Origin of the sequence: Frisingicoccus sp., assembly GCF_048388605.1 — a bacterium.
Lineage (GTDB): Bacteria > Bacillota > Clostridia > Lachnospirales > Lachnospiraceae > Frisingicoccus.
Genome location: NZ_DBGCTU010000012.1, coordinates 1 through 57671 on the forward strand (window position 1 = coordinate 1; position 57671 = coordinate 57671).

At 43.3% G+C, this 57671-nt stretch carries 44 protein-coding genes, 1 pseudogene and 1 riboswitch (1 of these 46 running past the window's edge); of the genes and pseudogenes, 32 read left to right on the top strand and 13 right to left on the bottom strand.

Annotation, left to right across the window (positions count from 1 at the left end):
• Positions 1-313, top strand: a pseudogene (locus ACMN7X_RS02700) (hypothetical protein); the annotation flags it as partial.
• A 55-nt stretch (positions 314-368) separates the two neighbouring features.
• Complete coding sequence (locus ACMN7X_RS02705; RefSeq protein ID WP_418745967.1) at positions 369-602, top strand: hypothetical protein; 234 nt, start codon at positions 369-371, stop codon at positions 600-602.
• Positions 603-722: 120 nt separating this feature from the next.
• Here ACMN7X_RS02705 and ACMN7X_RS02710 read toward each other — a convergent pair whose 3' ends face one another.
• The 7 genes from ACMN7X_RS02710 to ACMN7X_RS02740 form a co-directional block, all read right to left on the bottom strand.
• Positions 723-3026 (bottom strand): protein kinase domain-containing protein, encoded by a 2304-nt coding sequence (locus tag ACMN7X_RS02710; protein ID WP_418745968.1) that lies wholly within the window; start codon positions 3024-3026, stop codon positions 723-725.
• Positions 3027-3056: 30 nt separating this feature from the next.
• The gene (locus ACMN7X_RS02715; protein ID WP_418745969.1) at positions 3057-5417 is read right to left on the bottom strand and encodes a protein kinase domain-containing protein; all 2361 of its coding nucleotides are present in this window, start codon (positions 5415-5417) and stop codon (positions 3057-3059) included.
• 13 nt (positions 5418-5430) lie between these two features.
• A complete protein-coding gene (locus ACMN7X_RS02720; protein WP_418745970.1) occupies positions 5431-7272 on the bottom strand; it encodes a serine/threonine-protein kinase in 1842 nt (613 codons plus the stop codon).
• 27 nt (positions 7273-7299) lie between these two features.
• Complete coding sequence (locus ACMN7X_RS02725; RefSeq protein WP_418745971.1) at positions 7300-9435, bottom strand: protein kinase domain-containing protein; 2136 nt, start codon at positions 9433-9435, stop codon at positions 7300-7302.
• Between the two features lie 15 nt (positions 9436-9450).
• On the bottom strand, positions 9451-11346 hold the full coding sequence (locus ACMN7X_RS02730) for a serine/threonine-protein kinase (RefSeq protein WP_418745972.1): 1896 nt from the start codon (positions 11344-11346) through the stop codon (positions 9451-9453).
• Positions 11347-11360: 14 nt separating this feature from the next.
• Positions 11361-13400, bottom strand: a complete 2040-nt coding sequence (locus ACMN7X_RS02735) for a serine/threonine protein kinase (RefSeq protein WP_418745973.1) — start codon at positions 13398-13400, stop codon at positions 11361-11363.
• A gap of 193 nt (positions 13401-13593) precedes the next feature.
• Positions 13594-13917 carry a helix-turn-helix domain-containing protein gene (locus tag ACMN7X_RS02740; protein ID WP_418745974.1) on the bottom strand — a complete coding sequence of 108 codons (324 nt, stop codon included), beginning with the start codon at positions 13915-13917 and terminating at the stop codon, positions 13594-13596.
• A gap of 132 nt (positions 13918-14049) precedes the next feature.
• On the opposite strand from ACMN7X_RS02740, the gene ACMN7X_RS02745 reads away from it, so the two are divergent.
• From ACMN7X_RS02745 to ACMN7X_RS02780, 8 genes are all read left to right on the top strand, one after another.
• On the top strand, positions 14050-14838 hold the full coding sequence (locus tag ACMN7X_RS02745; protein ID WP_418745975.1) for a PP2C family protein-serine/threonine phosphatase: 789 nt from the start codon (positions 14050-14052) through the stop codon (positions 14836-14838).
• A 21-nt stretch (positions 14839-14859) separates the two neighbouring features.
• Positions 14860-19602, top strand: coding sequence for a type VII secretion protein EssC (gene essC / locus ACMN7X_RS02750; RefSeq protein WP_418745976.1), 4743 nt, complete (start codon positions 14860-14862; stop codon positions 19600-19602).
• Positions 19603-19617: 15 nt separating this feature from the next.
• Entirely contained in the window at positions 19618-19869 is a 252-nt protein-coding gene (locus ACMN7X_RS02755; protein ID WP_418745977.1) for a hypothetical protein, read from the top strand.
• Positions 19870-19892: 23 nt separating this feature from the next.
• Complete coding sequence (locus ACMN7X_RS02760; protein WP_418745978.1) at positions 19893-20078, top strand: hypothetical protein; 186 nt, start codon at positions 19893-19895, stop codon at positions 20076-20078.
• 11 nt (positions 20079-20089) lie between these two features.
• A complete protein-coding gene (locus ACMN7X_RS02765) occupies positions 20090-20404 on the top strand; it encodes a hypothetical protein (protein WP_418745979.1) in 315 nt (104 codons plus the stop codon).
• A gap of 12 nt (positions 20405-20416) precedes the next feature.
• Positions 20417-20749, top strand: a complete 333-nt coding sequence (locus ACMN7X_RS02770) for a hypothetical protein (RefSeq protein ID WP_418745980.1) — start codon at positions 20417-20419, stop codon at positions 20747-20749.
• A 181-nt stretch (positions 20750-20930) separates the two neighbouring features.
• Positions 20931-21191 carry a hypothetical protein gene (locus tag ACMN7X_RS02775; RefSeq protein ID WP_418745981.1) on the top strand — a complete coding sequence of 87 codons (261 nt, stop codon included), beginning with the start codon at positions 20931-20933 and terminating at the stop codon, positions 21189-21191.
• Positions 21192-21220: 29 nt separating this feature from the next.
• Entirely contained in the window at positions 21221-21409 is a 189-nt protein-coding gene (locus ACMN7X_RS02780) for a hypothetical protein (RefSeq protein ID WP_418745982.1), read from the top strand.
• A 105-nt stretch (positions 21410-21514) separates the two neighbouring features.
• On the opposite strand, the gene ACMN7X_RS02785 is transcribed toward ACMN7X_RS02780, so the two are convergent.
• A complete protein-coding gene (locus ACMN7X_RS02785) occupies positions 21515-22873 on the bottom strand; it encodes an MATE family efflux transporter (protein ID WP_418745983.1) in 1359 nt (452 codons plus the stop codon).
• A 112-nt stretch (positions 22874-22985) separates the two neighbouring features.
• Here ACMN7X_RS02785 and ACMN7X_RS02790 point away from each other — a divergent pair, with 112 nt between their 5' ends.
• A complete protein-coding gene (locus tag ACMN7X_RS02790; RefSeq protein WP_418745984.1) occupies positions 22986-23858 on the top strand; it encodes a LysR family transcriptional regulator in 873 nt (290 codons plus the stop codon).
• Positions 23859-24010: 152 nt separating this feature from the next.
• On the opposite strand, the gene ACMN7X_RS02795 is transcribed toward ACMN7X_RS02790, so the two are convergent.
• On the bottom strand, positions 24011-24646 hold the full coding sequence (locus ACMN7X_RS02795) for a lactate utilization protein (protein WP_418745985.1): 636 nt from the start codon (positions 24644-24646) through the stop codon (positions 24011-24013).
• A gap of 185 nt (positions 24647-24831) precedes the next feature.
• On the opposite strand from ACMN7X_RS02795, the gene ACMN7X_RS02800 reads away from it, so the two are divergent.
• The 18 genes from ACMN7X_RS02800 (at position 24832) to ACMN7X_RS02885 (ending at position 48059) form a co-directional block, all read left to right on the top strand.
• Positions 24832-26856 (top strand): DNA topoisomerase, encoded by a 2025-nt coding sequence (locus ACMN7X_RS02800; protein ID WP_418745986.1) that lies wholly within the window; start codon positions 24832-24834, stop codon positions 26854-26856.
• A 68-nt stretch (positions 26857-26924) separates the two neighbouring features.
• A complete protein-coding gene (gene glmS, locus ACMN7X_RS02805; RefSeq protein ID WP_418745987.1) occupies positions 26925-28751 on the top strand; it encodes a glutamine--fructose-6-phosphate transaminase (isomerizing) in 1827 nt (608 codons plus the stop codon).
• Positions 28752-28760: 9 nt separating this feature from the next.
• Positions 28761-29432 (top strand): UDP-N-acetylglucosamine pyrophosphorylase, encoded by a 672-nt coding sequence (locus tag ACMN7X_RS02810; protein ID WP_418745988.1) that lies wholly within the window; start codon positions 28761-28763, stop codon positions 29430-29432.
• Between the two features lie 110 nt (positions 29433-29542).
• Positions 29543-30235: an iron-sulfur cluster assembly scaffold protein gene (locus ACMN7X_RS02815; protein ID WP_418745989.1), complete on the top strand. Its 693-nt coding sequence runs from the start codon at positions 29543-29545 to the stop codon at positions 30233-30235.
• Between the two features lie 17 nt (positions 30236-30252).
• Entirely contained in the window at positions 30253-31263 is a 1011-nt protein-coding gene (locus ACMN7X_RS02820) for a GGGtGRT protein (protein ID WP_178041712.1), read from the top strand.
• A 120-nt stretch (positions 31264-31383) separates the two neighbouring features.
• A complete protein-coding gene (locus ACMN7X_RS02825; RefSeq protein ID WP_418745990.1) occupies positions 31384-31596 on the top strand; it encodes a hypothetical protein in 213 nt (70 codons plus the stop codon).
• An 85-nt stretch (positions 31597-31681) separates the two neighbouring features.
• The gene (locus ACMN7X_RS02830; protein ID WP_418745991.1) at positions 31682-32245 is read left to right on the top strand and encodes a hypothetical protein; all 564 of its coding nucleotides are present in this window, start codon (positions 31682-31684) and stop codon (positions 32243-32245) included.
• Positions 32246-32339: 94 nt separating this feature from the next.
• Positions 32340-32768, top strand: a complete 429-nt coding sequence (locus ACMN7X_RS02835) for an RrF2 family transcriptional regulator (protein ID WP_418745992.1) — start codon at positions 32340-32342, stop codon at positions 32766-32768.
• A gap of 91 nt (positions 32769-32859) precedes the next feature.
• Positions 32860-33555, top strand: coding sequence for an HAD family hydrolase (locus tag ACMN7X_RS02840; RefSeq protein WP_418745993.1), 696 nt, complete (start codon positions 32860-32862; stop codon positions 33553-33555).
• A gap of 31 nt (positions 33556-33586) precedes the next feature.
• Positions 33587-36199 carry an InlB B-repeat-containing protein gene (locus tag ACMN7X_RS02845; RefSeq protein ID WP_418745994.1) on the top strand — a complete coding sequence of 871 codons (2613 nt, stop codon included), beginning with the start codon at positions 33587-33589 and terminating at the stop codon, positions 36197-36199.
• 13 nt (positions 36200-36212) lie between these two features.
• Positions 36213-36650, top strand: coding sequence for a cupin domain-containing protein (locus ACMN7X_RS02850; RefSeq protein ID WP_418745995.1), 438 nt, complete (start codon positions 36213-36215; stop codon positions 36648-36650).
• A gap of 70 nt (positions 36651-36720) precedes the next feature.
• The gene (gene eno / locus ACMN7X_RS02855) at positions 36721-38004 is read left to right on the top strand and encodes a phosphopyruvate hydratase (protein ID WP_418746048.1); all 1284 of its coding nucleotides are present in this window, start codon (positions 36721-36723) and stop codon (positions 38002-38004) included.
• A 78-nt stretch (positions 38005-38082) separates the two neighbouring features.
• Complete coding sequence (gene ilvN, locus ACMN7X_RS02860) at positions 38083-38583, top strand: acetolactate synthase small subunit (RefSeq protein ID WP_418745996.1); 501 nt, start codon at positions 38083-38085, stop codon at positions 38581-38583.
• Positions 38584-38679: 96 nt separating this feature from the next.
• Positions 38680-39696, top strand: a complete 1017-nt coding sequence (gene ilvC, locus ACMN7X_RS02865) for a ketol-acid reductoisomerase (RefSeq protein ID WP_418745997.1) — start codon at positions 38680-38682, stop codon at positions 39694-39696.
• 42 nt (positions 39697-39738) lie between these two features.
• A riboswitch (ZMP/ZTP riboswitch) is annotated at positions 39739-39821 on the top strand.
• A 40-nt stretch (positions 39822-39861) separates the two neighbouring features.
• Complete coding sequence (gene pflA / locus ACMN7X_RS02870; protein ID WP_418745998.1) at positions 39862-40587, top strand: pyruvate formate-lyase-activating protein; 726 nt, start codon at positions 39862-39864, stop codon at positions 40585-40587.
• 17 nt (positions 40588-40604) lie between these two features.
• Positions 40605-42848 (top strand): formate C-acetyltransferase, encoded by a 2244-nt coding sequence (pflB, locus tag ACMN7X_RS02875; RefSeq protein ID WP_418745999.1) that lies wholly within the window; start codon positions 40605-40607, stop codon positions 42846-42848.
• A 127-nt stretch (positions 42849-42975) separates the two neighbouring features.
• Positions 42976-43674, top strand: coding sequence for a transglycosylase domain-containing protein (locus ACMN7X_RS02880; RefSeq protein WP_418746000.1), 699 nt, complete (start codon positions 42976-42978; stop codon positions 43672-43674).
• Positions 43675-43949: 275 nt separating this feature from the next.
• The gene (locus tag ACMN7X_RS02885; RefSeq protein WP_418746001.1) at positions 43950-48059 is read left to right on the top strand and encodes a SpaA isopeptide-forming pilin-related protein; all 4110 of its coding nucleotides are present in this window, start codon (positions 43950-43952) and stop codon (positions 48057-48059) included.
• Positions 48060-48144: 85 nt separating this feature from the next.
• Here the strand turns inward: ACMN7X_RS02885 and ACMN7X_RS02890 are convergent, their stop codons facing one another.
• The 4 genes from ACMN7X_RS02890 to ACMN7X_RS02905 form a co-directional block, all read right to left on the bottom strand.
• Positions 48145-50379, bottom strand: a complete 2235-nt coding sequence (locus ACMN7X_RS02890; protein WP_418746002.1) for a DNA gyrase/topoisomerase IV subunit A — start codon at positions 50377-50379, stop codon at positions 48145-48147.
• An 11-nt stretch (positions 50380-50390) separates the two neighbouring features.
• Positions 50391-52313, bottom strand: coding sequence for a DNA gyrase/topoisomerase IV subunit B (locus ACMN7X_RS02895; protein ID WP_418746003.1), 1923 nt, complete (start codon positions 52311-52313; stop codon positions 50391-50393).
• 94 nt (positions 52314-52407) lie between these two features.
• On the bottom strand, positions 52408-53358 hold the full coding sequence (locus ACMN7X_RS02900; protein ID WP_418746004.1) for an AEC family transporter: 951 nt from the start codon (positions 53356-53358) through the stop codon (positions 52408-52410).
• Positions 53359-53363: 5 nt separating this feature from the next.
• Positions 53364-54272, bottom strand: coding sequence for a LysR family transcriptional regulator (locus ACMN7X_RS02905; RefSeq protein ID WP_418746005.1), 909 nt, complete (start codon positions 54270-54272; stop codon positions 53364-53366).
• A 646-nt stretch (positions 54273-54918) separates the two neighbouring features.
• Here ACMN7X_RS02905 and leuC point away from each other — a divergent pair.
• The 3 genes in view from leuC to leuB are tightly spaced (at most 40 nt apart) and all read left to right on the top strand, a layout consistent with a single transcriptional unit that may run on beyond the window.
• The gene (gene leuC / locus ACMN7X_RS02910; protein WP_418746006.1) at positions 54919-56181 is read left to right on the top strand and encodes a 3-isopropylmalate dehydratase large subunit; all 1263 of its coding nucleotides are present in this window, start codon (positions 54919-54921) and stop codon (positions 56179-56181) included.
• Between the two features lie 16 nt (positions 56182-56197).
• On the top strand, positions 56198-56695 hold the full coding sequence (gene leuD / locus ACMN7X_RS02915) for a 3-isopropylmalate dehydratase small subunit (protein ID WP_418746007.1): 498 nt from the start codon (positions 56198-56200) through the stop codon (positions 56693-56695).
• A gap of 40 nt (positions 56696-56735) precedes the next feature.
• Positions 56736-57671: the 5' portion of a 3-isopropylmalate dehydrogenase gene (gene leuB, locus ACMN7X_RS02920; protein WP_418746008.1), read on the top strand. It continues 147 nt past the right edge of the window; 936 of the gene's 1083 nt are visible here — the first part of the coding sequence; the start codon lies at positions 56736-56738; its stop codon lies off the right edge, out of view.

A 57671-nucleotide genomic window follows, 5' to 3' on the forward strand; every position in this document is an offset into this window, starting at 1 on the left:
TCAGGATGAGCGTGTACGGAAGCTTGCAGGCCAGATTGAAATGCTGAAAAACAGCCAGGAAGTGGGTGTAAAGTATATGCGGTTGTGGGAAGAATTGGAAGAGGCGCGTCGGGAGGGCCTGGAAGAGGGCCATGATTTGGGCCTGGAAGAGGGCCATGATCTGGGCTTGACGGAAGGAAAGGAAATAGAACGGTTGGAATCCATAAAAAAATTGATGGAAACTATGGGATGGACGGCAGAACAGGCCATGGATGCTTTGCAGATACCGGCAGAGGAACGGGAAAAATATAAAGGTATGATAGACGGTAAGTAACTAATGGAATGGCAGCAGAGTGGAAAATTTCCGCTGTTTTTTTAGGCCGGATTGAATGTTGAAAAACAGCCAGGAAGTGGGTGTAAAGTATATGCGGTTATGGGAAGAATTGGAAGAGGCGCGCCGGGAGGGCCTGGAAGAGGGCCATGATTCGGGCTTGACGGAAGGAAAGGAAATAGAACGGTTGGAATCCATAAAAAAATTGATGGAAAGCATGGGATGGACGGCAGAACAGGCCATGGATGCTTTGCAGATACCGGCAGAAGAACGGGAAAAATATAGGAATTGAATAGGATGCGAGATTAAGAATAGAAGATTGAACATTATAGAAAAACAGGGGTTATCAGAAAACAAAGGATTGATTTTTGATAACCCCTTAGTATTTTTGCAATGTTCTGGCTGGTAACAGTTATTTTAATATATTTCCATATTGGTCAATTCCCTGGAATTGTGCTGAATCGGCAGAAGGATAACTCCATTCGCCGTCTGTATATAAATAATCGCCATTTTCATAATAATCGAAGGAATGACCTTTGCCAATCCCCTCTGTCCTGGAGAAATTATTTGATTCATCAAAGGTTCCAAGGTAGCTGCGAATCCACGATGCCTTTTCGCCAGAAAGTGGGGATGGCATGTCTATGTGGGAAACCTGTATACTAAGTGCATTTATAGGGTATGGGATTGAATTCAAATTATTTGTATGAATATATTTTCCGGTTTCATATAAGTAGAAAAAATGGCCTGATGTCAGATTTTCTTTAATTGTATTAAAATTATCATTGCAGTAATGTGCCAAGCCTACAGCGTCTCCATTAAGAGAAAGAGTATACATTTTTTGACAATGGCAGGAGAGTATTAATTCTTCTTTCAGCACATTGTTTAGTGAGACTCCGTCATTTTTTTCCAGAAATTCAAGTGCTTCATCAGCCTTGTCCTGAATAAGATAACACTGGATGAGGCTTCGATATAGGTCGGAAAGATTTGCATTGAGTGATGTCATGCTCAGTGCTTCCTCACATTTTTGGGATGCCTGCTCGTAATTTCCGGAATCTATAAGGGCTGTTATCTCAACTGAAATCATTTCAACTTTTACCTGTTCAGCTTTATCTTTTATATTTGCAGAGTCCGGGCAGGCAGTGATACCTTGTTGAAGAATGGCATAAGCATTTTCATAATCTTTATTTTCTATATATGCTTCGCTTAATCCGATATAACTGCGTTCATCTGCCGGATAAGATTCAAGAGCGGTTTTATATTGTTCAATGGCATTTTCAGCGTCCATATTCTCTACAGCTTCAAAGAAGGATTCTTTGGCTTCGATGGATTCCTGAACCTGCTGTTCATGGCGGACAGCTTTCATATGCTCGTTGAGTTTCATTCCGCCGATACATCCTCCAATGATAAGGACGGCGGCTGCTCCAATCAGCCATTTTTTCTTTGATGTGGATTTTTCCGGCTGTGGTAAATCGGCAGATAGTTCTGAATTAGCCGGTGATTCTAAATCAGCTGACGGTTCTGAATCGACCGGAGGTTCTAAATCAGTAGGTGGTTCTAAGTTAGAAAGTGATTCTTCGGGTAACGTGTCGTTTTTATGAAACTCTATATCTATATTTTCTTCTATAGGTACAGGTTTATCACAGGCAGAGTTTAGCCCTTGGTCTTCTGTTTCATTTTGAGGGACGGCGATATTCCATAACCCGATGGTTTCTTCGCTTGAAGCAGCGTCAAATACTCCTTTGGTTTCTTCAGAAGATGAAGGAGCTTCGGGTGTATCTGGTATGACAGCAGCGGTTTTGGAGCAATGCGGTTTGAAATTGCGGATATCCTCCAGCATATCGGCGGCTGTATGGTAACGTTCTTCCGGCTTGTAGGCGCAGGCTTTGAGAATAATATCCGCAAATTCTTTACTGGCGTTGACCGGGGCCGGGAGGGCTTCACCTTTCATCCGGCGGCTTAATGCATTTTCCCTGTCTGCAAATGTAATCGGCTGAGGCAGAGGCGGTAAAAAGGGCAGGCGATTATCGTTCATAAATTTATAGATAACTAATCCAAGGGAGTAGATATCTACGCTGGAACCGTAAGGCTTATTTAAATACACTTCCGGAGCCATATAGCTTTCCGTGCCTTTTTTTGATAGTCCGCCGGTGGTTTTTTCTATGGTTCGAGCTACACCGAAATCACCAAGTTTAAATTGACCATTTTCCGTAACAAAGATATTTTCCGGCTTGATATCCCGGTGGATCAATCCTTTTTTCTGACAAAAGGCCAGTGCACTGCAAAGATTTTCCGTCAAGGTTAAAATATCGTATTCATCCATATTGTGTGTGAATATGTAATCCTGAAGAGGAATCAGGAGTTCCATGCGAATCAGAATATCCCAGCCGATTTCGCCGCTATGGTTTAAAACACGGTGGTCTTCATAGCTCACGATGTTTGGATGGCTTTTCAGCGAAGCCATAACCGAAATCTCCTGAACAATTTCTTCAACAAATCCCTGAAAATAAGTGGTTACGGATTGTTCATCCATTCCTTCATTTAAGGCCGCTTTGATATCCGCATTTGAGCGGGGGATACGTATCACTTTTAAAGCAGAATACGTGGTAATACCGTAATCGGTTTTTTGAATTTTATAGACGGTTCCATAGGAGCCTTCGCCGATTTTCTCAGTGATTTTCCAATCACCGAAAACAGTTGAGTTGATTGTATATTCCATAGTGTTTCTCACTGTTGATTATTATTCATATTAGTAGATTTTAAATGAGACACCTTCTAAGCCGTTCATTCTTTGGATGGAGTTGCTATATTGGCTGCCATCCAAGCTCGTCTGGCTAATATTGATGTCACCATAGAACATATCATTTTTGATTCCACCTGAATATATGATAAAAAAATCAGAACCATCTGAGGAAGTTATGTATTTTTGGGAAAAGGCATTTCCTGAAGAAAGAGTAAATCCCTGCCATTCACCCTCAGCATAGTAATAACTTCCGTTTTCAAATAAAAAGTGGAACTCTTTTCCATTTCCCTGATATTGTCCGTAGGAGTTGAGTGTACCATAATATACAGATGTGTATGTATTGCTTGCGTATATTTTGAGTACAGGCTGTGATAGGTCAAAATTTTTATATTGAGTGTTATATTTTCCGTTTTGGTAAAATCCATGAAAAAAGTCTTCTTTATTGTTTTTTAAATCTTCGCGAATAGCCATATAGTCCTCTTGGGATAACAAATTATATATGTGTTGCATGTGGCAGGCAGAACGAAGTCTTTTCATTGATTTTTCAGGCAGGTTTTTTGCAGAATCATTTTGCAGAAAATCCTGTGCTTCTTTGATTTTATTTTGAATTAAGTAGCACTGCACGATGCCTGCGTAAGCATCTTCCTGGGTCGAATCGATTTGTAAAGCCTCTTGGTATTTTTTTATAGCTTCCTCATAATTTGCAGCCGCATTTAGGTTATCCCCTTCTTTTACTTTTTGAGCATAATTAACCAGGGCTTTAGCCTGTTCGGAAAGTTGCTTGATTTCATCAGAATCCGGACAAAATTCCATTCCTTTTTGAAGAATATCATAGGCTCCCTGAAATTCTTCTTTTTCAATTTTCAGTTTTGCCAATTGGACATATCCGCGTTCATCATAAGGATAGGTTTCGATAGCCGATTTATACTGTTTAATAGCTACATAATCGTTGGATGCGGCTTCGGCAGCCTCAAACAGTGATTCCCGGGCTTCGATGGATTCCTGAACCTGTTCATGGCGGACAGCTTTTTTGTGTTCGTAGAGTTTCAAACCTCCAATTCCACCGCCAATGATAAGGATAGCAGCAGCGCCAATCAGCCACTTTTTCTTTGCTGTGTTTTTTTTAGGTTGCGGTAAATCGACAGGTGATTTTTCATTGACCGATACTTTTGAGTCACCAGGTGATTCTGAATCATTAGACGGTTCTGAATCGGCAGGCAGCTCTTCGGATAACGTGTCGTTTTCATAGGACTCAATGACTGCATTTTCTTCTGACGGTGCAGATTCCTTACAGGCAGAGTCCGGTGGCTCGTTGCTTGCTTCTTTTTGAGGGGTTGAAATATTCCATAACCCGATGGTTTCTTCGCTCGATGCAGCGTCAAATATGCCTTTTGTTTCTTCTGAGGATGAAGATACTTCCGCTATATTCGGCATGAGAGCAGCAGTTTGGGAGTTGCCCGGTTTGAGATTATGTATATCCTCCAGCATATCAGCGGCAGTGCGGTAACGTTCTTCCGGCTTGTAAGCGCAGGCTTTTAGAATAATGTCTGCAAATTCTTTACTGGCGTTGACCGGGGCTGGCAGCGCTTCGCCCTTCATCCGGCGGCTTAATGCATTTTCCCTGTCCGCAAAGGTGATCGGCTGAGGCAACGGCGGCAAAAATGGCAGACGATTATTGTTCATAAAACGGTAGAGAACCAGTCCCAAAGAGTAAATGTCTACGCCGGAGCCATAGGGCTGATTCAGATAGACTTCCGGGGCCATATAGCTTTCGGTGCCTTTTTTGGATAAACCGCCGGTGGTTTTTTCAACTGTTCGGGCCACGCCGAAATCGCCGAGCTTAAACTGGCCGGTTTCGCTGATAAAGATATTTTCCGGTTTGATATCCCGGTGAATCATACCTTTTTTCTGACAAAAGGACAGAGCATCGCAGAGGTTTTTGCCCATATGAATAATGTCGTTTTCAGAAAGTTTATGATTTCCAAGATATTCCTCAAGGGGCGTCAGAAGTTCCATTCGGATAAGAATATCCCAACCGATTTCACCATTGTGATTTAAAACGCAGTGATCCTCATAACTAACGATATTTGGGTGGCTTTTCAGAGAGGACATAATGGCGATTTCCTGAACAATCTCATCGACAAATCCCTGAAAGTAGGTAGTTACGGATTGTTCGTCCATGCCCTCATTTAAAGCGGTTCGTATATCGGAAATTGAGTGCGGGATGCGAATCACTTTCAGGGCCGAACGCGTCGTAATACCATAATCTGTTTTACATATTTCAAAAACTTTTCCGTAAGAGCCTTCGCCGATTTCCCTGACAATTTTCCAATCGGTGAAGACAATGCTGTTTTTTTCGTATTTCATAGTTTATGTCCTTTTAATCTTCAAAAAAGTAGTTTATTTGTTTATATGTTTTATGGGCGATTGCGGATATATGTCCTGAAGGCGTTTTGGATTCAAAGCGTGTTTTATCGGAGAATTTGTTATTTATTATTTCGCCTGTAAGAGAATTTGTATATCCATTATCTGTTATTTCACATTTAGTGGCATTACCCGATGCCAGAATATCATCAACCCATTCACCCTCAGAGTAATAATAACTACCTGAGTCATAATAAATGCATAGTTCTTTTCCATTACCATTACGTTTTCCTTCGGAGTTATAGATACCTTCATAAATATAAAAAGAGTTTTCATCTGGATTGTTTTCAAAATATATTACAGGGGCAGTTTCGTTATATTTTTTTGAAGAATATAATTTACCGTCTTGAATCCACCCTTTAAAATATATTTTTAACTCTTTTCTGTTTGCTTTGCAGTAATCTAATGCATTGTCAAATTCGTCATTAGATATGAGGGCAGATATTTGTTGGATGTAAGGCATAAATTGAGTTTTTTTCTGTTCTTCTTTTTTAAAAGATAGAAAACCTATTAGTGTAAAAGCAGTGATAAACAGGATAATAAGGGGTATAAATTTAGTAATTATATGTTTGCTGTTTTCCTTTGTACGTGTTTCCTGAGGCATTTTCTCTAAAGGTTTATCGGCCTCAGCCTTATGTACCGGAGGTTGAGCTTCTTCATCTATAGGAGGTATATCGTTCAAATCAGAAATGTTATCGATGATATCATTACCTGTTTCAACTTCCATATTCCATAATCCAATGGTTTCCTCATTTGAAATTTCTTCAAAGATGCCCTGCGTTTGTGCAGCATCATTTTCCTGAGAGGATGGAGTATTAGATGCCATTGGAGGAATAAGGTCAGCCTGTTTATTTAACAAGGTTTCGGTCTCCGCGGCTGTGGCAAGATGGATGCGAAGCCTGCGAATATCTTCCAGCATGTCGGCGGCTGTGCGGTAGCGTTCTTCCGGTTTATAGGCGCAGGCTTTTAGAATAATGTCGGCAAATTCTTTACAGGCGTTGACCGGGGCTGAAGGGTTATCCCCTTTCATTCGGCGGCTCAGCGCATTTTCTCTGTCCGCAAATGTAATCGGCTGAGGATATAACGGGAAAAACGGTAATCGGTTATTATTCATAAATTTGTAAAGAACCAGCCCGAGGGAATAAATGTCCACGCTGGAGCCATAAGGTTTATTCAAATAGATTTCCGGGGCCATATAGCTTTCGGTTCCTTTTTTGGATAAGCCGCCGGTCGTTTTTTCAATGGTTCGGGCTACGCCGAAATCGCCAAGTTTAAACTGGCCGGTTTCACTGATAAAGATATTTTCCGGTTTGATATCTCGGTGGATTAATCCCTTCTTTTGGCAGAAAGCCAGTGCGTCACACAGATTCTCAGCCATACGGATAACGTCATTTTCAGAGAGCCGGTGGCTGCTGAGATAATCCTGAAGCGGAGTCAAAAGTTCCATTCGGATAAGGATATCCCAACCGATTTCACCGTTGTGATTTAAAACCGTGTGGTCTTCATAATTGACAATATTCGGATGGCTTTTCAGAGAGGACATGACAGCAACTTCCTGCACGATTTCATCGACAAATCCCTGAAAGTAAGTGGTGACAGACTGTTCATCCATGCCATCATTTAAAGCTGCGCGAATATCCGAGACAGAACGCGGAATCTGGATGATCTTCAATGCGGAATAGGTCGTAATACCGTAATCCGTTTTTTGTATTTTATAAACAGTTCCATAGGAACCTTCCCCGATTTTTTCAGTGATTATCCAATTGCCGAAAACGGTTGAATTTATTGTATATTCCATAGAGTTTCTCCTGTTGATGAATTAATGTTAGCGGATTTCATAAGTGTACCCACTTGACTCATCCATTGTTTGGATGAAATTTTTATATGGGCTGCCATCCAGGTTTGTTTGAGTAATGTTAATGTCACCATAGAACATATTGTTTTTGATGCTGCCAGAATATGTAAAAATCCAATCATTTCCGTCGGAGGTTGTTATCAGTTCTTGTTTAAAAGCGTTTCCTGAGGAAAGCGTTGTTTTGTTCCATTCACCAGTAGCATAGTAGTAATTTTCTGCAGTAGACCGTGAGAACCATACCGTTTTTCCATTTCCGTATCGATCTCCGGCGGATGCAACGGTTCCATAGTATATATACATTGCCTTGGAATTGGAAAGCGAAGTTAATTTTAGTATAGGTAGTGTCAAATCTAAATCGTTGTAATCAGTGCTGAATTTTCCGTTTTGATAATACCAAAACAAGAAGTCAATTTGATTATTTATTATATATTCTCGAATAGCCATATAATTTTCTTGAGATAATAAATTATATATGTGTTGCATGTGGCAGGCACAATTCAGTTTGCTCATTGATTTTTCAGGCAGATTTTTTACAGAATCACTTTTCAGAAAATCTTGTGCTTCTTTAATTTGGTTTTGGATAAGATAGCACTGCACAATATCTGAATAGACTTGCTCTTGGGTGGCATCAATTTGTAAAGCCTCCTGATATTTTTCTATGGCCTCTTCATAATTTTCAGCCAGCTTTAAGTCATCCCCTTCTTTTATTTTTTTGGCATAGTTAATCTGCGCTTCAGCAGCCTCGAATAAAGATTCCTGAACCTGCTGCTCATGGCGAACGGCTTTCATGTGTTCATTGAGTTTCAGTCCTCCGATACATCCTCCAATGATAAGGATAACAGCAACGCCAATCAGCCATTTTTTCTTTGCCGTAGATTTTTCCGGTTGCGGTAAATCGGCCGGTGGTTCTGAATCAACTGATGTTTCTAAATCGACGGATGTTTCTAAATCAGAAGATGATTCTTCAGGTAACGTGTCGTCTCTTTGGAACTCTATGTCTGTATTTTCATTTTGCGGTGCAGATTCATCACAGGCAGGGCCCGGCTGTTCGATGTTGGTTTCATCTTCAGGGGTTGAAATGCTCCACAATCCAATGGTTTCTTCGCTTGACGCCGCGTCAAATATGCCCTTGGTTTCTTCGGAAAACGAATATATTTCGGGTGTATTCGGTATGACAGCAGCAGCTTGATGGTTATGCGGTTTGACTTCCCGAATATCTTCCATCATGTCGGCGGCTGTGCGGTAACGGTCTTCCGGATTGTAGGCACAGGCCTTCAGAATAATATCTGAGAATTCTTTACAGGCGTTGACCGGGGGCGGAAGTGTTTCGCCTTTCATTCGGCGGCTTAACGCATTTTCTCTGTCCGCAAATGTAATCGGCTGCGGCAGAGGCGGCAAAAATGGAAGACGGTTATTATTCATAAGTTTGTAGAGTACCAGTCCCAGAGAATAGATATCCACACTGGAGCCGTAGGGCTTATTTAGATATACTTCCGGGGCCATGTAGCTTTCGGTTCCTTTTTTGGATAAGCCGCCGGTGGTCTTTTCAATGGTTCGGGCTACGCCAAAATCACCAAGTTTAAATTGGCCGGTTTCGCTGACAAAAATATTTTCCGGTTTGATGTCTCGATGGATCAACCCTTTTTTCTGACATAAAATGAGAGCGCTGCATAAGCCTTTAGCCATATGTACAACATCCGCTTCATTTAGAGGATTAGATACAATATAATCGAGAAGCGGCGTTAAAAGTTCCATGCGTATAAGGATGTCCCACCCGATTTCACCGTTATGATTTAAAACACAATGGTCTTTATAGCTAACGATGTTTGGATGGCTTTCTAAAGAGGACATGACTGCAATTTCCTGCACAATTTCCTCAACAAAGCCCTGAAAATAAGATGTTACGGATTCTTCGTTCATTCCTTCGCTCAGAGCAGCACGAATATCTGATGTTGAGCGGGGAATTCGGATAACTTTCAGAGCTGAACGTGTCGTAATCCCATAATCGGTTTTACATATTTCAAAAACTTTTCCGTAAGAGCCTTCGCCAATTTCTTTGATAATTTTCCAATCGGTGAAGACAATGCTATCTTTTTCATATTTCATAGTTTGGTATCCTTTTTATTTTTCAATACGATATCTTTTGATGATTAAACATTCACTTTTTTCTCTGGATCCGTCCGGATAGATGATTTCTTTGGATGTGGAACCAGCAAAAGTATTATTAGTGATTTTTCCTGATAATATGGAAATACAATTATCAGAGGTTGTTGTTCGAGAGACAGCGGTTCCTGAGGCCAGATTATTATTCTCCCAATTTCCTTCGGAATAATAATAATTTCCTGTTGTGTAATAAATACATAATTCCTTTCCGTTACCTCGGCGATTTCCATCGGAATCAAGTAGTCCTTTATAAATATAAAAAGAGTTTTTATCACGATTGCTTTCAAAGTACATTGCAGGGAGAGCTGAATTATAGTTTTTTGAAAAATATAATATGTCATTCTGGAACCAGCCTTTATCATTTTTGGTTAGTAACTCTTGATTTTTAATGCAAACATTTATTATTTCGTTAAAGTTATTATCAGTCAGGAGAGTATTTATATCAGCCAGAAGAGTATTCATATGTAAACTACTTTCTTTCTCATTTTTTGTAGGCATCATGTTCACAACTACAAAAGCTGAACATAAACAAATCAGTAAAACGGCGGCTGCAATGATTAGCTTGGATTTATGTTTATTTTTCTTATCTGGTTCCTTTCCAGTCTTTGAGATTTCCGGCGTGTGCTGTGATTCAACGATGGACGGGGATGGCTCTTCAATATGGAAAGAGGAACTGCCATCGGAAGAGTACGGCTCTTCAATGAAAGAAGATGCTTCTTTGTCCGCCGTATCCGAAGCAAGATCTTCTTCTGTTTTATCAATCTCATTTGTCTGAGTTTCCATATTCCATAATCCAATTGTTTCTTCAGCAGAAATTTCTTCAAAAACCCCCTGAGTTTGGGTGGTATCCTTTTCTTGAGCAGCCAGAGTATTTGATGCCATTGGAGGAATAATGTCAGAGTTATTTTCTGTCAGAGTGTTGACATTCTTATTCATCGCAAGATGCAGACGAAGTTCGCGTACATCCTCCAGCATATCAGCGGCTGTGCGGTAACGTTCTTCCGGCTTATAGGCACAGGCTTTCAGAATGATGTCCGAAAATTCTTTACAGGCGTTGACCGGGGGCGGAAGTGTTTCGCCTTTTATCCGTCGGCTCAGTGCATTTTCTCTGTCTGCAAAGGTAATCGGCTGCGGCAGAGGCGGCAAAAATGGCAGACGGTTATTATTCATAAGTTTGTAGAGTACCAGTCCAAGAGAATAGATATCCACGCTGGAGCCATAGGGCTTATTCAGATATACTTCCGGGGCCATATAGCTTTCCGTCCCTTTTTTGGATAATCCTCCGGTGGTTTTTTCAATTGTTCGAGCCACGCCAAAATCACCGATTTTGAATAAGCCGGTTTCGCTGACAAAGATATTTTCCGGTTTGATATCCCGATGAATCATGGCTTTCTTTTGGCAGAAAGCCAGAGCATCACAGAGATTTTCAGCCATGCGGATGATATCATTTTCAGAAAAATGATGTTTTCCAAGGTATTCCTGAAGCGGTGTTAAAAGCTCCATGCGGATAAGAATATCCCAGCCAATCTCACCGCTGTGGCTTGAAACGAAGTGGTCTTCATAGCTGACGATATTCGGATGATTCTTCAGAGAAGACATGACTGCAATTTCCTGGACAATCTCGTCAACAAATCCCTGAAAATAGGTGGTTACAGACTGTTCATCCATGCCTTCGTTTAGCGCAGCGCGAATATCTGCTGTTGAGCGGGGAATACGGATAACTTTTAAAGCCGAATGGGCGGTTATCCCATAGTTGGTTTTATATATTTCAAAAACTTTTCCGTAAGAGCCCTCGCCGATTTCTCTGACAATTCTCCAATCGGTGAAGACAATGCTGTTTTTTTCATATTTCATAATTCTGTGTCCTTTTAATCATCAAAAAAGTAGCTGCTTTGTTTTTGAGGTATGTAAGAGCTTGTGTAAACATGTCCAGAAGGGGCTTCGGATTTAAAGCGTATTAATTTTGAAAAATTATTGTCTATTACTTTTCCTATGGTAGAATTGGCATATCCGCTTTTAGATATTTCACATTTAGTGGCATTGCCAGATGTCAGAATATTATCAACCCATTCTCCCTCGGAGTAATAATAGTTGCCTGAACTGTAATAAACACATAATTCTTTTCCGTTACCGCTTCGTTTTCCTTCAGTATCATAGCTGCCCTGATAAATATAAAATGAATTTTTCTCTTTGTTGTTTTCAAAATATATTACCGGGATAGTTGTATCGAACGCCTTTTTTGAATATAATTTGCCCTCCTGGAACCATCCTTTATAATACATTTTTAGTTCTTTTTCATTTCCTTTGCAGTAATCTAAGGCGTTGTCAAATTCATTGCCTGATATGAAGTGCGCTATTTGTCGAATATACGGAAGCTCGCCTGCTTTGAGGAGATCTTGGTTTTCTACACAAAAGGTTAATGTCGCAGTAAAGCTTTTATCCAATAAAAGAGCATCTATATCAGACAGAAGAGTATATATATACGGAGTACGATTTTTTTCTTTCCGAATGTGTATCATATTCACAACTATAAAAAACGAGCATAAAGAAATCAGTAAAACAACAGCTGCAATGCCCAGTTTGGATTTAGGTTTATTGTTTTTGTTATTTTTAATATCCTTAGTTGATTTCTTTCTAGCCTTTGAGGCTTCCGGTGCGGGTTTCGATTCCCCCATGGAAGGAGACGATTCTTCAATAGCGCGGAACGACTCTTCAATGGAAGTCGCCGGTTCTTCGACAGCGTGAGACGGCTCTTCAACGGGAGATGGTTCTTGACCTACCGTATCTGCATCAGTATCTTCCTGTATGTTATCTATATCATTTGTCTGAGATTTTATATCCCATAATCCAATGGTTTCCTCCGGTGAAACCACATCAAAAATCCCCTGTGTCTGTGCAGCACCCTCCGTCTGGCCGGGTAGGATATCGGCTTCTGTTGGCGGAATAAGGTCAGCCCGTTTATTTGAAAGAGCTTCAGCCTCAGCAGCCGTGGAAAGGTGGATGCGCAGTCGGCGAATATCCTCCAGCATGTCAGCGGCCGTGCGGTAACGTTCTTCCGGTTTATAGGCGCAGGCTTTCAGTATAATATCTGAAAATTCCTTGCATGCATTTGCCGGAGCAGAAGGGGTATCGCCTTTCATTCGGCGGCCCAGTGCATTTTCCCTGTCCGCGAATGTAATCGGCTGCGGATAGGATGGGAAAAACGGCAAGCGGTTATTATTCATAAACTTGTAAAGAACCAGTCCGAGGGAGTAAATGTCCACGCTGGAGCCATAAGGCTTATTCAGATAAATTTCCGGCGCCATATAGCTTTCGGTTCCTTTTTTGGACAATCCTCCGGTGGTTTTTTCGATGGTCCGAGCCACGCCGAAGTCCCCGAGTTTAAACTGGCCGGTTTCGCTGACAAAGATATTTTCCGGTTTGATATCTCTGTGGATTAATCCCTTTTTTTGACATAAGACAAGGGCACTGCACAGTCCTTCGGCCATTTGAATGACATCTGTTTCATTTAATGGATGAGAGACAATATATTCGATCAGCGGTGTTAAAAGTTCCATCCGAATCAGAATATCCCATCCGATTTCTCCGTTGTGACTTAATACACAATGGTCCTTATAGCCAACCACGTTGGGATGACTTTCCAGGGAGGACATCACTGCGATTTCCTGGACAATTTCTTCAACAAAGCCCTGAAAATACGATGTCACCGACGCTTCATTCATGCCGTCGCTCAAAGCAGAGCGTATGTCGGCGGGAGAGCGGGGAATACGAATGACTTTCAGTGCTGATTGGGTCGTAATTCCATAATCGGTTTTGCATATTTCAAAAACTTTTCCGTAGGAGCCCTCACCAATTTCTTTTTTTATTTCCCAATCTCCAAAAACCTTTGTTCCTGCTGCATATAACATATATTCGTACCTCGTTACTATAGACAATAGTCAAATATTACAATACTATAGTATATTTTATCAATGCTTTAAGGTTTTGTAAATAAGGATTCACCTATAAAATGAAATCGAAAAATAAACAGGGAATATTTCAGATTTAAACGAAAAAAAGAACCTCCCATTCGGATAATTCTGAATGAAAGGTTTGAATGATTTAATCATTTTTGGAAGTCTCATGTAATTTACGAAAAGATTCGAGATATTGTAAATCCCGTACAAGTTGTTGAATATGCGCGATTTCTTCAAGGGTCAAACCGGAAGTGCTGACATAACTTTCACCGGTAGCGTCCATTTCCAGCAGATAATCAGCGCTGCAGGAAAAAACATGGCACATGCGTTTTAGCATATCGATGGACGGCATTATATTGTTATTTTCCCAGTTGCTGACACTTTGCTTTGTAACATTTAACTGCTGAGCCAATTCAACCTGGCTTAGATTCCGGGCAAGCCGTAATTTGCGAATTTGTTCACCTAACATAGACAACTCCTTCTTTTTCTGTAGTGTAAATAATTTATCGATTGTTTACAAAATACAAAAGTATTGCTATAATTGATTTTAGTAAAGTAATATGTGACTTGGACAAAAAAAGAGAAGTATGGATGTAAAAATATGGATATTTATAAGGTATATGCAGAAACCAATATTGGAAAAATTCGCGAAAATAATGAAGACAACTTTTATTGTGACGGAATTTACAAAGAAGATATTACTCTAAAGAATTTCCAGTATGAAAAGGAGGGCTATTTGGAAAGCCCTTTAGTCATCGGAGTTTTTGACGGGATGGGCGGCACCCAGGCCGGCGAGCAGGCATCGTATATCGCCGTCAAATGTCTGAAGGCGTATGTTTCCTGGTTAAATGAGAAAAAACAATCCTTTGACGGAAAATATATGCTCCAAAGGACCAACCATTATATGTGCCGGGTGATGAAAAAAATCTCAAAAGGCATGGGAAGTACGGCAGTTTTGTTGAACTATGAATCCGGCAGAGTCCGAATTACCAATTTAGGCGACAGCAGAGCTTATCTGTTTCGGGAAAAGAAACTTCATCAATTGTCCGTGGATCATACAACAGAAAGCCATATGCGTGAGATACAAAAAAGTATGGGAATCTCAAAAAGTATTGAGGAAAGCGGAATGCAGCACGCGCTGACGCAGCATCTTGGGATCCCGGAAGAAGAATTCCTGTTGGAGCCTGCGGAATCGGAATGGATTCCTGTCCAAAAAGGAGATATTTTTCTTTTATGCAGTGATGGATTAACCAACATGGTAAAGGATGACAGGATTGCCGATATATTGGGTGCGAACACAAATCTTCAGACAAAAAAGCGACGCTTAATTCAGGAAGCCCTCGATCATGGAGGCAAGGACAATATCACAGTGATTCTTTTGGAAGTATAGGTTGATGGGGATATTTTTGGTATGAGAAATGGTGAAGAGCTGACACAAAATAATATGAGTATCATAGGTAATTCAAAAACAGAAGTTTTTGATTCCCAGATGAATAAAAAAACTTCTGGATATATTGTGACTTTATTATTTAGAAAAGGGGAAATGGAACAACTTTGGATTCCCAATAATCCGGAAGGCGTTTATTATTTTGATCAAGTCTCGGACGGAGATTCGCCTGTGTTTTTGCAGGGAAAAGAGAAAAAATGGTATGCGAGTTGTAAATCAGATGCATGTTTTGAGTATATGGTAAACAATGAATATTTGCAAGTTTCAGAACTGGAAATCTTTGATGACTGTTTTGTGCAGGTGATATCTGAAGAGAGAAAATGCATCATGTATGTTGAAGCGGTAAACCCCGGCAATAGTGTGTACCATAACTATTTTGTGGATTCAATGAGCCAGATTTCTATAGGAAGAACGCAGGGAAATGACATTGTATATTCAAATAGATATGTTTCGAAAATGCACGCATGCATTATTTATAAAAATGAAACATGGGAAATTAGCGATTTAGGGAGCACAAACGGTACATATGTAAACGGAAAGAAAATTACCAGATGTCAGCTGGATGTCGGAGATAACATATACATTATGGGCCTTAGGATTATTGTAGGCGTGGGATTTCTTTCTATAAATGATACGAACAATGGAGTTATGATTGCTTCCCGTCATTTGAATTTGTATCATACATCGAATCATGATCATTTTAGTTCAGATATTTGCAAGAAAAATGATGATTACTTCAATAGATTACCTCATAAAAATTCAAAAATTGAGGAGCGGACGATCAGTATAGAAAATCCGCCATTGTCAATAAAGTCCAATCAGATTCCATTAATGTTGAGAATGGGCGGTTCCATGGTTATGAGCGGGGCATCCATGCTTTCGGGTAATTATTTATCAATGATAAGCATGGTTTTATTTCCTGTTTTAACTCAAAAATATACAGATAAAGAAAAAAAGGAATATGAAGAACAAAGAAAAGTTAAATATTTAGAATATCTGGATAAAAAAGAAAAAGAAATTGAACAGCAAAAAAAGAATGAAGAAAAAATTTTAAATGAAGAATATCCGGAAGTTGACGCAGTTGTTGATTTTGCGTTTAATAGTGAAAGATTATGGACAAGAACAAAGCAGAACAGAGATTTTATGAATCTTAGAATTGGTAATGGCGAATTACCGATGATGGCTGAGGTCCAATATAATAAAAAAAGATTTTCACTGGATGACGATGAATTGGAAGATAAAATGTATCAGCTCGCAGAAAAGGAAGTGCTTATTGAAAATGTACCGGTGATGCTGTCGTTAGTGAATGACTATATTGTGGGAGTATTAGGTACTTATGAATCCAAATTAGAATTTTTGAGAAGAATTCTGGCGCAGATCATATTCATGCATGGATATGATGAAGTGAAGATTATTGTTTTGGCAGATGATAATGTATTAGAAAGCATCAAAGAGATTCGATATATTCCGCATATATGGAATGATGAAAGAAGTTTTCGTTATATTGCTGCGGATTATCAATCTGCATATTTAATAGAAAAGGAATTAAAAAAAGAATTGGAGACAGATTTGGATAAGCCTCGAAAAATCGAGGAAATATTAAAATGTCATCCATATTATGTTGTTTTTGCTTTTGATGAGAAGATTTTTAATCATATGGAAATTTTAAAATCCATTTTAAGTGCAGACACTAACCTTGGAATAAGTATAATGACTTTTTTTGATAAAGTACCTAAAGAAAGTGCTGTATTAATAAATTTGGCCGACGGCTGTAATAATCAAGTTTCTTACATAAAAAGTGAAGACAAAACTAATGTTGCTTTTAGATTGGATGCTTTAGACGAGAAACGGTTAAAAAAGAGTTTAGCCGTATTGTCCAACTTACAATTAAATGTAATAAGTCAATCATTTTCCCTTCCTAAAATGTTGACTTTTTTAGAGATGTATAATGTCGGTAAGATTGAACAGTTGAATCCGCTTCAACGATGGGGAGAAAATAATCCGGTTTCATCGCTGGCAGTCCCGGTGGGCGTTTCAACAGAAGGTAGTTTATTCATGTTGGATTTACACGAAAAATATCAGGGACCCCATGGATTAGTTGCCGGAATGACTGGATCGGGGAAGAGTGAGTTCCTTATTACATATATTTTATCCTTAGCCCTTAATTTTCATCCGGATGAAGTGGCCTTTGTTCTTATTGACTATAAGGGCGGCGGATTGGCAGGCGCTTTTGAAGATAGTAATCGGGGAATACATTTACCGCATTTGGTGGGAACAATTACAAATTTAGATGGAGCATCAATCCAAAGATCATTAATGTCCATTGAAAGTGAATTAAAACGCAGACAGCGTATTTTTAATGAAGCAAAAAGTATCAGTGATGAAGGAACCATGGATATATACACATATCAGAAATTATATAGAAAGGGCGTGGTGTCTGAACCGTTGCCGCATCTTTTTATTATATCTGATGAATTCGCAGAATTAAAATCCCAGGAACCCGAGTTTATGGATCAATTGATAAGCGCTGCCAGAATTGGACGCAGCTTGGGCGTACATCTGATACTTGCAACTCAAAAGCCTTCAGGTGTTGTCAATGATCAGATTAATAGTAATGCAAAATTCAGGGTATGCCTTAAAGTTCAGACAAGAGCAGACAGTGATGAGATGATAAGAAGGCCTGATGCTGCTGAAATCAAACAGACGGGTCGCTTCTATTTGCAGGTGGGTTATAACGAATTGTTTATGTTAGGACAGTCGGCGTGGTGTGGCGCGGATTACGAACCGCAGGAAGAAGTGATCGTCAATAAAGACGAGGCGGTTCAATTTATTGATAATACAGGGCAGGTTATCATGCAGACAAAACCGCCTGTTGATAAGAAGGCGTCAAATCATTCGCAGCTGGTAGCTGTTGTAAAATATCTGTCGGATCTGGCTTTGCAGGAACATTTGGAACCGAGACAGTTATGGATGAATCCGATACCGCAAAAAATATCTCTCAGAAAATTGCATGATGAAAATGAGCTGCCGCAAAGAAATGAAGAACATATCCATCTGATGATTGGCTATGTGGATGACCCTGAAAATCAAACACAATTTCCGCTGATCATTGATTTTTCCAAGAATCAGAATTTAATGATTGTAGGAAAAACGCTTTCAGGAAAAACAACGGCATTAGAAACAATATTATATACAATGGTGACCCATTATTCGCCGGAAGATATCAATTACTACATATTGGACTTTTCAAGCAGAATGTTAAATATTTTTAATTATTCGCCTTATTGTGGCGGCTGCTGGGGAGAAGGTGAGGAGAAGAATATAGAAAAATTCTTTGAGATGCTTAATGAAATAATAGCTAAAAGAAAAAAAGATTTTACAAAGGCATCCGTTAATTCATACGAAGCCTATTGTTCCATACAAAAAATACCGATGATATTTATTTTTGTTGATAATATAGCAGGATTATCTTCCTGGAAAAAAGGGGAGGCGATATATTATCAGTTAAATATGCTTATCAGAGAAGCCAATCCGGTTGGGATTAAGTTCATCATAACCGCCGGAAGTATTGATGATGTAATGTATCGGATAAAAAAAGAATTCGATTTAAGACTGGCGTTAAGTTCTAAAAATAAATATGAATATGGAGATATATTAGATACGCGATGTCCGTTAGAGCCAAATAAAAATGCAGGTCGGGGAATGTGCAAAATAAATAAACGTGCGTTGGAAATGCAGATTGCACAATTTGTTTTTGGCAATAACGAACAACAGCGTATAAAAGAGTTGCGGAATAGGATTGAGCAGCGTGCGAAGATGTATTCGGATTGTTTGCCTGCAAAAAAAATTCTTACGATAAATCAAAAAGAAACTTATGGCGAATTTTGCGCAGATATTGAAAGCAGGAGAATTCCTTTGGGCTATTCAATGGATGATATAAAAAAAATATCTATTCCGTTAAAACAATTGTTTTGTATGTCAATTTATCTGGGTAATCCTAATGCGGTCAGGCCTGTATTAAAGAATTTTATAGAAGCATTTATTAAAGAAAAAATGCACTTTATAATCATTAAGAAAAACCAAACAAGTATTTTTGATACAGAAGAATTTGTGCAATTGCTGAAGCCTTTCATTGGACAAATTACTTATTTTCGGTCTTCCATAGAAGATAGTGATGCTTTTTGTAAATTGATGATTCAAGAGATAAATCAGCGAAAAAAATATCGCAATCAGTATTGTGATGAAAATAATCTTTCCTATACTGGCGCGGATACAATGCAAAAATGTTTTTATTATGTCTATGAGAATACGTATCCATTACTTGTATTTTTTGAAGATTTTGAGGAGTTTTCGGAAAATGTAAGCGAAATGTGCAGTGATGCGATAAAACAAATAATGAAAGGGGGAAGAGGCTATAATTTCTACTTTGCAGGCTGTTTTGAACCAAAAGATATGTCGCAATTTTCAAGTAATGAGATTAAAAAAGTATATAATCCGGATGAATTTGTTTTACTATTTGGCGGCCAGTTTAATAAACAAAATATCATCTCTCTTCCGATGGAATTTCGCAGCTATAACAAAATGATGAAAAATTATAATTCGTTTATGATGAAATACCATGGAGAATTATATCCGCTATTTATGCCGTGTGGTGATATTTCCAGGAAGATGGATATTGATAATGACGATATGGATATTATTGGTTAAGGCGGGAGGCGGATTATGGATAAAATATTGATCTCACTATATGTACCATCGATTAATCAACACTTTGACGTACTATTACCGTCTTTTATGGAAATTAATTCTCTGATTCCGATGATAACGGAAGCTTTGGCGGATATAACCCAATATCGGTATGTACCGTCAGGGGAAGAGATATTGTGTAATTCTTCAAGCGGTATCCTTTATGATAGAAATCATACGGTGGAAGAGTGTGGGATTAGGTACGGGGAGAAAGTTTATATTTTTTAATTTGAAGGTGGAATGTGAAAGGCATGAATCATTTATTAGTGGCAGAATATAAAGAAACGATGGAACAATTAATATTTGAAATGAAAAGAAATATAAACATTTCACATGCTTATTTTGATGGTGAATCAGCGAGAGTACTTGCTGAGTTGAGAAAAAGTCAACTTTCCGAATTGGAAAGCGTTTATAAAGACTTTATTAAAATTTATTAAGGAGGGCTATTATGGCTGCAGGATTAACAGGTGTAAAACTAACGACACAAGAGGTCAGAAATATTACTGGTAACATTAAAGGAATTTCCAGTGATGTCGACGACACAATGGGAGAATTTCAGGAGATTATGACAAAATTGACAGGTCAATCAGAAGGTGGATTGATTGATCAGACAGTGACAGCAGCTCAACAATTGTTTAATGGTATAACAGACTTAGCTAAGTGTTTTTTGAATCTGGGATTAAAAATCGGGGATTACTTAAATGCAGTTCTCCAGAATGACTCGGATATGGCACAAAATTTAAGAGATCAGATTGAGAGATAGGGGGAAAAATAAATGGCTGAAGCGTTAAAATTAAAAGTAGATATCAATGTTTTTAAGGATACATTAGATCAGCTTGGAAATGTATTGCAAAGATTACAGGGTCAAAGAGACAGCTTAAAAAGTGAAGTGGATCGAATGACAGGGGAAACATTTAGCGGAACCAATGTTCAAGAAGCAATTGATCTTGCGGAAGAATCGTTGCGGCGTGTAGAAAATGCCATTGTTAAGGTGACGGCACAAAGAGATGCCATTCAGCAATATCTTTCCGGTATGGAAACACAGGCCTCTACATTAGAATCAAATGTTTCCAGTATCAGAGAAGAATTACCGGATTTATTTGATTGATTCGAATTGGATTTTATAGAACACTTAGAATCATAATAAAATTTTTATGAAGACAATGAATCCTCTCAGTTTGATTTATAAATTGGCTGAGAGGATTCTATTATAGCAGAATTTTACGTTGAAAATGTTAAGAATGTAGGTAATAAATATGAGTGAGCTGTTCATATATAATAAGGCATGGATGCTTGACTATTTAGATAAAATGCAGAGTGAAGAAGAAAAATTGGACGAAATCATATCGTTAATCCGCAGAATTTTAAATGAAGCAGATGAAGGTAATATACTAATTTTTAACGATTTACTTGAAAGGCTGCTGCGAGTACAGTACAAGTTGGAAAAAACGAGAATATTATTGGAAAAATTCGACAGCAATTTGCAGAGAGAAACAGATTATTTTAATAGAGAAATAGAGGAAATATATACAACATATTTGAAATGTTGAAAAGCAGCCAGGAAGTGGGTGTAAAGTATATGCGGTTGTGGGAGGAATTGGAAGAGGCGCGCCGGGAAGGCCATGATCTGGGCTTGACAGAAGGCAAGGAAGCAGAACGGTTGGAATCCATAAAAAAATTGATGGAAACCATGGGATGGACGGCGGAACAGGCCATGGGTGCTTTGCAGATACCGGCAGAGGAACGGGAACAATATAAAGTAAAATGAATAGGATGTAAGCCGAAAAAATAGGATTTTAAATACCAGAAGAAAAGAAAGCAAGGGGTTATCGAAAAACAATGGGTGTTGTTTTTTGATAACCCCTTTAGTATATCAGGCTTTGCTAAACTGGAAGGTACTTCTGGTTGTTCTTCGTACATGTTTTTTGAATTTGATCATTCCCCAGAACAGATTTACAAATATCCATCCAATGCCCGTTGCAACAGCTACGGCGTTTAACCCGAATTTAAAGACATAGATCCAGGATAATATGACCCGGAGAGAAATATGACTGGCAGCGCCTATGAAGGGAATCGATACCTTTCCGCAGCCGTCAAAGTATCCGGCAAATGTATTTCCTGTAAAACAAAACGGGTAGAAAACAGCAATGATACGCAGGTACATTTTTGCATCTTCGCAGGCAGCGCTGTTTGGAGCGCCGATCAGGAAGCCGGCGGCAGCACCGGCAGATATGTACATAATGACGGAAGAAAGCACACCAAGTAAAAATAAAAGAAGTAAACTTTTGAAAAAAATCTTCTCAATACGCTGTTTTTTCCCTGCCCCGTAGCTTTGTCCGATCATGACGGATGTGGCGGCGGCGCCGCTGTCCCCGAAAGAGTTTGCAAAACCCTCGATGCGGGTCGTTGCCGTATATGCGGTAATAAGTTCCGGGCCGCCCGTATTGACGGCACCCTGTACCAGCAATTTTCCGATGTACAGACTGGATTGGTGGAGCCCGGTGACCATTCCGTAATGGAGTGTTTTTTGAAATAGATATTTATCCATATGGCAGTCTGAACGATGAAAGATCAGTTCGGGAAAAGCCATGCGGAGATAGACGAAACATAAAACAGCAGATAATATCTGGGCAAGTACGGTTGCAATTGCGGCGCCGGAAATACCAAGTCCCAGCTTGGCGATAAAAAGAACGTCGAGAAACATGTTGACACAGACAGAGCAGGCCAGAACAAGAAGGGCTGCCCCGGTTTTGCCGATAGATCTCAAAAGAGAGTTGTATAGGTTATATAAAAATGCGGCGGGAAGCCCTGACAATATGATTACCAGGTAGGTTTTTACATGTGGGAAAAGCTCGGAAGGCGTCTGAATGATCCGGAGAATGTGGGAGAGCAGGGAAATTCCGATCAGACTTCCAAATATGGCGATCATAAGCCCTGATATTAATGCCAGAAAGTGTTCATGGCGGAAAGCGTCCATATTTTTCATTCCGTATTGTTGTGAAAAAATGACGGATATTCCCGTACATGCGCCCACAATGGCAAATAAAAATAAATTCATCACTGAACCCGCAATGCCGATGGCGGCAAATTCGGCTTGTCCGGCATATCGGCCAATAACCAAAGCGTCAATCGTATTATACAATTGCTGTAAAATATTTCCCATAATGAGCGGGAGTGATAATTGAATCAATTGTAAAGAAATATTACCGTTGGTTAAATCGTATTTTTTCATAATAAGACCTCTGAATATATTTTTTTGTTGACTTTAGTATAGCTTATTGTTAACATGTGAGTAAAACGACAATTCGACAACATATCTGTGATAAAATGTCAAAGGAAAAGTTATGGAAATAGAAAAATATGAAGCATTATTGTGTGCTGTTGAAAAGGGAAGTTTCTCAGCCGCCGCGGAAACGTTAGGATATACGCCGTCCGGAATCAGCCGCATGATGGCTGCGTTGGAAGTGGAAAATGGTTTTCCTCTTCTTGTCCGGGGAAAAGAAGGGGTTACTCCGACAAAAGAATGTATAAAGCTGATGCCTCAGATCAGAGAATTAGTCTTTGAGGGCGAAAAATTAAAGCAAATGTCTGCACAAATAAGAAATGTGGAAATGGGTACTCTGACAATCGGAACAGCCTATAATGCTTATTATGGCTGGGTGTCCAGAGTTACTTCGGCATTTCATAAAGAGCATCCGGGAATCGAAATCCGGATCGTGAGCGGATATAGTGCGGAATTAGCAGAACAGATGGAAAAACATGAATTGGATATGGCGATCATCAGCGAGCGCGGCGGTAATCATCAATGGATACCGTTGATGAAAGACCGGCTTCTTGCCATGGTGGCTGCGGATCATCCGGTGGCAAAGCTGGATTCTGTTCCCGTAGAATTATTTGCAACGGAATCTTTTATTGATATTTACCCGGGAAAAGATATCGACAATGCCTATGTGTTTAAGAGGTGCCATGTGACGCCGAATACACAGTTTTCCACGATGGATATCTATGCAACCTATTCGATGGTTGAGGCGGGCCTTGGAATCAGCATGAATAATGAGATAAATTGCAGAACTCTGAGCGGCCGTATTAAGACGATCCCATTAGATCCACCCCAGACAACAGTGATTGGCCTGGCTGTGGCAAGGGATAAAACCCCGGCGGCAGCCTCCTTTATGAAATTCTCAGAGGCCTATATGGATGAACTGAAAAACGTATAAAAAGAAAAAAGCAGATATAATCTAAAAGAAAGCGTTCCTCCAAAAAAGCAGATATATTTTTCCGGAAGGAATTTCTTCAAAAAAGCAGGTATATTCTAAAGGAAAGCGTTCCTTCAAAAAAGTTCAAAAAAGCAGAATATACCTGCGTCCTCTTAATAGCCCAGTTCTTCGCCGACAAGAATAATTTTGATTCTTCCGGCCGGAGCGCTGCGGCGTGTAATAACAAACTGGTTGCAAATACAATCCGGGCTCATGCAGTTACAGCAGCGGCCGACCTGGGTACACGGGGTATTTCTGTCCAGGCGGATAGTATTCATCGGCGCTGCGGTATTCCGGGCGCGGGCGACAGCGGCATCAAGTGTGTCGGCAACCTTATTCATACCGGCGATAATGATCACATTGGCCGGCCCGAAAATGAGGGAAGCGACCCGGTTTCCGGTGCCGTCGATATTGACTAATTCACCGTCCATAGTCAAAGCATTTGTACTCATAAAATAATAATCGCAGGTAGCGACCTTACCGAAAAATTCTTTTTTCTCTTCATCGGTTTTTGGAACCGTGCGGTCAAGGACAACACAGTCGGATGCTTTTAAGGCCGGAATCAGGCCAATCTCATTGATGGACATGGAACCGCCCCAGGAAACGCTGGCGCCGGGGGTTACAAAACGCAGGGCCATTTTCAGTGCTTCTTCGCCGTTATCTACGTAGTAGGCTTCCATACCGCGTTTATCCAAATTCTTGATCAGAGTTTCCGCCGCGGTTTCATAAAATTTCTTTTTCGGGTTCATTCAATCACGCTCCATTCTGTTTTTTGATAACAGTATAACACCTTTTGCCGGGATGGTACAGAAAAAAGTCAGACTTTCGTGTTAACTAAAACCATGATATAATATGAGCTTAGTTGACGTGGTATACTGTGAACACTCAATATGGTGTTAGAGGAACATCTGCAAAATGCGAGTAAGGAGAATTTATGTCAAAATCATTATATATTGCCGAGAAACCAAGTGTGGCCAGAGAGTTTGCCAAAGCATTAAAGATTAAGGGTAAAAGCTATGACGGCTATATGGAATCGGAGGAGTCGGTGGTGACCTGGTGTGTCGGTCATTTGGTGACAATGAGTTATCCGGAGGCTTATGATCCGGCGCTGCGGCGGTGGTCTCTGGACACGCTGCCATTTATTCCGAAGGAGTTCAAATATGAAGTTATAGACTCGGTTAAAAAACAATTTGATATTGTGAGCCGCCTGCTGAACCGGCCGGATGTCGGGACAATTTATGTCTGCACCGACTCGGGGCGGGAAGGCGAGTACATATACCGGCTGGTGGATCAGATGGCCGGTGTGAAGGGAAAAACGAGAAAGCGTGTCTGGATTGATTCCCAGACAGAGGAAGAGATTATGCGGGGTATCCGGGAGGCAAAAGATATATCCGCCTATGACAATCTGGCCGCTTCTGCTTATCTGCGTGCCAAAGAAGATTATCTGATGGGCATTAATTTTTCCAGGCTTCTGACACTTAAATACGGGCCGTCTGTTTCCAGTTTTATGCGGACAAAGCACACCGTCCTTTCTGTGGGGCGGGTAATGACCTGTGTCCTCGGTATGGTTGTACGGAGGGAGAGGGAGATCCGGGCGTTTGTGAAAACGCCTTTTTACCGGGTGCTTGCAAAACTGGAAGTTCAGGGCCGCGAGATTGAGGCTGAGTGGCGGGCCGTCGAGGGCTCGAGATATTTTGGAACACCGGCCCTTTATAAAGAAAATGGTTTTAAAAGACAGGAGGATGCAAAAGAGTTGATTGCAGAGCTTTCGGTCATCCCGCCGCAGGCCATGGTGATTGAAAAACTGGAAAAGAAGAAAGAGAAAAAAAATCCGCCGTTGTTATTTAATCTGGCGGAGCTTCAAAATGAGTGTTCCAGGCTATTTAAACTGAGTCCGGATGAGACGTTGAAAGTTGTCCAGGAGCTTTATGAAAAAAAGCTGGTGACTTATCCGAGAACGGATGCCCGCGTCCTCTCAACGGCCGTGGCAAAGGAAATTTATAAAAATATCAGCGGCCTTCGAAATTTTGCACCCGTATCTGATTTTGCCAAAGAGGTTTTGGAGATGGGAAGCTATAAAAATATCGCAAAGACCCGCTATGTTAATGATAAACAGATAACGGATCATTATGCTATTGTGCCGACGGGGCAGGGGCTTGGTGCCCTGAAATCCGTCAACCGGACAGGTTTCAGCGTGTATACGGTGATTGCCAAACGTTTTTTGAGCATATTTTATCCGGCAGCAGAATATCAGAAAATCAGTCTCGTTGTCAGCAAGGATAGAGAGCGGTTTTTTGCCGGTTTTAAAGTGCTTCTTTCGGAGGGGTATCTCAAAGTGGCCGGGAAGCCGAATGATAAACCGGCAGATACGGGGGCGGATGCAAAGGCGGCAGACAAACCCGGGGGCGGAGAAGTCACAGGGATAGATCAGGCCTTTCTGGAGGTTTTGAAAACTCTGAAAAAAGGTATTTCTTTGCCTGTAAAGGAATTATATATAAAAGAAGGCGAAACAACCCCGCCGAAACGGTACAATTCGGGAAGTATGATCCTTGCCATGGAAAATGCCGGGCAGCTCATCGAGGATGAGGAATTGCGGGCCATGATTAAAGGAAGCGGTATCGGCACAAGCGCGACCCGGGCTGAGATTTTAAAGAAACTGATAACGATCAAATATCTGGCGCTGAATAAAAAGACCCAGATCATCACGCCGACAAAGCTTGGCGAGATGGTTTATGATGTGGTGGACAGTTCCCTGAGGGCGCTGTTAAATCCGGAGCTGACGGCCAGTTGGGAAAAGGGATTGAATTATGTAGCGGAGGGAACGATCACGCCGGAGGAATATATGGAGAAGCTGGACCGTTTTGTGTCTCTGCGCACAGAATATGTGAAACAGCTGAATAATCAGTGGATGCTTCGTGAGAAATATGAGGCCCTCTCTAAAAATTATGAAAAAAAATAGACTTTGCGGCTATGGAGTGTTAGAATAATAATATTTAGTAGGTTAGTATAAAAATTTGGAGGTAGACTATGTGCGGCATTGTTGGATATATTGGTAAAGCTCAGGCAGCTCCGATCCTTCTGGATGGCCTGGCAAAGCTTGAATACAGAGGCTATGATTCGGCAGGCATTTCTATTTTCGATGGTGAAAATATTGAGACAGTAAAAACAAAAGGGAAAATTAAAGATTTGCGGGAGATGACTCATGATGGTACAGATTTGGCCGGCACCGTCGGCATCGGTCATACCCGCTGGGCAACTCATGGAGAACCGTCGGATGTTAATTCTCATCCCCATGTGAATGCCAGCGAGACGATTGCCGTTGTTCACAACGGAATTATAGAGAATTATCTGGAATTGAAGAAGCGTCTTTTGGATAAAGGGTATGTGTTCCAATCAGAAACCGATACAGAAGTTGTCACACTTCTTCTGGATTATTATTTTGACGGCGATTTATTAAAGACATTGGCGAAGGTTATGAGCCGCATCGAGGGCTCCTATGCTCTTGGAATTATCAATAAAGATAATCCGGATGAGATCATCGCAGTGAAAAAGGACAGTCCGTTGATCGTCGGCCTTTCTGAAGACGGCAATTATATTGCCTCGGATATACCGGCTGTATTAAAGCATACCCGGAAAATTTATATCCTTGAAGACGGAGAGATCGTCAAGCTGACCCGTGATAATGTGACGGTGTATAATCAGGATCTGGATGTCATTGAAAAAGAAGTGACAGAGATTCAGTGGGATGTTTCCGCGGCGGAAAAAGGCGGTTATCAGCATTTTATGATGAAAGAGATCCACGAACAGCCGAAGGCCGTGCGAGATACGATTTTCCCGCGGTTAAGAGAAGACGAAGTATTTATTCATGAACTCCGGATGACGGAAGAGCAGATTAAAAATCTGAAAAAAATCTTTATTATTGCCTGCGGTTCGGCTTATCATGCGGGAGTTACCGGAAAATATGTGATTGAAGAGTTATCCCGTATTCCTGTGGAAGCCGATCTGGCATCCGAATTCCGTTACCGCAATCCGATTCTGGAGGATAATACCCTTGCGATCATTATCAGCCAGTCCGGAGAAACGGCGGATACTCTGGCGGCCATGCGTGAGGCAAAGCGCCATGGAGTCCGTACACTGGCGATTGTCAATGTGGTTGGAAGTTCGATTGCAAGAGAAGCGGATGATGTTCTTTATACATGGGCCGGCCCGGAAATTGCCGTGGCGACGACAAAGGGTTATACGAGCCAGTTGTCTGCGCTTTATCTTCTTGCCCTTCATTTTGGGAAGATCCGTGAGAAGATTTCCAGAAGTGACTATCTGGAAATGATTCAGGAATTGAAGGCCTTGCCGGATAAGATTGAGCAGATGCTTCAGGATAAAGAGAAAATCCAGTATCTTGCAAATCAGTATATCGGTCTGAAGGATGTATTTTTCCTGGGACGGGGGATCGACTATGCCAGTGCCCTGGAGGCCTCTTTGAAGCTTAAAGAGATTTCCTATGTACATTCCGAGGCTTATGCTGCCGGAGAATTAAAACACGGCACGATCTCTCTGATTGAAGATGGAACGCTTGTGGTGGCTTTGGTAACCCAGGAACGGCTTTACGGCAAGATTGTCAGCAACATCGTGGAGGTGAAAACCCGGGGAGGTTTTGTCCTTGCGGTGACGAATGAAGATAATACGGAAATTGAAAAAAATGTGGATTATGTATTTTACATTCCGAAGACAAATAAGAACTTTACCGGCCTGATGGCAACGATTCCGATGCAGTTATTTGCTTATTATGTGGCTGTTGCCAAAGGCTGTGATGTGGATCAGCCGAGAAATCTGGCAAAATCTGTAACAGTGGAGTAGGAGAGAGTCATGGAAGGGTTAATGATTAAAAATTTATATGATCTGAAAGAGACGATTGCGGCAGATTTATTTGACGGAGTGGATTATCCGTGGCAGGTACTGCCGAAGATCGGAGAATTTATTTTGAAATTAGGTCCGACATTGCCGAAAGAGGAATATGACCAGGTGGGCGATGATGTGTGGATCGCCAAAAGCGCTGTCGTATTTCCTTCAGCTTATGTCCATGGCCCGGCGATTATCGGCAAAGAAGCGGAAGTGCGCCATTGTGCCTTTATCCGTGGGAATGTCATTGTCGGCGAAGGGGCTGTTGTAGGAAATTCCACAGAGTTGAAAAATGTCGTATTATTTAATAAAGTGCAGGTGCCTCATTATAATTATGTGGGGGATTCTATTTTGGGGTATAAGGCCCATATGGGTGCAGGTTCCATCACTTCCAATGTGAAAGCCGATAAGATGTTGGTGAAGGTGACGGCAGGAAATGAGCGCATTGAAACCGGATTGAAAAAATTCGGCGCGATGTTGGGAGATCACGTGGAAGTTGGCTGCAACGCCGTGTTAAATCCCGGAACGGTGATCGGCCGGGAATCCAACATTTATCCGACATCCATGGTTCGGGGATTTGTGCCGGCCCGGTGTATTTTTAAGAATACGGGAGAGGTCGTCCAAAAGAAAATTATTTGATGAATTGTATTAAAAATGCTGGACGAAACCAGGGTTTTGTGAGAAAATAAAGATAAATATGATATCATTTTAACAATGAATACTCAACTTAAATTGAAAGGAGTTATAAAATGATTTATTCACATGAAGTAGAAATGATGTGCCCGGTAGCCCAGGGTGTTGCTCATGGTGCGGCGCCGATCCCGGAGGAAGCAAAATGGGTAAAAGCGAAGGAAATTAAAGATATTTCCGGATTTACACACGGTATTGGCTGGTGTGCACCTCAGCAGGGAACCTGTAAATTAACATTGAATGTAAAAGACGGCATCATCCAGGAAGCTTTGGTTGAGACGATCGGATGTTCCGGAATGACCCATTCAGCGGCTATGGCTTCTGAAATTCTTCCGGGTCTGACAATTCTTGAAGCATTAAATACGGATTTGGTTTGCGATGCGATCAACACGGCTATGAGAGAACTGTTTTTGCAGATCGTATATGGCCGAAGCCAATCTGCGTTTTCTGAAGATGGTTTGGCTGTCGGCGCCGGCCTTGAAGACCTTGGAAAAGGTCTCCGTTCCCAGGTTGGTACGATGTATGGTACATTGAAAAAAGGCCCTCGTTATCTTGAAATGACCGATGGGTACGTTACAGGTATTGCTTTGGATGAAGAAGATCAGATTATCGGTTATCAGTTTATTAACTTTGGCAAGATGATGGATTTCATCAAAGCCGGTGACGATGCCAATACGGCACTGGAAAAAGCGAAAGGTCAGTATGGCCGTGTTGAGGATGCAGTTCGTATTATTGACCCTAGAAAAGAATAATTCGAGGAGGAAGAGAAATGGCTTTATTTGAATCATATGAAAGAAGAATTGATAAAATCAACTCTGTGCTGAACAGCTATGGTATCGCTTCCATCGAAGAAGCAGAAAAGATCACGAAGGATGCCGGATTGGACGTATATGCACAGGTTAAAAAGATCCAGCCGATCTGTTTTGAAAATGCCTGTTGGGCTTACACGGTGGGCGCTGCAATTGCAATTAAAAAAGGATGCCGGAGAGCCGCCGATGCGGCAGCAGCGATTGGCGAAGGCCTTCAGGCTTTCTGTATTCCGGGTTCTGTTGCCGATCAGCGTAAAGTTGGTCTCGGCCATGGAAACCTTGGGAAAATGCTTCTGGAAGAAGAAACGGAATGTTTCTGTTTCCTTGCCGGACATGAATCCTTTGCCGCAGCAGAGGGCGCGATCGGTATCGCTGAAAAGGCAAACAAAGTTCGCCAGAAACCTCTGCGGGTTATCTTAAACGGCCTTGGCAAAGATGCCGCACAGATTATTTCCAGAATTAATGGCTTTACATATGTTGAAACAGAGATGGATTATTACACAGGCGAAGTCAAAGAAGTATTCCGCAAGGCGTACTCCACAGGGCTCCGTTCAAAAGTCAACTGCTATGGCGCCAACGATGTTACCGAAGGCGTTGCCATCATGCATAAAGAAGGCGTTGACGTTTCCATCACAGGAAATTCTACCAATCCAACCCGTTTCCAGCATCCGGTGGCAGGTACATATAAGAAAGAATGTATCGAAATGGGTAAAAAGTACTTCTCCGTTGCTTCCGGCGGCGGTACAGGCCGTACCCTTCATCCGGATAACATGGCAGCAGGTCCTGCTTCCTATGGTATGACAGATACTATGGGCCGTATGCACTCCGATGCTCAGTTCGCAGGTTCCTCTTCCGTGCCTGCCCATGTTGAGATGATGGGATTGATTGGCATGGGAAATAACCCGATGGTTGGAGCTACCGTGGCTGTGGCCGTTTCCGTTGAGGAAGCAGCTAAGGCCGGCAAATTCTAAAAAGGCGGAAAAATCAAGATGAGTATATTTGGGCGTCCAGAGAATGGACGCCCTATTCTATTTTTCATATGGAATGAAATATGTTAAAATAAAAAAGGATTATAATTGTGGAGGAAAATAATGAGTAAATATGTTTCTTTATGGGAATATGTGCAGAAAAATGACAGTCCGTCTTTTAAGCTGACATTTGAAGAAATAGAAAAGATCGCGGGGGTGCCGATAGACCATTCTTTTCTGAGATACAAAAAAGAACTTACGGCCTATGGCTATCAGGTTGGAAAAATATCCATGAAAGAGAAAACGGTTATTTTTAATAAGATAAATGTGATATAATAATTGCCAGAAGATCATTGGTGCCGGGAGCCGCCTTTGTCAGCGGGCTTTCGGATAAAATAGAAGTTACGGGAGGAAAAAACTCATGAAAAAAATAATCAGTTTGCTGTTAGTATGCGCCGCCTGTCTGATGATGGTCGGCTGCGGCAATGAGAAAAAGGAGACGGAAGCGGAGTCGAAAACGGCAGAAACAAACACGGCGGAAACAAGTACAGAAGAAGAGGCAATTGGCCCGAACGGTCTGAAAAAAATCGAGGTTGGCGAAGCACTGCAGATTGATGCCAAATACGGCAGCTATAAACTGACAGTCACCGGCGTTGAAAGAACGGATTGGTGGGAGCGGAAGCACCACAATAATAAAAAGTCGGTCGTTCTTTTAAGTTATGAGGTGGAAAATATCAATTTTTCTTCTATTCTCTCTGAGGGTGTGAAGGTTGAGTATGATCTGTTTAAGATTCTGGACAGCAAAAAAGGTGTTTTAAGTCCGTTTTTGTGGTATTTTGATGATGTCGCTGAGCCGGGAACGGTCAAACCGGGAGAAAAAGCGAGCGGAAGTATCCCTTATGTGTTGGAACGGGATTCGGACTATTTTGATGTGATTTTCACACGGGTCACCGGAGATGTGGCGGAAGTTCGTGTTGAAATGTAAAATATTCTATTCATATGGAAATTAAGGGTGTTGCGGTTAAATTCAAAATATAGTAAAATATGTTGTAAAATAATGGTAATGAGAGGGGTATTTAATGAAAATATCAACCAAAGGACGTTATGCACTGCGTACAATGTTGGATTTAGCTATGCACGATGAAGGAACTCTGATTCCATTAAAAGACATTTCCAGTCGTCAGGGAATAACTGTGAAATATTTGGAACAGGTGATGAACCTTCTAAGCAAAGCCGGATATGTTCGGAGTGTCCGGGGGGCCGGGGGCGGCTATCGGCTGGCCAGAGTACCTTCGGATTATATTGTAGGAGATATACTTCGGACCGCGGAAGGCAGTCTGGCGCCAATTGCCTGTCTTGAGGATGAAACGAATCAATGTCCAAGGGCATCTGAGTGTTTAACCCTCGGCTTTTGGATGGGCCTGGCTGAAGTGATTAATAATTATGTGGATAGTGTAACTTTGGAAGACCTGATTCAGCAGGCGCAGGGGAATAATTTTTCAATTTAAGAAATTGGTCAACAAAATCACCTTTTCGATGATATTTTGCAGTAATTATGGTATACTTACTCTAGGTATTATTTGGAAAGGTGATATTTTTATGTCGTTGACAGAATGGAATAAGAAAAGAGTGATTCTTTTTGATTTGGACGGGACATTGACAAATCCGGGGATCGGTATAACGAATTCGGTTATGTACGCACTGAGTAGGTTTGGAATTGCTGTGTCTGACCGGAGGGAACTTTATAAATTTATCGGTCCGCCTCTTAAAGAATCTTTTGAAGAATTTTATGGGTTTGAAGAAGCAAGGGCGGTACAGGCGGTGGCGGCCTACAGAGAATATTTCAGCGATAAGGGAATTTTTGAAAATGAGCTCTATGAGGGAATAGAGGCTCTGCTGAAGCGGCTGAAAGATGCGGGAAAGGTTGTCGGGCTGGCCACGTCCAAGCCGGAGATTTACGCCGGGAAAATTTTGGAGTATTTCGGCCTTGACGGATATTTTGACGTTCTTTCCGGAAGTACGTTGGGCGGAGAACGGACGGATAAGGCGGAAGTCATCGCCTGGGCTTTTCGGCTTCTGGAAGAAAAAACGGGGCAGGCTTGTTTGCCGGAAGAGATGGTGATGATCGGCGACCGGGAACATGATATTATCGGCGCAAAGAAAAACGGGATTTCGTCGATTGGCGTGCTGTTCGGATATGGCAGTATGGAAGAATTAACAGGGGCCGGAGCGGATGCGGTGGTCCCATCGGTAGATAGACTGGCTGAGCTGCTGGCAGGGTCGGCAGAGGCCTGAATAAGAATTGGGATTTGGAAAGGGTATTCATATGAAGAAGAAAAAAGTTATAAAAAGGGTGTTGGCATGGATGTGTCTGTGCCTGTTATTTATGGGGATGGCCGTTTATGCGGATGAAACAGAGGAGCAGGAAACCACGGCGGAAGAGTGCAGCATAGAACAGGAAGTTAAGGTGAAAAACTGGAATCGACGTATTTATGAGCTTCAATACGAGGCTTCCGGCAGTAATGTAAACGCGGCGGAAATACGTACATATGTCGGAAAAAATTTCCATATCACCGATGGCGTCGGGAATATTTTATCCGAAGGGACCTTTATTGATAAAAATGGTGATTCCTCGGGCAATTCAAAAGACGGAAAAGTCTGTCGGGATATTAACGGATGGTATATTCTCTGGGAGAAACCGGATTTGAGCGAATGGGGAAGTCACAAAATCTATATTCAGGCGGATACGGATTTTGTCGGCGGCAATAATCAGGTGATCGGAATTGAGGGAATGTCCGGCGTCTATTTGTCATCGGACAGCGGAACGGCAGATACAGCTTTGGATACATGCCTTGTTAATGTGGCTGCGGAAGTGGACGCTATCGATGTGGATTTTCCGGTCATGCGGGGCATTGATTTGAATCAGTCAGAGTTTTTGAATAAAGCGGCTGTGAAAATGGAGTGTGTTTATGGAAATCTGCGGAATCTTCCGATTAAAGTTCAATGGTATCGCGTAACGGGCGGTGTGGAAGAACCTGTCGGCGATATGATCCGAAGCGCGCCTTATCATTTGCCGGAAAGTGAAGTCATGAATCTGACGGAGGACAGAGAATATAAGGTAAAAGTTTATTATAACGGCGAGGCGTCAACGGAGGAAGCGAGGATGAACAGCGATGGCTGTGAAGTCCCGGTTTCCGATGAAGAACCGATGGACGAGGCTTATTTCAGAACTGAGATGGTGAGCGGGCATATCACGGCGGCTGTTCAGTTAGAGCAGCTTCCATATAATAGTGATGTGTCCCATACATTCCGTTTTAAGCTGTATCGTTTTGACAGCCCGAATCAGATGATTAATGACGACACGCCTTTTACCTCTTATGAGGTGGTTTTTGAGAAAAATGGAGACCAGCCGGTGAAATATCTCCAGATAGAGAATTTGACGGCAGGATGGTATACGCTTGTTCCGGAAAATCCGGAGGAAGAATTCATGGAAAATGTGGACAAGCGAAGGGACAGCTGCATGCCGAGTTTAAGAACCGGAAGCAGCGCCGGTGTGGATTTCCATATCGGAGAGATTGTGGATAATCAGTACAGTTGGGAGATCATTCGTTATCAGGGGCAGGATCCTGAAAATCCTCTCGGCGATAACTTTTTCTCAATTACATATAATTATATGGAAAACTTATATGGCGTCAGTTATGCCATGAATCTGCCGGAAGGCTCTGTTTTATATGGAAATCCGCCAATCGATATTGCGAGATATCTGCCCGGTGCAATGGTTTCCGTTCAGGGCGGTAATGGAATGACGGCGGATGGCTGGCAGTTTGTCGGGTGGGCTTTGGATGCCGGAAACGGTGTTTATACCGCCGGTGAAAAGCTTTATTCGGATGTTTCTGTCCATGGAATTTCGGTGGAAACTCAGGCGTCGATGAAAACCGGCGGGTTGGTATTATATGGACGCTGGATTCCGGTGTATTCGGTCAATTATGACGGCAATACAAATACGGGCGGCACACTTCCGAAGGATGTTCAGGGTACCGTCAGAGAGGGCAGTAATATTTATTATTCCGGCGATGAAATTACGGTGAAAGAATCGGGCAATCTCGAAAAAGTCGATGCGGACGGGACACGCTATGTATTTGACGGCTGGTGTGTGAATCAGGATGGTTCGGGCACACGCCTGAAGGCCGGAGATAAGATAAAAGTGGCGGAGGCCAATGTGACCCTTTATGCCCAGTGGCGTGTCGTCGGAACAGATAAGTATGCGGTGACCTATATTGCGTCGATTCCGAAAGATGCGCTGTTGACCGGAGTTTTGCCGGTCGATGAGGAAAAATATGAAGAAGGCGCGATTGTCAGGGTGAAAGACCATGGTGATATGGCGGTTGAGCATTACCGGTTCGCCGGATGGTCTCTTACTTCCAGGGAAGACGCGCTGTATCAGTCCGGGGAAGAAATTTTTGGAACAAAGAATGCGGGAAAAACCGTCACCGGGGCAGAGACAGCGATGAAGGCTCAGGGGCTGACCTTTTACAGCCGGTGGATTCCGCTGTATCAGGTAACTTATCGCGCCAATGCGAATACGGTGGAGAATCTTCCGGCAGATGAAAATGAATATGAGGCCGGCGATATGGTAACTATTCTTTCCGGGGATAAGATGGAGAGGGAAGGCTATCAATTTATAGGTTGGAACACAAAGATGGACGGCAGCGGTGAAAGTTATGATTCCGGGCTCAAATTCAATATGCCGGAGGCAAATATTGAACTTTATGCCCAGTGGCAGAAACTGCCTGAGCCGGAAACGGCGCCGGAGGAGACGGAGAGCATGGAAAAACCTGAAAAGGGCGGTGTGATGCCGCTGGTTATTCTGGCGATGGTTGGCGTTGTATGTATCGGCGCGTATCTTGTCTATCAGTGGATGACCCATCGAAAACGTTAGAAGGAGAGTCGTTATGGAAAAGATCAATGAAGCGATGGTGCGGGAGATCGTCAAAAAGGTGCTGGCGGAAATGATGACGGCAGAGGACTTTATTAAAGAGAAGGATGCCAGCGGTATTCTTAAAGTAAAGACGGATACGGTCCGCTGCGAGCCTTTCAGTGATACGCCCGGCGTTTATCTGAAGGATATTGTTTCTCTGGAGGAAGCGCCGCGGATGGGTGCCGGTATTATGGAGCTGGATCGCACAAGCTTTGAATGGACATTAACTTATGATGAATATGATATGGTCATATCCGGTGTTTTGGAGATAGAAATTGATGGACGTATTGTTACAGGTTATCCCGGGGATATTATTTATATACCAAAGGGAAGCCATATTCATTTTCAAACGCCGTCCAGGGCCAGGTACGCCTATTTTGTATATCCGGCGGACTGGCAGAATGAAGCGTAAAAACTAATTGGAATACATATAAAGCCTCCTGTTTGAGCATACTAGGCAGAAAACAGGAGGTTTTTTTATGATGAAAGAAATTCAGGAAATTAAAGGCAGAGAAGTATTGGATTCCAGAGGTAATCCAACGGTGGAAGTGGAAGTGACGCTGCGGCATGGGATCGTCGGTCGGGCGATCGTGCCTTCCGGCGCATCCACAGGCATTTATGAGGCGCTGGAGCTGCGGGACGGCGATAAAAAACGGTATGGCGGCAAAGGAGTAAAAAAGGCGGTTAAACATGTCAATGAGACGATAGCGAAAGCTCTCCGGGGAATGGATGTGACGAGGCAGGGAGCAATTGACGGAATTCTTTTGGAATTGGACGGTACGGAAGCTAAGAAAAATCTTGGGGCAAATGCGATCCTCGGGGCATCTTTGGCCTGCGCAAAGGCCGGCGCGGAATTTTATCATATGCCGCTTTACCGTTATATCGGCGGTGTGGCCGGGACGCTTATGCCAATGCCGATGATGAATATTTTAAACGGCGGCGCCCATGCGGACAATGGGATTGATTTTCAGGAATTCATGATCGTGCCGACCGGCGCCTGCTGTTTCACCGAAGCTCTGCGAATGGGAAGTGAGGTTTTCCATTCCCTGAAAGGCGTTTTAAACGGCATGGGGTTAAATACAGCCGTAGGGGATGAGGGCGGATTTGCCCCGGATCTGGCCAGCAATGAAGACGGGCTTAAAGTGATTATGGAAGCGATTGAGAAAGCCGGATATGAGCCGGGAAAAGATATTTGTCTTGCTTTGGATGTGGCGAGCAGTGAATTTTATAAAGACGGCAGATATATCCTTTATGGTGAAAACAGTAAAGCCTTTGACAGTCAGGGAATTAGCGAATATTATGAAATGCTTGTCGGAAAATACCCTATTGTGTCGATTGAGGACGGCTGCGATCAGGATGACTGGGAAGGATGGAAAAGTCTTACATCCCGCCTGGGACAGAAAGTCCAGCTGGTGGGCGATGATTTCTTTGTAACCAATACACGGCGGCTGCAGGAAGGGATCGGACAGAAGGCGGCCAATGCTATTTTGATCAAGCCGAATCAGATCGGCACGCTGACAGAAACCATTCAGGCTGTGCAGATGGCGAAGAGGGCCGGGTACGGCGCCGTGATGTCTCACCGTTCCGGCGAAAGTGAGGATACGACCATTGCGGATCTGGCGGTCGGCCTGAATTGCGGGCAGATAAAAACCGGCTCTCTCTCCCGGACAGACCGCCTTGCAAAATACAATCAGCTTCTCAGAATCGAGGAAACGCTTGGAAAAGCCGCAAGATTTGAGAATCCTTTTGTTGACAAAATTAGATGAAGTTACTATAATAAGTAGACAAGCGGACACTTTGCTCCGGCGAAGTGCCCGCCTTAAATCATAAGGGAAGGTGCAGGTATGGAACAAAAGAGAGTTTTTTCACTGTTAGTGGATAATACTTCCAGTGTTTTAAGCCGTGTATCCGGACTTTTTACCCGCAGAGGATACAATATCCACAGTATTTCCGCCGGCGTAACGATGGATCCGAGATTTACCCGGATTACCGTTGTTGTTGATGGGGATGATTTGATTTTCGAGCAGATTGAAAAGCAAATGCGCAAGATGGTGGACGTCATTGATGTGAAAACCCTCAAGGAAGGTGTTTCTGTTTGCCGTGAATTGATCATGATCAAGATTCGGGCAAGTGCAGAGGAACGGCAGGCAATTTTGTCGGTGGTTGATATTTTCCGGGCAAAGGTCGTGGATGTGGGTGTTGATTCTATGATTATTGAACTGACGGGCAATCAGTCGAAATTGGATGCGTTTATTCGCCTTGTCAGTGATTATGAGATCCTTGAGCTGGCCCGTACCGGTGTGACCGGTTTGTCCAGAGGCTCGGACGACGTAAAGTATTTATAGCTCCATAATAATATTCCGTCTGATGCACGATAAGGTGTACAGCTCTGTATTATTAGAAGATACATATTAAAATATTAACAGTAGGAGGAAGAAAAAATGGCTAAGATTTTTTATCAGGAAGACTGTAACCTGTCTCTTTTAGAGGGGAAGACAATTGCAATTATCGGTTACGGCAGCCAGGGACATGCACATGCTTTGAACTTGAAAGAGTCAGGATGTCATGTTATCATCGGACTTTATGAAGGAAGCAAATCATGGGCAAAAGCAGAGGCTCAGGGATTTGAAGTGTTTACAGCAGCTGAAGCTGCAAAGCAGGCGGATATCATCATGATTCTTATTAATGATGAATTACAGGCTGATATGTACAAAAAGGATATCGAGCCAAACCTGGAAGAAGGAAATATGTTAATGTTTGCTCATGGCTTCAACATTCATTTCGGATGTATCGTACCTCCAAAATATGTTGACGTTACTATGATTGCTCCAAAGGCTCCGGGCCACACTGTAAGAAGCGAGTTCCAGGAAGGCAAAGGAACACCTTGCCTTGTTGCCGTATATCAGGATTACACCGGCAAAGCTCAGGAGATGGCTTTGGCTTACTCTCTGGGTATTGGCGGCGCAAGAGCCGGCGTTCTTGAAACTACTTTCAAGACAGAGACAGAAACTGACCTCTTCGGTGAGCAGGCTGTTCTCTGCGGCGGTGTTTGTGCATTAATGCAGGCTGGTTTCGAAACACTGGTTGAAGCCGGTTATGACCCAAGAAACGCTTACTTTGAATGTATCCATGAGATGAAACTGATCGTTGACCTTATTTATCAGAGTGGTTTTGCAGGTATGAGATATTCCATCTCCAACACTGCAGAGTACGGTGATTATATCACAGGTCCTAAGATCGTTACAGAGGATACAAAGAAAGCTATGAAGAAGATCCTTGCAGATATCCAGGATGGTACATTTGCAAAAGACTTCCTGTTAGATATGTCTCCTGCAGGACGTCAGGTTCACTTCAAAGCGATGCGTGCAAAAGCAGCAGCTCATCCGTCTGAGATTATCGGTGAAGAGATCCGTAAACTGTACAGCTGGAATGGCGAAGGAAAATTAATCGATAACTAATTTTTGGACTTGACAAAAATACGGCATCACGTTAAAATCTGTATCATAACATATGACTGACGGATTTAGTGGAAGAACCACGTGAAGTATGTTTGTATATTAAGCCGACCGTCTGGGCATCAGCCCAGGCAGTCGGCTGTTTTTATGTGTAAAGGAGGTTAAAAAATGACACTCGGGCGAATTCATTCAATTGAATCTATGGCGTTGGTCGATGGACCGGGGGTTCGTTCCGTTGTTTTTTTACAAGGCTGCCGTCTTCGATGTCAGTATTGTCACAATCCGGATACATGGTCTATGACTGGAAATCATATTCAGGAAATATCGGCGGAGGCGCTTGTGAAGCGGTTATTGCGTTTTAAGCCCTATTACGGAGACAGGGGCGGTGTGACTTTTTCCGGCGGCGAACCGTTGCTTCAGAGAGATTTTCTGAAGGAGGTTTTACCGCTGTGTAAGGCGGCCGGACTCCATACCTGTCTGGACACGGCGGGATGTGGCATTGGAAGTTATGAGGATATACTTGCATATACAGATTTGGTTCTTCTGGATATAAAACATTATACGCGGGAGGGATATCATTTAGTTACCGGCCGGGAGCCGGATGAATCCCTTGCATTTTTGAAAACGGCGCAGGAGATGAATATTCCGCTTTGGATCCGGCATGTGGTTGTTCCGGGTGTTACCGATGGGGATGAACACCTGAAAGGCCTGGATAACTATATTCAGACACTAAAGCATGTGGAGCGGGTGGAGCTGCTTCCTTATCATGTGCTTGGCGTTCATAAATATGCGGCGTTAAAAATTCCTTATCCTTTAGAGGGCGTGGAACCGATGGAACCTCAGAAACTTTCAGACTGGCAGGCACTTATGAATCATCATCGAAACGAATCTTAAACAGGAGGAGCGAAAAAATGAGTATTGATGTGAACTGCACTGCATGGAGAGGATTTAAGACGGGCGAATGGCGGCATTTAGTGAATGTACGCAATTTTATTCAGAAAAATTATACGCCGTATGAGGGAGACGAAGGCTTTCTGGCGCCGATTTCTGAGCGAACAAAAAAGGTTTGGGATAAAGCCAGCGGTTTGATCATAGAAGAAATGAAAAAGGGCATTATCGATGTGGAGACCAATGTGGTATCCGGCATTGATAATTTTGCTCCGGGATATATCGATAAAGAAAATGAAGTAATTGTGGGCCTGCAGACGGATGCGCCGCTGAAACGGATCGTCAATCTTTTCGGCGGTATGCGTATGGCGACATCCGCCCTGGAGCAGTATGGTTATAAGCTGAATCCGGAGATTGAACATCATTTTCGGCTTTATCGCCGGACCCATAATGACGGTGTATTTGATGCATATCCGGAGAGGACACGTAAGGCCCGCCATGCCGGACTTCTTACCGGTCTGCCGGATGCCTATGGGCGGGGACGGATTGTCGGAGATTACCGCCGGGTACCGTTGTACGGCACGGATTTTCTGATCGAAGAAAAGAAGAAAGATCTGGTGATGATCGACGGCCCGATGACGGATGAGCGGATTCGCCTTCGGGAAGAGGTTCAGATGCAGATTCGCGCCCTGGAAGAAATGCGGAGTATGGCGTCGAAATACGGCTGCGATATCTCACGTCCTGCGGAAAACGCGAGGGAAGCCGTGCAGAATCTTTATATGGGTTATCTGGCCGGAATCAAGGAAAATAACGGGGCCGCCATTTCTCTGGGCCGTACGGCCACTTTTCTGGATATATATATCCAGAGAGATATTGAGGAAGGGCTTCTTGATGAGAAGGGTGCGCAGGAGCTGATCGACCAGTTTATCATTAAGCTTCGTCTTGCCCGCCATCTTCGGACGCCGGAATATAATGAGCTTTTCGGCGGGGATCCGACATGGGTAACGGAAGCTCTGGGCGGCATGGGTATTGACGGCCGGACCCTTGTCACAAAAAATACCTTCCGCTATCTGCACAGCCTGACAAATCTCGGCACGGCGCCGGAGCCGAATATGACCGTACTTTGGAGTCAGAATCTGCCAAAACCATTTAAGGCTTATTGTTCGAAAATGAGTATCAGCACCGATTCGATTCAGTATGAAAATGATGATCTGATGCGGCCGATGTACGGTGATGATTACTGCATTTCCTGCTGCGTTTCAGCCATGGCTGTCGGCAAACAGATGCAGATGTTCGGCGCCAGAGCCAATCTGGCGAAGAGTCTTTTACTTGCCATCAACGGCGGTGTGGATGAGAAAAAGGGCACCCATGTGATTCCAAACATTGAACATGATATGGACGATGTGCTGGAATACTCAAAGGTATTGACGAATTATAAAAAGGTGTTGGCTTATGTGGCTGAGCTTTATGTGGATACGATCAATATCATTCACTATATGCATGATAAATATGCCTATGAATCCAGCCAGATGGCCCTGCATGATACGCTGGTTGACCGGATTGCCGCTTTTGGTATCGCGGGGCTTTCCATTGCGGCGGATTCCCTGTCAGCCATTAAATTCGCAAAGGTGCGGCCGGTTCGAAATGAAGAGGGCATTGCCGTGGACTTTGAGGTTGAGGGCGATTTTCCGAAGTATGGCAATGATGATGACCGGGTGGATGACATTGCAGTGGAGATCGTATCCTATTTTTCCGCAGAGCTTAAAAAACATCCGTTATACCGCAACGGTATTCACACCCTTTCCGCATTGACGATCACAAGCAATGTGATGTACGGAAAGAAGACCGGGGCAACGCCGGATGGACGTAAATCCGGGGAACCGTTTGCGCCGGGAGCAAACCCGATGCACGGAAGAGATATAAATGGGGCTCTGGCGTCCCTGAATTCGGTGGCTAAGATTCCGTATCGGGCCGTATGCCAGGATGGAGTTTCCAATACCTTCTCGATCGTGCCGAAGGCCCTTGGCAAAACTGAGGATGAGCGGACAGCGAATCTGGTATCCATTCTTGACGGATATTTTGTTCAGGGCGCCCATCATTTAAATGTCAATGTCATGAACCGGGAAATTTTGATGGATGCCATGGATCATCCTGAAAAATACCCAACGCTGACGATCCGTGTCTCCGGTTATGCGGTCAACTTCAACCGTCTCAGCCGGGAACAGCAGCAGGAAGTTATCAAGCGTACCTTCCACGAGAGTATGTAATTATTTTTCAAAGAGGCAGTCTTACAAAGATGTAAGATTGCCTCTTTTTTTGTAAGGCGAATCGATGGCTGCAAAAACTCCGGGGTTTTATACTTATATTAAAGATAAAGACAAGGAGGCAGCGATAATGAAATTGATTTGGAAGAGTATAAAGCTGGTGATTTTTTGTAAACTGCTGAAGATGATGATGGGAATCGGTCTTCTGGTATTTTCTGTATTTATGTTTAAAGGTTATTCGGATTATAAAGATGCACTGGAAAAAAAACCGCTGGCCCAGGCCATGGAAGAAATAGCGCAAAAACCATCCTATGTCTCGTTAGAACAGGTTCCAGATATATATAAGCAGGCGTTGATCGCTGTTGAGGACCATCGGTTTTATGACCATATGGGCGTGGATGTGATCGCCACAGGCCGGGCGATTGTCAATGATATTAAAGCGATGGATTTTGTGGAGGGCGGAAGCACCATAACCCAGCAGCTGGCGAAAAATATGTATTTTACTCAGGAAAAGACGTTGGAGAGAAAGGCAGCGGAAATGTTGATGGCGCTGAAAATTGAGCGGGAATACAGTAAAGAAGAAATACTGGAAGCCTATATTAACAGCATTTATTACGGGGAGGGGTACTATTCTCTGCGGGAAGCCAGCCTGGGATATTTTGGAAAAGAACCCTGGGATATGACCGATGATGAATGTACCCTGCTTGTCGGCGTTCCAAACGCCCCTGCGGTGTATGCGCCATCGGTGGATATGGAGATGGCCAGAAAAAGACAGCAGCAGGTGTTGAGTATGATGCAGCAAAATGAAGTGCTGGCGGAAGTGAATTAAAATGGATATAAATCAGACCCTCGGAGTCGGATCTGCACGAGATTTGACTTTGGGGGTCATTTCTTGTCGATGGATGATAATTGAAAAATCAGAGTTTGTCATGATAGAATAAACATATCCGGAAGACCTGTCTGGTTGACCGAAATAATCTTTTATTCAAAGCTTTGTTCAAAGCAGATATCCAAAATGAATGAAGATAGAAAATAAATAAAGGGGGGACATGGAATTCACTGACTGTTTTTAGATTTTAATTTATCGAAAGGAGAAAATAATTTATGACAAAACTGAAGAGTCGAATGGCCGGGGCGATGGCCGGTTTATTGTGTATCATGAGTATTTTGCAGCCCCTGACATTATATGCGAGCGGGGAAGAAGTCGAACCGGCCCCCGCTGCATGCAGGGTATCTGCCCTGTATCACGGTAAAGGAAATGTAGCAATAACAGATCATCTGGGAGTTACACATGAAATTTCAGTCCCGGAAGAGGAGACAACTTTTGAGTGCGGTGCCGGAGTAAGTTTGATGCTGAAAGCGGAAGCAGAAGAAGGATGTGCGGTTGAGGCTGTTGAGATCAGCGGCCCTGAGGCGGCGATTGACCGGACGGAGGTTTCGAAGCTGTCGGACAGCCGGAATGTTTTTGAAAGAGAGATTCAGGTCTTATCGGATATTCGGATAGAGGTTTATTTTACGGATATCACAGAAAATACCGAGTCAGAGTCCGCAGCGGAAACAGAATCGGCAGCAGAGGCAATATCAACAGCAGAGACGGTGTTGTCGGATACCGCGGCAGCGGAAACAGTATCAGAGAGTGAGACGAAATTAAAGGATGGGGTGGAAACAAATGAAACAGTGTCAGATACTTTGGAATCAGAAACAGCGATCATGCAGCCAGAGACCGCTGCAGTGGAAACTATGCGGCCGGAGACCGATGTATTGGGAACAGAGGGCAAGCCGGAATTGGAAACCGAATATCAGCCTGGTGAAGAGCAGGACGGGCTTTTATCGGAGTCGGAGCGGTCAGAGGCAGAAACATTGTCAAAAGAGATGGATACGGCAATAAAGGCGAATGAAAATGTAATGACCCTGAATGTGGGGGAGGTCGGCCAGAACTGGGGAATGTATTCCCTGTTTGTGAAGCCTGTGATCATCGGTGAATTTGAGCCGGATTATCTTTCAGATCCCTATTCCCATATTATTCAGACAGGGCCGACATATACAGAGTATACGCGGACGGCCTATTGCGTGCAGTACGGCACGCCGATTCCCGCCGGGAGTTATACAACAGAAACGGTTTTGCCCCAATTACAGCAAAACTATATCGGGTACGCACTGGCATATGGGTGGAAACAAACGGGGACGGCTTATGATGAATCCCAATATTCGAGCGTGGAGGCCCGTACGGAGTATGCGGTAACCCAGGCGATCATCTGGGCCTGCAGCCGGGGGAAATTTAATACGGATTCAGGCGAAGCGGCCATTCATCATATTATACAGAATACCCATGCTCCGGCCCATGGGGAGGCTTATTATGAGCAGCTCAAAGCATCGATATTGAATGCGGAGACTATACCTTCTTTTTCCGGAAATGATGAAAATAATCCGCCGACAATTTTATTAAAATGGAATCCGTCTGCCAAAAGATATGAAGCCGTCGTTTCCGATTCAAACAATGTATTGGACAGGTATAATTATGCCTGTGATGGTATTCATTTTGAGAAAAACGGCAGTCAGCTTACGATTTGGAGCAATAACCTGTATATCGATGGAGTGAAGGTGGGCGCCGAATATGTGAATAATGGCGGAGCCAATGCGGTGGTAACATGGAATGGAGAGAATGGAACTCAGGATCTGGCAACCTATGCTGAAATTTCAAATCATGTATATTCCTATATTCGGATTGTCACGGAGGGACTCGGCTCGCTGGAATTGATAAAGAAATCTTCTAATCCAGAGGTTTCGGATAATAACGGGGCCTACTCTCTGGAGGGCGCAGTCTATGGCCTCTACGATGCTTCTGATCGGGAAGTTGGCCGAATTCAAACAGATGTTAATGGATGGGGACAGCTGGCGGACATTCCGGCGGGTACATATACGGTAAAGGAAATTACGGCGCCGAAGGGGTTTTATGTGGATACAACGGCACACAATGTGACGATTGTGCCGGGACAGGCCGCGACACTTACGGTGGAGGATGTTTCCAAGATGGAAACGATTGATATTATTCTGGCTAAAATTGATGCGGAAACGGAGTCAGATCAGCCCTCCGGCAGCGCACCTTTGGAGGGCGCTTTGTTTAATGTGAAATTTTATAATGTTCAGCAGGATTCAGACCCGGCTTCCTCTGGCTGTGAACCTGTAAGACAGTGGCTGCTTAAGACCGATGCCCATGGATATTGTGCGTTTAAAGACAGTTATAAGGTATCCGGCGATGATTTTTATTATGATTCCAATGGGAAAGAAGCTCTTCCCTGCGGAACATTGACAATCCAGGAGGCAGAGGCGCCGACCGGTTATCTGTTAAATGATGAGCTGTTTGTGAGAAAGATAACGGTGGAGGATTCCGAGGGGGTATCCGGTTATAATTATCCGGTAGTTTCAGATGTACCGCAGAAAATCCAGATTGAACTGGAAAAGGTGGACAGCGAGACAGGGGAAGGGACGCCCCAGGGAGCGGCTTCCTTTGAAGGCGCAGTCTATGAAGTGCTGGATTCTGAAAATAAGCCGGCAGATACGCTGACGGTTGACGGCACGGGCCATGCGGTGTCCAAAGAGCTGCCGACGGGCATTTACCGGGTGAAGGAAACGGTTTCATCCAATGGATATCTGGTGGATCCGGCGGTCTATACGGTGGATGCTTCGAATCCGGAGGATAAGACTTCAAAGGTGTTAAAATATAAAGTCACCAGCGGAGAGAATATTATCCGCGGTGATGTGGAGATTGTAAAGTTTTATGAAAAACTTGATGATGACACGGATACACTGGAGGGCATTGAGAATGTGGAATTTACTTTGACATCGAAAACGACGGGAGAAGTTGTCCGAAAGATTGTGACAGATAAAAAAGGTTTTGCGACAACGGCCTCTGCAGAACAGCCGCGGGGAAGTCTTCTGTTTGATACTTATGTTGTGACAGAAACCGCATATCCGGAAGAAGTAAAACCTATTGAGCCGTTTGAAGTGACGATATCCGAGGAAGGAGTTACATTGAAAGGTATTTATAAAGAGGATAAATTGATTGTCAGCCCGGTGACCGTTGTCAAAAAAGATAAAGAAACCGGAAATATTATCCCTCTGGCCGGTGCGGAGTTCCGTTTATTGGATGGGGAGAAACAGCCGGTAACCATGACGGTCCATTATCCGGAAACACAGGTTTGCAAAACATTTAAGACAAATGAAAAGGGACAGTTTACTTTCCCGGAAAAACTGAAATATGGAACTTATTATCTGGAAGAAATACAGGCGCCAAAGGGATATCTGAAAGGCGAATTGTTGGAATTTAAGGTGACGGAGGGAGCATCCTGGGAAAATCCTCTGGTTATTGAATTCTTTGATGAACCGGCGATGGGACAGCTTCGAATTGTGAAGAAAGATGCCGAATCGGGAGAACTTTTAAGTGACGCTGAGTTTGATATTGTTGCGTCAGAGGACATTATTGCGCCGGATGGAACTCTGCGGCTCAAAAAGGGAGAGATTGCAGGACATTTGATCACAAAGGAAGGTATCGCTGAATCCGAAAAACTGTATTTCGGAAATTATGAGCTGCAGGAGACCCGGCAGCCTCAGGGATATATTTTGAGTGAGGAAACTTATCCGATCAAGCTTGAATATAAAGACCAGCTTACAGAGGTGGCTCTTTTAGAAACAGAGATTAAAAACTATCCGGTAAAAATAAAAATTCATACAAAGGCGGAGGATAAAGTCGATGGCGATAAGATCATATCTGCCGATGAAAATGCGGCAATCGTGGACAGGGTATCCTGTGAAAATCTGATGCCGGGCAGCAGTTATCAGTTGATCGGGATTTTGATGAATAAAGCAACGGGGGAACCACTGCTCATAAATAATCAAACCGTGATTTCTGAACGGGCCTTCCGGGCAGAAAAGGCGGATGAAGAAATTATCATGGAATTTGCCTTTGATGCATCAGGCTTTGAAGATATGAAATTGGTTGTATTCGAAAAACTGTTGGATGCCGACGGAAATGAGACAGCGGCCCATGAGGATATTAATGATGAAGGACAGACAGTGCGCCTGAAGAAAAAAGTGCCTTTGGATACGCCGAATACAGGAGACGGAAGTCCTTTATTGAAGGTTGCCGGATTGGGATTTGCGGCGATATTGGTTATGGCCCGGGTATGGAGGAAGAAAAGAAGAAAATTCAGATAAAGGATTTTTATCGCACCTGTACAGGAATGATTCCTGTACAGGTACGGCAAAAATTTGCAAACTCGAGTTTCTGTATGCAAGATTTTTACAGGCGAAGCTTTGTCCCCTTTGTATCCCGGTGACCAAGTTTCAGTTTATTCAGGGAAATGGATTTTTCATTATAAGTAATGATGGTTTCACTGTTTTTATTCAGCAGATAGACCTCTTCGACAATATCATCGCCGGACAATTGGATGCCCCGGACGCCGAGCGCTGTTTTTTTCTTCTCAGGCACTTCGCCGATGTCAAACCGCAGGAAAACGCCTTTCCGGGTTCGAAGGGCGACATGGGTCGTATTGGCCAGAGGGATGACAGCGATGACCCTGTCATTGTCCGAAAGCTTTGTTGCGGCAATAGTTCTTTTGGATACATTAAATTCTTCACCATTTACCTGCTTGAACATGGCCTGACCGGTGGCAAAGAGGAGATGACTTTGAATGACCCGGCTTAAATTTGCCACATAAACAAGGGATTCTTCACTGCTGTTATAGTTTCCGAAATTATCGATCGGGATTGCCTTATCCCGGAATTTGCCGTAAGGCAGGCTGGACACTTTAATCATATGCATACGGCCCGCATCGGTGAACAGGCAGAGCTTATCCGTGTTCATACATTGGATAATATATCTGTTTTCGGAGAGGGCGGCGTCCCGGTTCCTTTCGAAGGTTGGAACATCGACAGTGCGGCAGTAGCCAAAACGGTCCATCAGGAAGACGATTTCCATCTCTTCAAATTTCTTTTCCTCAAAAACCGCCTCTTTGGCGTTGATGATCTGGGTGCGTCTCGGACGGGCATAGGTTTTGCGGAAATTTTGAAGCTCCTTCGTGATCACCCGGGACATGCTGGAATGATTATTCAGAATATCTTCGTATTTGGCGATATTCTTTAATGTTGTATCATGCTCTTTTTGCAGAGCCTCGATTTCAAGACCGATGAGCTTGTAGAGCCGCATTTCCAGAATGGCTGTGGCCTGATTTTCTGTGAAACGCAGTTTTTTTGCAGCCCGCTCGGAAGTTTTTGTTTTAAATTTAATGCCTTCCGTCTCTCCGCCAACCAGACAGTTTTTTGCCTGTTTAATATTTTTGGAACCGCGGAGGATTTCAATGATCAGATCAATGACATCGCAGGCTTTGATCAAGCCCTCCTGGATTTCTCTTTTTTCCTGTTCTTTGGATAAAAGGTGCTGATATTTCCGGGTGTTGATATCATACTGAAAATCGAGGAAGTTTTCGATAATTGCCTTTAAACCGAGGGTTTCCGGGCGGCCTCCGGATACAGCCAGCATGTTGACGCCGAATGTATCCTCAAGCCGGGTTTTTTTATAAAGCATATTTTTTAAATTTTCCACATCCGTATTTCGGCGGAGTTCCAGCACAATGCGGATACCTTCTTTGGAGGACTGGTTGGAAATATCGACAATATCGTTTGTTTTCTTACTTTCCACCAGGGCATAGACGTCATTCAGAAACTTGCCGATTCCAGCACCGATCATTGTATAAGGAATTTCCGTAATGACAAGCCGTTCCCGGCCTCCCTTGATTTTTTCAACCTCGACTTTTCCGCGAAGCTTGATTTTTCCCTGTCCGGTTTCATAGATAGAAACTAAGTCGTCTTTATTGGTGACGATGCCGCCGGTCGGAAAGTCCGGGCCGGGCATGATTTTTAAAAGTTCTTCCGTGGTTATATCCGAATTCTTCATATAGGCGAGAACCGCATCGATCACTTCTCCTGTATTGTGGGGCGGAATACTGGTCGCCATGCCGACGGCAATACCCTCGGCGCCGTTGATCAGCAGATTTGGAATTCGGGCGGGAAGAACCTCCGGCTCTTTTTCGGTTTCATCAAAGTTTGGCTGGAAATCAACCACATTTTTATCCAGATCTGTCAAAAAGGCTTCCTGGGTCAGTTTTTGCAGACGAGCTTCCGTATAACGCATGGCGGCGGCGCCGTCGCCTTCGATGGAGCCGAAATTACCGTGGCCATCCACGAGGGGTTCCCCTTTTTTGAAATCCTGGCTCATAACAACGAGGGATTCATAAATGGAACTGTCCCCGTGAGGATGGTATTTACCCATTGTATCGCCGACAATACGGGCGGATTTACGGTAGGGTTTATCATAGCGGATACCCAATTCGTACATATCATAAAGGGTACGGCGCTGAACCGGTTTCAGACCGTCACGCACATCGGGCAGCGCCCGGGCGATGATGACGCTCATGGCATAGTCAATATAAGATTTTTGCATAATCTCCGAATACTCGGTGCGAATAATATCTCCCATGAGTTCACCTCCTAAATATCCAGTTCGGCATCATGGGCATGCCGGTAAATAAATGATTTTCTCGGCGGGACATCGTTGCCCATTAAAAGTTCAGTGACATCCGAAGCCATTCGGGCATCTTCGATTTCAACCCGCTTTAAAATGCGGGTTTCAGGATTCAATGTGGTTTCCCAGAGCTGGGCGGCATCCATCTCGCCGAGACCTTTATAGCGCTGTAAAGTGAAACTGCCCTTATGGTTTTTACGGTATTTTGTCAGGGCTGCATCATCATAAAGGTATTCTTCTTTGCCTTTGGCCGGCATGGCCTTATAGAGAGGCGGCATGGCAATATACACATGGCCCTCAAAAATCAGCTCCGGCATAAAGCGGTAGAAGAGGGTGAGCAATAAAGTGGAAATATGTGCGCCGTCCACATCGGCATCGGCCATAATAATGATTTTATCATAACGCAGTTTGCTGATATCAAAATCGTTGCCGTAGCCCTCAGAAAATCCGCAGCCGAAGGCATTGATCATTGTTTTGATTTCAGCATTGGCGAGAACTTTATCGATACTTGCTTTTTCCACGTTTAAAATCTTTCCGCGGATCGGCAAAATTGCCTGATAGTGGCGGTCACGGGCCGTTTTTGCCGAACCTCCGGCAGAGTCCCCTTCAACAATAAAAATTTCGCAGATCGAAGGGTCACGGCTTTCGCAGTTTGCCAGTTTTCCATTGGAGTCAAAGGAAAATTTCGGTTTACTTAAAAGATTGGTTTTAGCCCGTTCCTCTGTCCGGCGGATTTTTGCGGCTTTTTCAGCGCAGGTCAGGACACTTTTCAGGGTTTCCAGATTTTTGTCAAAATATCTCGGCAGCTCATCGCTGGTGATTTTTCCCGAAGCTTTGGCGGCATCCTGGTTGTCCAGCTTTGTTTTTGTCTGGCCTTCAAATCGGGGATTCGGGTGCTTAATAGAAACGATGGCCGTCATACCGTTTCGAATGTCGGCCCCGGTAAAATTACTGTCTTTTTCTTTTAAAATATTTAATTCACGGGCATAGGCATTCATAACGGTTGTGAAAGCCGTTTTAAAGCCGGTGATATGGGTGCCTCCCTCGGCGTTGTAAATATTGTTGCAGAAGCCGAGGACATTTTCATGAAATTCATTGACATACTGAAAGGCTGCTTCCACTTGAATACCTTCCGCCTCACCCTTAAAATAAATAACATCGCAGACGGTTTCTTTATTCTTATTTAAATCTTTAATGAATCCGATAATACCGTCGGGCTCATGGAATTCCAGATGCTCCGGCGTGCTGTCGCGGAGGTCGTCATAAATAATAGTGAGTTCCGGGTTTAAATAGGCTGTTTCATGGAGACGGCTGATGACTTCATCTTCTTTAAAGCGGGTCTTTTCAAAGATCTCTTTATCCGGAAGAAATGAAATTTTTGTCCCTGTTTTGCGGGTTTTTCCGAGGGTAGGCAGCAGACCGTTTTCCAGCTCAATATCCGGAATTCCCCGCTGAAAATGATCGTGATGGATATGGCCTTCTCTGGAAATTTCCACATCCATCCATTCGGACAGAGCATTAACGACGGAGCTTCCCACACCGTGAAGACCGCCGCTTGTTTTATAGACGGAATCGTCAAATTTACCTCCGGCATGAAGGGTCGTAAATACAAGTCGTTCCGCCGGAACGCCCTTTTCGTGCATACCAACCGGGACACCCCGGCCGTTATCCTCGATGGTGGCCGATCCATCTTTGTTTAAAGTGACATGGATCAAATCGCAGAAACCGGCCAGATGTTCATCCACGGAGTTGTCTACGATTTCATAAATCAGATGGTTAAGCCCTTTTCTTGAAACGCTGCCGATGTACATTCCGGGACGCTTTCGAACGGCTTCCAGCCCTTCCAGCACCGAAATGCTGTCGGCATCATAATGATTTGACTGTGACATATATAAAAATCCTTTCTCTACAATTATAAATGCTGCAAATATGCGCTGCGGATATATCTTACCATGCCGCCCCGAAAATTTCCAGTTTAGAAAATTAAATCAAAGCGAGACTTCGGAGGATAAAAATCCATGCCGTCAGCGATATGGAAGATAAAAGAGTTGCCAGAACAACAATGCTGGATGTTAAAACCGCATCATTATTCATATTTTTTGCCATGATGTAGCAGCTTACGGTGGTCGGCGAGCCGAGCATGACAAGAATGGCCACCAATTCACTGTTCCGGAAACCGAAGAGAATGGCGAACGGGAAAAAGATGGCCGGGATGATCACCAGTTTGATCAGAGTTGCCATAAGGCTCGGCTTGATTTTGGCAAGGGCTTTTCTTCCTTCAAAAGTAGCGCCGACGACAAGCAGAGCGATCGGGCTGGCTGTCGCAGCGATATTGCTGATGGCCTTCAGTGGAATATAGGGAATCGGGATTCTGAAAAAGGCAAAAATACAGCCGGCCAGAATACCGATGATGATCGGATTTTTGGCAACGTTGATACACGCCTTTCGGATATTGCCGATGCGGTCTGCCGTGTCCGCATCGGAAGCGCCGAAGGTTAAAATAACGACAGAGAAAATATTATACAGAGGCACGGCGGAGACGATCATCATCGGCGCCATTCCTGAATTGCCGTAGATATTTTCCACGAAGGCAATGCCGAGAATGGCGGCGCTGCCCCGGGCGGCCGCTTGGGTGAAGGCACCGATCATGGATTTGTCCTTGCAGTACCAGTGGGCGAACAGCCAGACGCCGAGAAACATCAGAGTTGTTCCGATGGCACAGAAAAGAACAAATTTTAAGTTGAACATTTCATAAATGTCTGCCGTTGCAATATCTTTAAAGACAAGCAGGGGCAGAGCAATTTTAAATACATATCTGTCGGCAACGGTGGTGAATTCTTTATTAAAAATGCCCACCTGCATAAGTACCCATCCAAGGATGATGATTAAAAAAATAGGAATGGTTGCATTTAAACTGAATATAAAATTTTCCATGATGCTTAGTTCTCCTTTGCAGATTTATAGAAATCAATGAAATGCTGAACAGCCTTTTCCTGCTGACGCTTTTTAACATAGGTAAAACCGATTTCCCTCCGGTGAATCGGAATATCCAGCGGAATTTCAATGAGCTGGCCCTTTTCCAGTTCCTCCTGAACAAACTCCTTGATGACGCAGCCGACGCCCAGGCCGATTTTTGCAAATTCAATAAGAAGTTCCATAGATGTCGTTTCAATTGTGTGATGTGTCTGAAGATGATTGGCAGTCAGATAATCATCAATATATTGACGGGTCATATTGTGTTTGTCAAGGAGCATCAGGGTGGCTTTCTCAAAAAGCTGACGTCCGTTGCTCATTTCTTCCTGTTTTAAATCCAGATTTTCCAGGTAAGCCGGAGAGGCAACAAAAATATCCTGGATGGTTCCAAGCGAATAAAAATCCAGCGTCCGCAGACTTTCCGGATGGGCCACCAGGCCGATATCAATTTTTCCCGAATCCAGCAGAGCCAGAGTTTGGTTGGAGGACAGGCAGGAAATTAAAATTTTAATATGTGGGTAGGCCTCGATAAAAGCCTGAAGATAGGGCAGGAGAATAAATTTGCACAGGGTGTTGCTGACACCGATGTGAAGATTGCCCATATCCAGCGCCGTCATTCGCCGAATCTGTTCCTCCCCGGTGTCAATGGCCTCAAAAGCAGCCCGGACATGCTGGTAGAGGATTTTTCCTTCCTCTGTCAGCGTCACGCCCCGGGAGCTTCGGGAAAACAACGTCACCCCGAGACTCTCCTCCAGACGGCTGATGGACTTGCTGATGGCCGGCTGACTGTTGTAAAGCTGCTTGGCCGCCTGAGAAATATTCCCTGTATTTGCCACCGTGTAAAAAATCCGGTACAGAGATAAATGTTGTTCCATATCATACCTCCTGTAATATGGAGTGATCATGTTACACCGCCTTGAATTTTAAGATATATTTTCATTGATGTCCAGTAATAATAAACAGATTTTTTTCAAACCGTCAAAGGGCTTTCGGGATTTTTTCAGCCATTCTTCACATGTTTTATTCGTTGTGCCTCACGAAAACTCGACCTTTTGCTAACCAGATGCAGGAAAAGAGTTGCAAAGCGTTTGTAAAAAATCTGACAGGTGCTTTTTTGAGGTATACTGTCGCTTTCTAGTGTTTGAGCGATAGTGAGTTTTAGAAAGCGACAGTAAATAAAGAATCAAGAAAGCACCTGTTTGATTTTTCTTAGACGTTTTGCATCTTTTATCGTATCGGTTAGCAGAACGGTCTCAGACATTCGTGGAGGCACAGCAAAATTCAGTGAAGAATGTCTGCGGCAAAATCTTACGAAAGCCTGTGAAATGATTTGAAAAAAATCTTTATATACTGGACATGCAATGATAAAATAATCCTTAATTAGGCGGTGTGGCATAATCATCTCCCATAACTACATTTCATAATAAATATTCGTAATATGTATTTCTATTATAGCTCTAAATGTGATATTCTATCAATAACTAAGATGAAATAAAAATGAGAAATTAAGGAGGAATTATCATGGGAATGACGATGACCCAGAAAATTTTAGCATCCGCTGCCGGACTTGAGGAAGTTCATGCCGGACAGCTGATCATGGCCAATCTGGACATGGTATTGGCAAATGATATAACAGGCCCGGTATCTATTAATGAAATGGTTAAGTTTGAAAAGAAAGGTGTTTTTGATAAGGACAAAGTGGCTTTGATTCCGGATCATTTTTCACCAAATAAGGATATCCAGTCTGCTCAGAACTGTAAATGTATGCGTGAATTTGCCCGCGCCAATGATGTAACTCATTTTTATGAGGTCGGCGAGATGGGAATTGAGCATGCGCTTCTGCCGGAAAAAGGCATTGTTACGGCAGGCGATACAGTTATCGGCGCCGATTCTCATACATGTACATACGGCGCTATCGGTGCTTTCTCTACAGGTGTGGGCAGCACGGATGCGGCCTGCGGAATTGTTACGGGAAAAGCATGGTTTAAGGTTCCTTCCGCTATTAAGGTCATTTTGACGGGCAAACCGGCAAAATGGATCAGCGGCAAAGATATTATTTTACATTTAATCGGCATGATCGGCGTGGACGGTGCGCTGTATCGCTCTCTGGAATTCGTGGGCGACGGTATTCAGTATCTTTCCATGGATGATCGTTTCACGATTGCCAATATGGCGATCGAAGCCGGAGCTAAGAACGGTATTTTCCCGGTGGATGAGCAGGCGCTGGCTTATGTGAAGGAACACAGCGATAAACCGTATAAAGTATTTGAAGCGGATGCGGACGCCGAATATGATGAAACTTATACGATTGATCTGAGTGAGCTGAAACCAACGGTAGCATTCCCGCATTTGCCGGAGAACACCCATCCGATCGATGAGGTCGGCGACATTGCCATTGACCAGGTTGTGATCGGTTCCTGCACGAACGGCCGTCTGGAGGATTTGAGAATTGCTGCGGAAATTATGAAGGGCCGCAGAATCGCGAAGGGACTTCGTGTCATTGTTATTCCGGCAACTCAGAAAATCTATCTGGATGCCATGGAAGCCGGTTATATCAAAACCTTTATTGAAGCCGGAGCTATTGTAAGCACTCCAACCTGCGGACCGTGTCTTGGCGGGTACATGGGTATTCTCGCTGAAGGAGAAAAATGTGTTTCCACAACAAATCGTAACTTCGTTGGACGTATGGGCCATGTGACATCTGAAATTTATCTGGCCAGCCCGGCTGTTGCCGCTGCAAGCGCGATCACAGGTAAAATTTCCTGTCCATGTGAATTAGATTAAGGGGGTACATTGAATAATGAAAGCATTTGGTTCAGTTTTTAAATATGGTGATAATGTAGACACGGATGTTATTATTCCGGCCAGACATCTGGCGACAACCGATCCGAAGGGATTGGCTGCCCATTGTATGGAAGATATTGATACAGAATTTGTGAAAAAAGTCAAAGAGGGCGATATCATGGTGGCCCGTAAAAATTTCGGCTGCGGTTCTTCCCGGGAGCATGCGCCGATCGCGATCAAGGCATCCGGTATCAGTTGTGTGATCGCAGAAACTTTTGCGCGTATTTTCTATAGAAATGCCATCAATATCGGCCTTCCGATTATTGAATGTAAAGAAGCGGCTGAAAAGATTGAAGCCGGCGACCAGGTAGAAATTGATTTTGACAATGGTATGATTTATAACCGCACAAAAAATGAATCTTATAAGGGCGAAGCATTTCCGCCATTTATGCAGGAATTAATTGCCGCCGGCGGTTTGATCAATTATATGAATCAGACATTGAAAAATGAATGATTCCATGTTATCTTAGTCAATATCGAAAGGGAGAGGAAAAATGAATTTTAATATTGCAGTGATTAAGGGCGACGGTATCGGCCCTGAAATTGTCACAGAAGCCATGAAGGTGATGGATAAGGTGGCAGAAAAATTCGGTCACACATTTAATTATACGCAGGTTCTCATGGGCGGATGTTCCATTGACGCTACAGGTGTTCCTCTGACGGATGAAGCCATTGAAACCTGTAAGGCAAGCGACGCTGTGCTGCTGGGCGCCATCGGCGGAGATACGACCACATCCCCATGGTACAAGCTGGAACCGTCATTAAGGCCGGAAGCCGGACTTTTAAAACTCCGCAAATCCCTCGGCCTGTTTGCCAATATCCGGCCGGCTTATCTTTATAAGGAACTGAAAGAGGCCTGTCCTCTGAAAGATGAGATCATCGGCGATGGATTTGATATGGTGATCATGCGTGAGCTGACCGGCGGCCTCTATTTCGGGGAACGGAAAACGGTGGAAGAGAACGGTGTTCTGAAAGCTTATGATTCTTTAACTTATGATGAAAATGAGATCCGCCGGATTGCCGTTAAAGGTTTTGAGACGGCGATGAAGCGCCGTAAAAATGTAGTCAGCGTGGATAAGGCCAACGTGTTGGATTCATCCCGTCTGTGGCGCAAAATTGTGGAAGAGGTTGCGAAGGATTATCCGGAAGTCACCTATTCTCATATGCTGGTTGATAATTGTGCCATGCAGCTTGTAAAAAATCCGGGACAGTTTGATGTTATTTTGACAGAGAACATGTTTGGCGATATTCTTTCGGATGAAGCCAGTGAGGTCACCGGTTCCATCGGAATGTTGTCCTCCGCCAGCCTGAGCGCCACAAGCCTCGGCCTTTATGAGCCGAGCCACGGTTCCGCCCCGGATATTGCCGGACAGAATAAGGCGAATCCGATCGCCACGATTTTATCTGCGGCGATGCTGCTCCGTTATTCA

Coding starts and splice junctions, on each gene's coding strand:
- ACMN7X_RS02705 (WP_418745967.1), top strand. CDS start 369: ATGTTGAAAAACAGCCAGGAAGTGGGTGTAAAGTATATGCGGTTATGG.
- ACMN7X_RS02710 (WP_418745968.1), bottom strand. CDS start 3,026: ATGGAATATACAATCAACTCAACTGTTTTCGGTGATTGGAAAATCACT.
- ACMN7X_RS02715 (WP_418745969.1), bottom strand. CDS start 5,417: ATGAAATACGAAAAAAACAGCATTGTCTTCACCGATTGGAAAATTGTC.
- ACMN7X_RS02720 (WP_418745970.1), bottom strand. CDS start 7,272: ATGGAATATACAATAAATTCAACCGTTTTCGGCAATTGGATAATCACT.
- ACMN7X_RS02725 (WP_418745971.1), bottom strand. CDS start 9,435: ATGAAATATGAAAAAGATAGCATTGTCTTCACCGATTGGAAAATTATC.
- ACMN7X_RS02730 (WP_418745972.1), bottom strand. CDS start 11,346: ATGAAATATGAAAAAAACAGCATTGTCTTCACCGATTGGAGAATTGTC.
- ACMN7X_RS02735 (WP_418745973.1), bottom strand. CDS start 13,400: ATGTTATATGCAGCAGGAACAAAGGTTTTTGGAGATTGGGAAATAAAA.
- ACMN7X_RS02740 (WP_418745974.1), bottom strand. CDS start 13,917: ATGTTAGGTGAACAAATTCGCAAATTACGGCTTGCCCGGAATCTAAGC.
- ACMN7X_RS02745 (WP_418745975.1), top strand. CDS start 14,050: ATGGATATTTATAAGGTATATGCAGAAACCAATATTGGAAAAATTCGC.
- essC (WP_418745976.1), top strand. CDS start 14,860: ATGAGAAATGGTGAAGAGCTGACACAAAATAATATGAGTATCATAGGT.
- ACMN7X_RS02755 (WP_418745977.1), top strand. CDS start 19,618: ATGGATAAAATATTGATCTCACTATATGTACCATCGATTAATCAACAC.
- ACMN7X_RS02760 (WP_418745978.1), top strand. CDS start 19,893: ATGAATCATTTATTAGTGGCAGAATATAAAGAAACGATGGAACAATTA.
- ACMN7X_RS02765 (WP_418745979.1), top strand. CDS start 20,090: ATGGCTGCAGGATTAACAGGTGTAAAACTAACGACACAAGAGGTCAGA.
- ACMN7X_RS02770 (WP_418745980.1), top strand. CDS start 20,417: ATGGCTGAAGCGTTAAAATTAAAAGTAGATATCAATGTTTTTAAGGAT.
- ACMN7X_RS02775 (WP_418745981.1), top strand. CDS start 20,931: ATGCTTGACTATTTAGATAAAATGCAGAGTGAAGAAGAAAAATTGGAC.
- ACMN7X_RS02780 (WP_418745982.1), top strand. CDS start 21,221: ATGCGGTTGTGGGAGGAATTGGAAGAGGCGCGCCGGGAAGGCCATGAT.
- ACMN7X_RS02785 (WP_418745983.1), bottom strand. CDS start 22,873: ATGAAAAAATACGATTTAACCAACGGTAATATTTCTTTACAATTGATT.
- ACMN7X_RS02790 (WP_418745984.1), top strand. CDS start 22,986: ATGGAAATAGAAAAATATGAAGCATTATTGTGTGCTGTTGAAAAGGGA.
- ACMN7X_RS02795 (WP_418745985.1), bottom strand. CDS start 24,646: ATGAACCCGAAAAAGAAATTTTATGAAACCGCGGCGGAAACTCTGATC.
- ACMN7X_RS02800 (WP_418745986.1), top strand. CDS start 24,832: ATGTCAAAATCATTATATATTGCCGAGAAACCAAGTGTGGCCAGAGAG.
- glmS (WP_418745987.1), top strand. CDS start 26,925: ATGTGCGGCATTGTTGGATATATTGGTAAAGCTCAGGCAGCTCCGATC.
- ACMN7X_RS02810 (WP_418745988.1), top strand. CDS start 28,761: ATGGAAGGGTTAATGATTAAAAATTTATATGATCTGAAAGAGACGATT.
- ACMN7X_RS02815 (WP_418745989.1), top strand. CDS start 29,543: ATGATTTATTCACATGAAGTAGAAATGATGTGCCCGGTAGCCCAGGGT.
- ACMN7X_RS02820 (WP_178041712.1), top strand. CDS start 30,253: ATGGCTTTATTTGAATCATATGAAAGAAGAATTGATAAAATCAACTCT.
- ACMN7X_RS02825 (WP_418745990.1), top strand. CDS start 31,384: ATGAGTAAATATGTTTCTTTATGGGAATATGTGCAGAAAAATGACAGT.
- ACMN7X_RS02830 (WP_418745991.1), top strand. CDS start 31,682: ATGAAAAAAATAATCAGTTTGCTGTTAGTATGCGCCGCCTGTCTGATG.
- ACMN7X_RS02835 (WP_418745992.1), top strand. CDS start 32,340: ATGAAAATATCAACCAAAGGACGTTATGCACTGCGTACAATGTTGGAT.
- ACMN7X_RS02840 (WP_418745993.1), top strand. CDS start 32,860: ATGTCGTTGACAGAATGGAATAAGAAAAGAGTGATTCTTTTTGATTTG.
- ACMN7X_RS02845 (WP_418745994.1), top strand. CDS start 33,587: ATGAAGAAGAAAAAAGTTATAAAAAGGGTGTTGGCATGGATGTGTCTG.
- ACMN7X_RS02850 (WP_418745995.1), top strand. CDS start 36,213: ATGGAAAAGATCAATGAAGCGATGGTGCGGGAGATCGTCAAAAAGGTG.
- eno (WP_418746048.1), top strand. CDS start 36,721: ATGAAAGAAATTCAGGAAATTAAAGGCAGAGAAGTATTGGATTCCAGA.
- ilvN (WP_418745996.1), top strand. CDS start 38,083: ATGGAACAAAAGAGAGTTTTTTCACTGTTAGTGGATAATACTTCCAGT.
- ilvC (WP_418745997.1), top strand. CDS start 38,680: ATGGCTAAGATTTTTTATCAGGAAGACTGTAACCTGTCTCTTTTAGAG.
- pflA (WP_418745998.1), top strand. CDS start 39,862: ATGACACTCGGGCGAATTCATTCAATTGAATCTATGGCGTTGGTCGAT.
- pflB (WP_418745999.1), top strand. CDS start 40,605: ATGAGTATTGATGTGAACTGCACTGCATGGAGAGGATTTAAGACGGGC.
- ACMN7X_RS02880 (WP_418746000.1), top strand. CDS start 42,976: ATGAAATTGATTTGGAAGAGTATAAAGCTGGTGATTTTTTGTAAACTG.
- ACMN7X_RS02885 (WP_418746001.1), top strand. CDS start 43,950: ATGACAAAACTGAAGAGTCGAATGGCCGGGGCGATGGCCGGTTTATTG.
- ACMN7X_RS02890 (WP_418746002.1), bottom strand. CDS start 50,379: ATGGGAGATATTATTCGCACCGAGTATTCGGAGATTATGCAAAAATCT.
- ACMN7X_RS02895 (WP_418746003.1), bottom strand. CDS start 52,313: ATGTCACAGTCAAATCATTATGATGCCGACAGCATTTCGGTGCTGGAA.
- ACMN7X_RS02900 (WP_418746004.1), bottom strand. CDS start 53,358: ATGGAAAATTTTATATTCAGTTTAAATGCAACCATTCCTATTTTTTTA.
- ACMN7X_RS02905 (WP_418746005.1), bottom strand. CDS start 54,272: ATGGAACAACATTTATCTCTGTACCGGATTTTTTACACGGTGGCAAAT.
- leuC (WP_418746006.1), top strand. CDS start 54,919: ATGGGAATGACGATGACCCAGAAAATTTTAGCATCCGCTGCCGGACTT.
- leuD (WP_418746007.1), top strand. CDS start 56,198: ATGAAAGCATTTGGTTCAGTTTTTAAATATGGTGATAATGTAGACACG.